55 protein-coding genes and 3 pseudogenes (2 of these 58 cut by a window edge) are annotated in these 56,202 nt (G+C 68.5%); 28 read left to right on the top strand and 30 right to left on the bottom strand.

The window, feature by feature from the left end; all coding sequences use genetic code 11:
• Positions 1 to 272, top strand: partial view of a PhzF family phenazine biosynthesis protein gene (locus AB0N02_RS29695; RefSeq protein ID WP_363953119.1) — the 3' portion only. Its footprint begins 262 nt before the window's first position; 272 of the gene's 534 nt are visible here — the last part of the coding sequence; its start codon lies off the left edge, out of view; its stop codon occupies positions 270 to 272.
• A 72-nt stretch (positions 273 to 344) separates the two neighbouring features.
• Here the strand turns inward: AB0N02_RS29695 and AB0N02_RS29700 are convergent, their stop codons facing one another.
• Entirely contained in the window at positions 345 to 782 is a 438-nt protein-coding gene (locus AB0N02_RS29700) for an Lrp/AsnC family transcriptional regulator (RefSeq protein ID WP_363953121.1), read from the bottom strand.
• Positions 783 to 938: 156 nt separating this feature from the next.
• Here AB0N02_RS29700 and AB0N02_RS29705 point away from each other — a divergent pair, with 156 nt between their 5' ends.
• The 3 genes from AB0N02_RS29705 to AB0N02_RS29715 all read left to right on the top strand — a co-directional run bounded on the left by AB0N02_RS29705 (position 939) and on the right by AB0N02_RS29715 (position 4,039).
• A complete protein-coding gene (locus tag AB0N02_RS29705) occupies positions 939 to 2,117 on the top strand; it encodes an aminotransferase class I/II-fold pyridoxal phosphate-dependent enzyme (RefSeq protein ID WP_363953123.1) in 1,179 nt (392 codons plus the stop codon).
• A 70-nt stretch (positions 2,118 to 2,187) separates the two neighbouring features.
• Positions 2,188 to 3,468: an amidohydrolase family protein gene (locus tag AB0N02_RS29710; RefSeq protein WP_363953125.1), complete on the top strand. Its 1,281-nt coding sequence runs from the start codon at positions 2,188 to 2,190 to the stop codon at positions 3,466 to 3,468.
• A 106-nt stretch (positions 3,469 to 3,574) separates the two neighbouring features.
• The gene (locus AB0N02_RS29715) at positions 3,575 to 4,039 is read left to right on the top strand and encodes a hypothetical protein (RefSeq protein WP_363953127.1); all 465 of its coding nucleotides are present in this window, start codon (positions 3,575 to 3,577) and stop codon (positions 4,037 to 4,039) included.
• Here AB0N02_RS29715 and AB0N02_RS29720 read toward each other — a convergent pair.
• Positions 4,036 to 4,329 (bottom strand): hypothetical protein, encoded by a 294-nt coding sequence (locus AB0N02_RS29720; protein ID WP_363953129.1) that lies wholly within the window; start codon positions 4,327 to 4,329, stop codon positions 4,036 to 4,038. The two genes, AB0N02_RS29715 and AB0N02_RS29720, sit on opposite strands and share 4 nt — an antisense overlap.
• Positions 4,330 to 4,861: 532 nt before the next feature.
• Between AB0N02_RS29720 and AB0N02_RS29725 the strand changes: the two genes are divergently transcribed.
• Both AB0N02_RS29725 and AB0N02_RS29730 read left to right on the top strand, forming a co-directional pair.
• On the top strand, positions 4,862 to 6,355 hold the full coding sequence (locus AB0N02_RS29725) for an amidase family protein (protein WP_363953131.1): 1,494 nt from the start codon (positions 4,862 to 4,864) through the stop codon (positions 6,353 to 6,355).
• A gap of 197 nt (positions 6,356 to 6,552) precedes the next feature.
• Positions 6,553 to 6,681, top strand: coding sequence for a hypothetical protein (locus AB0N02_RS29730; protein WP_363953133.1), 129 nt, complete (start codon positions 6,553 to 6,555; stop codon positions 6,679 to 6,681).
• 516 nt (positions 6,682 to 7,197) lie between these two features.
• Here AB0N02_RS29730 and AB0N02_RS29735 read toward each other — a convergent pair.
• Positions 7,198 to 7,566 carry a hypothetical protein gene (locus AB0N02_RS29735; RefSeq protein WP_363953135.1) on the bottom strand — a complete coding sequence of 123 codons (369 nt, stop codon included), beginning with the start codon at positions 7,564 to 7,566 and terminating at the stop codon, positions 7,198 to 7,200.
• Between the two features lie 966 nt (positions 7,567 to 8,532).
• Entirely contained in the window at positions 8,533 to 9,342 is an 810-nt protein-coding gene (locus AB0N02_RS29740; RefSeq protein WP_363953137.1) for a MerR family transcriptional regulator, read from the bottom strand.
• A gap of 394 nt (positions 9,343 to 9,736) precedes the next feature.
• Here AB0N02_RS29740 and AB0N02_RS29745 point away from each other — a divergent pair, with 394 nt between their 5' ends.
• Complete coding sequence (locus tag AB0N02_RS29745) at positions 9,737 to 10,318, top strand: hypothetical protein (protein WP_363953139.1); 582 nt, start codon at positions 9,737 to 9,739, stop codon at positions 10,316 to 10,318.
• Positions 10,319 to 10,632: 314 nt separating this feature from the next.
• Here the strand turns inward: AB0N02_RS29745 and AB0N02_RS29750 are convergent, their stop codons facing one another.
• The gene (locus tag AB0N02_RS29750) at positions 10,633 to 11,118 is read right to left on the bottom strand and encodes a hypothetical protein (protein ID WP_363953141.1); all 486 of its coding nucleotides are present in this window, start codon (positions 11,116 to 11,118) and stop codon (positions 10,633 to 10,635) included.
• A 67-nt stretch (positions 11,119 to 11,185) separates the two neighbouring features.
• Here AB0N02_RS29750 and AB0N02_RS29755 point away from each other — a divergent pair, with 67 nt between their 5' ends.
• On the top strand, positions 11,186 to 11,338 hold the full coding sequence (locus tag AB0N02_RS29755) for a hypothetical protein (RefSeq protein ID WP_363953143.1): 153 nt from the start codon (positions 11,186 to 11,188) through the stop codon (positions 11,336 to 11,338).
• Between the two features lie 267 nt (positions 11,339 to 11,605).
• Here the strand turns inward: AB0N02_RS29755 and AB0N02_RS29760 are convergent, their stop codons facing one another.
• The 3 genes from AB0N02_RS29760 to AB0N02_RS29770 form a co-directional block, all read right to left on the bottom strand.
• Positions 11,606 to 12,178, bottom strand: coding sequence for an RICIN domain-containing protein (locus AB0N02_RS29760; protein WP_363953145.1), 573 nt, complete (start codon positions 12,176 to 12,178; stop codon positions 11,606 to 11,608).
• A gap of 238 nt (positions 12,179 to 12,416) precedes the next feature.
• A complete protein-coding gene (locus tag AB0N02_RS29765; protein ID WP_363953147.1) occupies positions 12,417 to 12,728 on the bottom strand; it encodes a hypothetical protein in 312 nt (103 codons plus the stop codon).
• 347 nt (positions 12,729 to 13,075) lie between these two features.
• A complete protein-coding gene (locus tag AB0N02_RS29770; RefSeq protein ID WP_363953149.1) occupies positions 13,076 to 13,231 on the bottom strand; it encodes a hypothetical protein in 156 nt (51 codons plus the stop codon).
• A gap of 79 nt (positions 13,232 to 13,310) precedes the next feature.
• On the opposite strand from AB0N02_RS29770, the gene AB0N02_RS29775 reads away from it, so the two are divergent.
• A complete protein-coding gene (locus tag AB0N02_RS29775) occupies positions 13,311 to 13,646 on the top strand; it encodes a hypothetical protein (protein ID WP_363953151.1) in 336 nt (111 codons plus the stop codon).
• 317 nt (positions 13,647 to 13,963) lie between these two features.
• A complete protein-coding gene (locus AB0N02_RS29780) occupies positions 13,964 to 14,968 on the top strand; it encodes an RNA polymerase subunit sigma-70 (protein WP_363953153.1) in 1,005 nt (334 codons plus the stop codon).
• Positions 14,969 to 15,294: 326 nt separating this feature from the next.
• Here the strand turns inward: AB0N02_RS29780 and AB0N02_RS29785 are convergent, their stop codons facing one another.
• Both AB0N02_RS29785 and AB0N02_RS29790 read right to left on the bottom strand, forming a co-directional pair.
• On the bottom strand, positions 15,295 to 15,858 hold the full coding sequence (locus AB0N02_RS29785; protein ID WP_363953155.1) for a dihydrofolate reductase family protein: 564 nt from the start codon (positions 15,856 to 15,858) through the stop codon (positions 15,295 to 15,297).
• A 946-nt stretch (positions 15,859 to 16,804) separates the two neighbouring features.
• On the bottom strand, positions 16,805 to 17,830 hold the full coding sequence (locus AB0N02_RS29790) for a helix-turn-helix domain-containing protein (protein ID WP_363953157.1): 1,026 nt from the start codon (positions 17,828 to 17,830) through the stop codon (positions 16,805 to 16,807).
• 335 nt (positions 17,831 to 18,165) lie between these two features.
• Here AB0N02_RS29790 and AB0N02_RS29795 point away from each other — a divergent pair, with 335 nt between their 5' ends.
• Complete coding sequence (locus AB0N02_RS29795; RefSeq protein WP_363953159.1) at positions 18,166 to 21,840, top strand: hypothetical protein; 3,675 nt, start codon at positions 18,166 to 18,168, stop codon at positions 21,838 to 21,840.
• A 247-nt stretch (positions 21,841 to 22,087) separates the two neighbouring features.
• On the top strand, positions 22,088 to 22,342 hold the full coding sequence (locus AB0N02_RS29800) for a DUF1883 domain-containing protein (RefSeq protein WP_363953259.1): 255 nt from the start codon (positions 22,088 to 22,090) through the stop codon (positions 22,340 to 22,342).
• Between the two features lie 282 nt (positions 22,343 to 22,624).
• Here the strand turns inward: AB0N02_RS29800 and AB0N02_RS29805 are convergent, their stop codons facing one another.
• The 3 genes from AB0N02_RS29805 to AB0N02_RS29815 form a co-directional block, all read right to left on the bottom strand.
• Positions 22,625 to 23,608 carry a winged helix-turn-helix domain-containing protein gene (locus AB0N02_RS29805; RefSeq protein WP_363953161.1) on the bottom strand — a complete coding sequence of 328 codons (984 nt, stop codon included), beginning with the start codon at positions 23,606 to 23,608 and terminating at the stop codon, positions 22,625 to 22,627.
• Positions 23,609 to 24,137: 529 nt separating this feature from the next.
• Positions 24,138 to 24,983, bottom strand: a complete 846-nt coding sequence (locus AB0N02_RS29810) for a recombinase family protein (protein WP_363953163.1) — start codon at positions 24,981 to 24,983, stop codon at positions 24,138 to 24,140.
• A gap of 401 nt (positions 24,984 to 25,384) precedes the next feature.
• On the bottom strand, positions 25,385 to 26,308 hold the full coding sequence (locus AB0N02_RS29815) for an NmrA family NAD(P)-binding protein (protein ID WP_363953165.1): 924 nt from the start codon (positions 26,306 to 26,308) through the stop codon (positions 25,385 to 25,387).
• A 95-nt stretch (positions 26,309 to 26,403) separates the two neighbouring features.
• Between AB0N02_RS29815 and AB0N02_RS29820 the strand changes: the two genes are divergently transcribed.
• Positions 26,404 to 26,970 carry a TetR/AcrR family transcriptional regulator gene (locus AB0N02_RS29820; RefSeq protein ID WP_363953167.1) on the top strand — a complete coding sequence of 189 codons (567 nt, stop codon included), beginning with the start codon at positions 26,404 to 26,406 and terminating at the stop codon, positions 26,968 to 26,970.
• A 223-nt stretch (positions 26,971 to 27,193) separates the two neighbouring features.
• Positions 27,194 to 27,346 carry a hypothetical protein gene (locus AB0N02_RS29825; protein ID WP_363953169.1) on the top strand — a complete coding sequence of 51 codons (153 nt, stop codon included), beginning with the start codon at positions 27,194 to 27,196 and terminating at the stop codon, positions 27,344 to 27,346.
• A 22-nt stretch (positions 27,347 to 27,368) separates the two neighbouring features.
• Here the strand turns inward: AB0N02_RS29825 and AB0N02_RS29830 are convergent, their stop codons facing one another.
• On the bottom strand, positions 27,369 to 28,337 hold the full coding sequence (locus tag AB0N02_RS29830) for a helix-turn-helix domain-containing protein (RefSeq protein WP_363953171.1): 969 nt from the start codon (positions 28,335 to 28,337) through the stop codon (positions 27,369 to 27,371).
• A 71-nt stretch (positions 28,338 to 28,408) separates the two neighbouring features.
• On the opposite strand from AB0N02_RS29830, the gene AB0N02_RS29835 reads away from it, so the two are divergent.
• Complete coding sequence (locus AB0N02_RS29835; RefSeq protein ID WP_363953173.1) at positions 28,409 to 29,515, top strand: saccharopine dehydrogenase NADP-binding domain-containing protein; 1,107 nt, start codon at positions 28,409 to 28,411, stop codon at positions 29,513 to 29,515.
• 121 nt (positions 29,516 to 29,636) lie between these two features.
• Here AB0N02_RS29835 and AB0N02_RS29840 read toward each other — a convergent pair whose 3' ends face one another.
• The 8 genes and pseudogenes from AB0N02_RS29840 to AB0N02_RS29875 form a co-directional block, all read right to left on the bottom strand.
• Positions 29,637 to 29,783: a hypothetical protein gene (locus AB0N02_RS29840; RefSeq protein WP_363953175.1), complete on the bottom strand. Its 147-nt coding sequence runs from the start codon at positions 29,781 to 29,783 to the stop codon at positions 29,637 to 29,639.
• 1,083 nt (positions 29,784 to 30,866) lie between these two features.
• Positions 30,867 to 31,483, bottom strand: a pseudogene (locus AB0N02_RS29845) (AAA family ATPase).
• Between the two features lie 55 nt (positions 31,484 to 31,538).
• A pseudogene (locus tag AB0N02_RS29850) lies at positions 31,539 to 31,808 on the bottom strand (recombinase family protein); the annotation flags it as partial.
• Positions 31,809 to 32,263: 455 nt separating this feature from the next.
• Complete coding sequence (locus tag AB0N02_RS29855; protein ID WP_363953177.1) at positions 32,264 to 32,836, bottom strand: dihydrofolate reductase family protein; 573 nt, start codon at positions 32,834 to 32,836, stop codon at positions 32,264 to 32,266.
• 36 nt (positions 32,837 to 32,872) lie between these two features.
• The gene (locus AB0N02_RS29860) at positions 32,873 to 33,295 is read right to left on the bottom strand and encodes a DUF6069 family protein (protein ID WP_363953179.1); all 423 of its coding nucleotides are present in this window, start codon (positions 33,293 to 33,295) and stop codon (positions 32,873 to 32,875) included.
• A gap of 514 nt (positions 33,296 to 33,809) precedes the next feature.
• Positions 33,810 to 34,010 (bottom strand): hypothetical protein, encoded by a 201-nt coding sequence (locus AB0N02_RS29865; protein WP_363953181.1) that lies wholly within the window; start codon positions 34,008 to 34,010, stop codon positions 33,810 to 33,812.
• A gap of 9 nt (positions 34,011 to 34,019) precedes the next feature.
• Positions 34,020 to 35,408 (bottom strand): DUF4158 domain-containing protein, encoded by a 1,389-nt coding sequence (locus tag AB0N02_RS29870; protein ID WP_363953183.1) that lies wholly within the window; start codon positions 35,406 to 35,408, stop codon positions 34,020 to 34,022.
• A gap of 71 nt (positions 35,409 to 35,479) precedes the next feature.
• Entirely contained in the window at positions 35,480 to 35,812 is a 333-nt protein-coding gene (locus AB0N02_RS29875; RefSeq protein ID WP_363953185.1) for a thioredoxin family protein, read from the bottom strand.
• Positions 35,813 to 35,894: 82 nt separating this feature from the next.
• Here AB0N02_RS29875 and AB0N02_RS29880 point away from each other — a divergent pair, with 82 nt between their 5' ends.
• Positions 35,895 to 36,296 carry a heavy metal-responsive transcriptional regulator gene (locus AB0N02_RS29880; RefSeq protein ID WP_363953187.1) on the top strand — a complete coding sequence of 134 codons (402 nt, stop codon included), beginning with the start codon at positions 35,895 to 35,897 and terminating at the stop codon, positions 36,294 to 36,296.
• Positions 36,297 to 36,442: 146 nt separating this feature from the next.
• Here AB0N02_RS29880 and AB0N02_RS29885 read toward each other — a convergent pair whose 3' ends face one another.
• The 3 genes from AB0N02_RS29885 to AB0N02_RS29895 form a co-directional block, all read right to left on the bottom strand.
• Positions 36,443 to 36,544, bottom strand: coding sequence for an AAA family ATPase (locus AB0N02_RS29885; protein WP_363953189.1), 102 nt, complete (start codon positions 36,542 to 36,544; stop codon positions 36,443 to 36,445).
• Between the two features lie 66 nt (positions 36,545 to 36,610).
• Positions 36,611 to 37,795, bottom strand: a complete 1,185-nt coding sequence (locus AB0N02_RS29890; RefSeq protein WP_363953191.1) for a methyltransferase domain-containing protein — start codon at positions 37,793 to 37,795, stop codon at positions 36,611 to 36,613.
• Positions 37,792 to 37,914 carry a hypothetical protein gene (locus AB0N02_RS29895; RefSeq protein ID WP_363953193.1) on the bottom strand — a complete coding sequence of 41 codons (123 nt, stop codon included), beginning with the start codon at positions 37,912 to 37,914 and terminating at the stop codon, positions 37,792 to 37,794. The genes AB0N02_RS29890 and AB0N02_RS29895 overlap by 4 nt, the downstream gene beginning before the upstream one ends.
• 1,467 nt (positions 37,915 to 39,381) lie before the next feature.
• Between AB0N02_RS29895 and AB0N02_RS29900 the strand changes: the two genes are divergently transcribed.
• Positions 39,382 to 40,719 (top strand): ATP-binding protein, encoded by a 1,338-nt coding sequence (locus tag AB0N02_RS29900; RefSeq protein WP_363953195.1) that lies wholly within the window; start codon positions 39,382 to 39,384, stop codon positions 40,717 to 40,719.
• A 316-nt stretch (positions 40,720 to 41,035) separates the two neighbouring features.
• On the opposite strand, the gene AB0N02_RS29905 is transcribed toward AB0N02_RS29900, so the two are convergent.
• Positions 41,036 to 41,782 carry a VOC family protein gene (locus tag AB0N02_RS29905; protein ID WP_363953261.1) on the bottom strand — a complete coding sequence of 249 codons (747 nt, stop codon included), beginning with the start codon at positions 41,780 to 41,782 and terminating at the stop codon, positions 41,036 to 41,038.
• Between the two features lie 521 nt (positions 41,783 to 42,303).
• Positions 42,304 to 42,864: a hypothetical protein gene (locus AB0N02_RS29910; RefSeq protein WP_363953197.1), complete on the bottom strand. Its 561-nt coding sequence runs from the start codon at positions 42,862 to 42,864 to the stop codon at positions 42,304 to 42,306.
• Between the two features lie 333 nt (positions 42,865 to 43,197).
• Here AB0N02_RS29910 and AB0N02_RS29915 point away from each other — a divergent pair, with 333 nt between their 5' ends.
• The 5 genes from AB0N02_RS29915 (at position 43,198) to AB0N02_RS29935 (ending at position 47,171) form a co-directional block, all read left to right on the top strand.
• On the top strand, positions 43,198 to 43,524 hold the full coding sequence (locus AB0N02_RS29915) for a hypothetical protein (RefSeq protein ID WP_363953199.1): 327 nt from the start codon (positions 43,198 to 43,200) through the stop codon (positions 43,522 to 43,524).
• 251 nt (positions 43,525 to 43,775) lie between these two features.
• Complete coding sequence (locus AB0N02_RS29920) at positions 43,776 to 44,741, top strand: endonuclease/exonuclease/phosphatase family protein (RefSeq protein WP_363953201.1); 966 nt, start codon at positions 43,776 to 43,778, stop codon at positions 44,739 to 44,741.
• A 345-nt stretch (positions 44,742 to 45,086) separates the two neighbouring features.
• Positions 45,087 to 45,524, top strand: a complete 438-nt coding sequence (locus tag AB0N02_RS29925) for a hypothetical protein (RefSeq protein ID WP_363953203.1) — start codon at positions 45,087 to 45,089, stop codon at positions 45,522 to 45,524.
• 544 nt (positions 45,525 to 46,068) lie between these two features.
• Entirely contained in the window at positions 46,069 to 46,284 is a 216-nt protein-coding gene (locus AB0N02_RS29930) for a hypothetical protein (protein WP_363953205.1), read from the top strand.
• 44 nt (positions 46,285 to 46,328) lie between these two features.
• Positions 46,329 to 47,171 (top strand): helix-turn-helix transcriptional regulator, encoded by an 843-nt coding sequence (locus AB0N02_RS29935; RefSeq protein WP_363953207.1) that lies wholly within the window; start codon positions 46,329 to 46,331, stop codon positions 47,169 to 47,171.
• Positions 47,172 to 47,496: 325 nt separating this feature from the next.
• Here AB0N02_RS29935 and AB0N02_RS29940 read toward each other — a convergent pair.
• Positions 47,497 to 48,710 (bottom strand): annotated as a pseudogene (locus tag AB0N02_RS29940) (IS110 family transposase).
• Between the two features lie 363 nt (positions 48,711 to 49,073).
• Here AB0N02_RS29940 and AB0N02_RS29945 point away from each other — a divergent pair.
• Both AB0N02_RS29945 and AB0N02_RS29950 read left to right on the top strand, forming a co-directional pair.
• Positions 49,074 to 49,820, top strand: coding sequence for a class I SAM-dependent methyltransferase (locus tag AB0N02_RS29945; protein WP_363953209.1), 747 nt, complete (start codon positions 49,074 to 49,076; stop codon positions 49,818 to 49,820).
• Between the two features lie 555 nt (positions 49,821 to 50,375).
• The gene (locus AB0N02_RS29950; RefSeq protein ID WP_363953211.1) at positions 50,376 to 51,368 is read left to right on the top strand and encodes a hypothetical protein; all 993 of its coding nucleotides are present in this window, start codon (positions 50,376 to 50,378) and stop codon (positions 51,366 to 51,368) included.
• 174 nt (positions 51,369 to 51,542) lie between these two features.
• Here the strand turns inward: AB0N02_RS29950 and AB0N02_RS29955 are convergent, their stop codons facing one another.
• Positions 51,543 to 52,136, bottom strand: coding sequence for an HAD-IA family hydrolase (locus tag AB0N02_RS29955; protein WP_363953213.1), 594 nt, complete (start codon positions 52,134 to 52,136; stop codon positions 51,543 to 51,545).
• Here AB0N02_RS29955 and AB0N02_RS29960 point away from each other — a divergent pair.
• Positions 52,111 to 52,245 (top strand): hypothetical protein, encoded by a 135-nt coding sequence (locus AB0N02_RS29960; protein WP_363953265.1) that lies wholly within the window; start codon positions 52,111 to 52,113, stop codon positions 52,243 to 52,245. The genes AB0N02_RS29955 and AB0N02_RS29960 overlap by 26 nt on opposite strands.
• Before the next feature lie 42 nt (positions 52,246 to 52,287).
• On the opposite strand, the gene AB0N02_RS29965 is transcribed toward AB0N02_RS29960, so the two are convergent.
• On the bottom strand, positions 52,288 to 52,518 hold the full coding sequence (locus AB0N02_RS29965) for a hypothetical protein (RefSeq protein WP_363953215.1): 231 nt from the start codon (positions 52,516 to 52,518) through the stop codon (positions 52,288 to 52,290).
• Positions 52,519 to 52,863: 345 nt separating this feature from the next.
• On the opposite strand from AB0N02_RS29965, the gene AB0N02_RS29970 reads away from it, so the two are divergent.
• The 3 genes from AB0N02_RS29970 to AB0N02_RS29980 form a co-directional block, all read left to right on the top strand.
• Positions 52,864 to 55,344, top strand: coding sequence for a hypothetical protein (locus AB0N02_RS29970; RefSeq protein ID WP_363953217.1), 2,481 nt, complete (start codon positions 52,864 to 52,866; stop codon positions 55,342 to 55,344).
• A 302-nt stretch (positions 55,345 to 55,646) separates the two neighbouring features.
• The gene (locus AB0N02_RS29975) at positions 55,647 to 55,775 is read left to right on the top strand and encodes a hypothetical protein (RefSeq protein WP_363953219.1); all 129 of its coding nucleotides are present in this window, start codon (positions 55,647 to 55,649) and stop codon (positions 55,773 to 55,775) included.
• A gap of 107 nt (positions 55,776 to 55,882) precedes the next feature.
• A protein-coding gene (locus tag AB0N02_RS29980) for a tyrosine-type recombinase/integrase (protein WP_363953221.1) crosses the window boundary here: on the top strand, positions 55,883 to 56,202 show its beginning. It continues 556 nt past the right edge of the window; 320 of the gene's 876 nt are visible here — the first part of the coding sequence; it begins with the start codon at positions 55,883 to 55,885; its stop codon lies off the right edge, out of view.

Raw genomic sequence — 56,202 nt, forward strand, 5'->3', positions numbered from 1 at the left:
TCGGCGCCCACCCCGGCGGCAGCGAGTACCGCTACGAGATGCGGACCTTCGCCCCCGCTGTCGGCGTCCCCGAGGACCCTGCCTGCGGCAGCATGAACGCCGCCGTCGCCCAGTGGTTCACCGAAACCGGCGCGGCCCCGGCCGCCTACCGGGTCTCCCAGAGGACGCGTGTGGGTCGGGACGCCGGCATCGCCGTCACCGCGGAGGACGACGGCACCGTCTGGATCGGCGGGGACACCTCCGTCCTGATTCGCGGCACCGTCGCCCTGTGACACCCCGCCGGGCCGGCCGGACGTCTTCCGCCAGGGCGACGGTGCGACGCGGGCCGTCGGGAGACGGGGGGTTCAGGTGTTGTCGAGGGTCTTCATGATGACGAAGCTGTTGACCGTGGCGACCCCTGGCAGGGACGCGAGCCGGGTGGCGTGGAAGTCCTCGTAGGCGTCCAGGTCGGCGACCTCCACGTGCAGCAGGTAGTCGAAGCTGCCGGTGATGTGGTGGCAGGCCCGCACCTCGGCCAGCTGCGTCACCGCGGTCTCGAACGCGGTGATGTCCGCGCGCACGTGCCGGACCAGCCGCACCCCGGCGAACACGCGCAGGCCCCGTTCCACCGCCTTGGGGTCCACCACCGCCCGGTAGCCGCGGATCACCCGGCTCTCCTCCAGCTGCCGTACTCGGCGCAGGCACGGCGAGGGTGACAGGCCCACTCGCGCGGCGAGCTCGCTGTTGCTGATCCTCCCGTCGCTCTCCAGCACCGCCAGGATCGCCCGGTCCGTCTCATCCATGATGAGCAGAATATTGCTGAGAACACCCTTCCTGCGACACGTCCCGCCTATGAGGTGCGCAATTATGTGCCGAATGTGCTGGCAGGCGGGTCGCGGTAGCGTCACGGCCCCACATGCTGGCTGTGAACGAACCGTTGGATTACGGAAGGGCCAGCCATGCCGGGCCGCAGCACCGTCACCGTTCACGCCGACCGCCACGTCCACCCCGACCCCGCCGTGGCGCCCCCGATCTACCAGACCGCCGCGTTCTCCGCAGGAGACGGCGACACGTTCGCGCTGGGCGCGACCGAGGCGCGCGGCAAGAGCTTCTACACCCGGTTCGGCAACCCCAACCATGCCCAGGTCGCCGCGGTCCTGGCGGAGCTGGAGGGCACCGAGGCGGCGATGGTCACCGCCTCCGGCATGGCCGCGATCACCACCGCCGTCCTCGCCCTGGTCTCCGCCGGCGACCACGTCATCGGGCAGAAGTCGACCTACGGCGGCACCGCCTCCCTGCTGCTGAACCTCCTGCCGCGCCTGGGGGTCTCCACCACGGTCGTCGACCAGCGCGACACGGAGGCGTTCGAGCGGGCCGTCACCCCCAAGACCCGCCTGATCCTGCTGGAGACGCCCAGCAACCCGCTGCTGCACATCACCGACCTGCGCGCCGTCGCCGGTCTCGCGCGCGCCCACGGCATCACCACACTGGCCGACAACACCTTCGCCACCCCCCTCAACCAGCGGCCCGCCGAGTACGGCATCGACGTGGTATGGCACAGCGCCACCAAGTACCTCAACGGGCACACCGACGTCTGCGCCGGAGCCCTCGCCGGCCCTGCGAAGATCCTGGACCGCATCTGGGACACCAGCCTGCTCACCGGTGCCACCCTCGGCCCGATCGACGCCTGGCTGCTACTGCGCGGCATCCGCACCCTGCCGCTGCGCATGCCCCGCCACAACGACAACGGCCTGGCCCTCGCGCAGGCCCTGTCCGAGCACCCGGCCGTCGCCCGGGTCCACTACCCCGGCCTGGAGTCCCACCCGCAGCACAAGCTCGCCGTCGACCAGATGAGCGGCTTCGGCGGCGTCCTCAGCGTCGAGTTCACCGGCGGCTTCGAGGCGGCCGACGCCTTCCTCGGCCACCTGCGCTACTCCCAGCGCTCCGCCAGCCTGGGCGGCGTCGAGTCCCTGGCCGTCCACCCGGCGTCGATGTGGCGCGGCATGCTCAGCGACGAGCAGATCACCGAAGCCGTCCCGCCCGGCCTGGTCCGCCTGGCCGCCGGCACCGAGGACACCGCCGACCTCGTCACCGACGCCCTCGCCGCAGCCGACGCCGTCCTCGCCGCCCGGACCTGACCACCTCGACGCAAGCGGCCTGCCTGGCCGCGCACCACCCTTTGACCGTGCACGTACAAGGAGCGACACCATGAAGACCCTCATCACCGGCGGCACCGTCGTCACCATGGACCCGACACTCGGCGACCTGGCCCGCGGCGACGTCCTCATCGAGGACGGGCAGATCATCGAGGTCGCCCCGCACATCGACACGCCCGACGCCGAGGTCATCGACGCGAGCGAGCGGATCGTGATGCCCGGCTTCGTGGACAACCACCGCCACGCCTGGCAGACCGCCTTCCGCGGCGCCGGATCCGACTGGACCTTCCCCCAGTGGGCCCAGGCCATGCACCGCACCGTCAAGCCCCACTACACCCCCGAAGACGTCTACATCGCCACCCTCCTGGGCCGCCTGGAAGCCCTGCACTCCGGCGTCACCACCATGCTCGACTGGTACCACGTCGCCCAGACCCACCAGCACGAGGACGCCGCCGTCGCCGCCCTCACCGACGCCCCCGGCCGCTCTGTCTTCTGCCTCGGCGCCGGCTGGGGCAGCGACACCGCGATCGAGGACGACATCCGCCGCGTGCGCGCCACCCTGACCGGCGGCGGCCGCATCGACCTGGCTCTCGGCATGCGCGGACCCGGTACCACCGGCATCGACACCACCGCCCGCGAGGTCAAACTCGCCGACGAACTCGACCTGCGCATCAGCCTCCACCTCGAAGCCCCCGGCGTCATCACCGAGCTGCACGAACACGGCCTGCTCCGCGACACCCTCACTGGCGTTCACGCCAACGGCATCGGCGTGGACGAACTACGCCTGCTCGCCAACGCCGGCGGCTCCATCTCCATCAGTCCCGACGTCGAACTCAAAATGGGCTTCGGCGCCCCCATGACCGGCCTCGCCCTTGACGCGGGCCTGCGCCCCACCCTGTCCATCGACGACGTCCCCTCCGCCGGCGGCGACGTGTTCTCCACCCTGCGCACCGCCTTCGCCGTCCAGCGCAGCATCGACGGACGCCTGCGCTCCCGCGACCTGCTCGACTTCGCCACCATCGACGCCGCCGCCTCCATGGGCCTCGCGGCCCGCACCGGCAGCCTCACCCCCGGCAAGGACGCCGACATCATCCTGCTGCGCACCGACGACCTGACCATCTTCCCCGTCACCGACCCGGCCGGAAGCATCATCAGCCAGGGCCACCCCGGCCTGGTGGACACCGTCCTGACCGCCGGCCGCGTCGTCAAACGCCACGGTGTGCTCGTGGACGTGGACCTGCCCGCCCTGCGGGAGCGCCTGCTGGCCTCCCGCGACCGGATCGCCGCCGACGCCGGCGTCGTGCTCGACGGCACCTGGCAGCCCACCGTCTGAGCCGCCCCCTCGCACCTCGGATGCCGAGCTCAAGCGTCGTGACCAGCTCCTCGCTTATCTGGAGAAGGCGTCGGAAGATGAGCTGATCGAGGAGATCCTGCTCCCGTTGTTTCGGCAGATGGGCTTTCACCGGGTCACCGCCGCCGGCCACAAGGACAAGGCCTTGCAGTACGGCAAGGACGTCTGGATGAAATTCACACTTCCCACCCAGCACGTGCTCTACTGCGGCCTGCAGGCGAAGAAAGGCAAACTCGACGCTTCTGGGACCAGCCGTGCCGGCAACGCCAACGTCGCCGAGATCTACAACCAGGTGCTGATGATGCTCGGCCACGAGATCTTCGATCCCGAATTCGGCAAACGTGTCCTAGTCGATCACGCCTTCATCGTCGCAGGCGGGGAGATCACCAAGCAGGCCCGGAACTGGCTTGGCACCAACCTAGATGCCTCGCAGCGACGATCGATCATCTTCATGGACCGCACCGACATCTTGGACTTGTTCGTGGTGCACAACCTTCCCTTGCCCGCAACCGCGCTATCTCCGACCGCCTGGCCTGACGAGCCGCCGTTCTAAGCACAGCGGCACCACCCCGAGTGCCCGGCGGGCAGGGGCACACACCGCCAGGCCCTGGGAGAGGGGGCGGTCGCAGTCCGGCAGCGCGGCCAGCTCCCACACGCCACCGGGCGCCCAGCGCAGCCACCACATTCCGCCCAGTCGTCGGTGTGCTGGGCGAGGGCGAGGTGCGCGCCGTCGTGGCCGTCCTCCAGATCACAGCTGAGACGGTTGAGCACCTTCAGCACGGCGCCGGGCACCGCGTGCAGCGTTCGCCGTTCGGCGGCCGTCAGCAACTCCCCCTCCGGCACGTCTCATGCTCCGGCATGCCGGTGCCCTTCCCGCTCGTCGGCGTGCCGATGTCGGTCCTGGCCGGTCGGCGCCGGGGCGTACCGATTAGTGCCGGTCCGGGATTCTGGCTCCTGATAACCGACCTGGCCAAACCCGCGGAACCCCTGAAGCTCGCGGCCTTGCCTGCGAGCGCGTGCTCAAGAAGCCCGGGTGGGCCGAGAGTCAAACGACGCTGGCTTTCGTGCCTGATGCGCCCCCTCTGGCGGGTAGCCGCTACGGCCACCCCGAGCCATAATCTAGGCGGCACGGTCAGCGGCCACGGCCTGCAGGGCCGACCGCACATCTCCCGTGCTGTACGTCGAGGCGCCAATCGGTGACGAGGAGGCCGATGTGGCAAGACGAAGGCGGAACCGGCACACCCGAGTAGCGGCCTTGGCGGCCGGTATCGTCGTCCTGACGGCGCCTATGGTCACACTCGGTGCGGCAACGGGCAGCGGTGCCGCGCTTGGCGACGCAGGCAACCGGGCAACACCAGCCGACATCGCCGAGTGGGTGGTGGACCTGGACGCCACCAAGTTGCGCGAACTACTGGCGAGCGGCCAGGTCACCTCGGTCCAACTGGTCAAGGCATACCAGGCACGCATCGACGCTTACGAGCAGGCGTATGCCGACCAGCCCGGTGTCAATGCGGTCATCCGCACGGACCCGACGGCAATCGCCGATGCCGCCCGGCTCGACGCCGAACGCCGACAGGGGCGCGTCCGCGGCCCGCTGCACGGCATCCCGCTCCTGATCAAGGACAACTACGACACCGAAGACCTGCCCACGTCCAACGGCTCGCTGGCGCTGAAGCACTGGCGCCCTGCCGATGACGCCGAGCAGGTCGCGCGGCTGCGCGCGGCCGGCGCGATCATCATCGCCAAGACCAACCTGCACGAGTTCGCCTCCGGCGTCGAGACCATCAGCTCGCTTGGTGGGCAAACCCGCAACCCCTACGACCAGACCCGCAACCCGGGCGGCTCCAGCGGCGGTACGGGCGCCGGCGTCGCAGCCGGCTTCGGCGCGGCCGGCCTGGGCTCAGACACCTGCGGCTCCATCCGCAGCCCGGCGGCGCACAACAGCCTGGTCGGGTTGCGGCCGAGCCAGGGCCTGTCCAGCCGCGACGGGATCGCGCCTCTTTCCGACACCCAGGACGTCGGCGGCCCCATGGCCAAGTCAGTCAGTGACATCGCACTGATCCTGGACGCCACTGCCGGATACGACCCGGACGACCCGTCCACCAAGGCGTCCATCGGACGGATCCCCCACACCTACACCGCCGCACTGGACGACACCGCCCTGGTCAACGCCCGCATCGGCGTGTTCACCGACTATCTGAGCACGTCAGGGCCCGCCCAGGTGACGACGGCGCTGGTCCGGGCGGCCGCCGAGGACATGGCCTCGCAGGGCGCGACCATCGTCGACCTGCCGGCCCAACCCGCGCTGACGTCGGCGGTGGACGCCTCCATCGTGATCAACGACGAGATCGAACGCGACCTCAACCGCTACCTGGCGGCGCCAGGCTCACGATTCCCACGCTCGCTGGCCCGGCTGGAGCCACCGGCCGACATCGTGACCCTGGCCGACATCGTCACCTCCGGCCAGGTCACGCCCACGGTCCTGACGCGACTCAAGGCCCGGCTGGGCAGCTCGACCGGCCCGCAAGAGGCCTACCACCAACGGCTGGCCCGGCGCGCGCAGGCGCAACAGCTGCTCCACAAGCTGTTTGAGGACAACGACCTGGACGCACTGATCTACCCGGCGGTCTCACAGCAGGCCGCGCCGATCGGGCAGCCTCAGGAGGGGCTCAGGGTCTGCGCCCTCGCCGCCAACACCGGGTTTCCCGCCCTGACGATCCCAGCCGGCTTCACACCCGACGGCATGCCGGTGGGAGTCGAACTACTGGGACGGCCGTTCAGCGAACCGACACTGCTCGGGCTCGGGTTCGACTACGAGCGAGCCACGCATCACCGCCGACCACCGGCAAGCACCCCGCCCCTGAACTGACCCCGCCGCCGCAAACACCTCCTCGGGCACACAGTGGCACCGAGGCTTCGCGCCAGAGCGGGTACGGAGCGGGGCTCCCACCGGTTGTATCCCCCGGTGCCCGGCCGCCAGGACAACTTCCAGCGGTCGGCTCCAGGGCGTGCCAAGTGGGCGTTAGCGGGTGGGATCCGGGTGCGGCCCACCCGGACCGCGGGCCGGTGACGTGCCGCCGGTGCCTGAAGCTCACCGGGCACGAGCCGCTCGGCGAGCAGTTGGAACTGTTCCCCACAACGGAGCAGGACGCGGCCGCCGATGGCGAGGACGATCCGGCGGACGCCACAGCCTGACCCAGGGGAGAGTTTCGCGAGGCACTCGCGCGCAGGCGCGCGTGAGGAACACGGCGGCGGGTTTCGCCAGTTTCGCCAGGGTCTCTACGCGCGCGGGGCACGCGGGGGTGTCTGGTTAGGACGCTCTGAACTGGTCCCACCCGCCGGACGTGGTCAGTCGAAGAGCTCGGTGACTGCGGCCTTGATCCGGTGGCCGTTGCTGTCGACGACGAGCGTAGGGCAGGCACCTCCAGGACGACGGGGCTGACGTTGTAGAAGCCGCCGTAGTACTCGTACTCGCCGCCGTCGAGGTAGGCCTGGAGTCGTCGCTGTCCATGAGGCACACCCTGGCGGCTGAGCCGCGCAGTTCCACCTCTGGCTTCGTCGACGAGTTTGGGAGCCGCTTGTAGCTGGTTTCGGGAGCCGGATGCCGATCTTCAACGCCGCAGATGTCGGCGAAACCGAGAGCTACCAAGAGCCGCGTGCAATCCCGTTCGTACCGGCCGAGACCGTGCGGCTGCCGCGAAACGCTCAGTCTCAGCGACAGGCGTTGCAATCGTCGCACAGGGTTTTGATCCAGGGACGTTCCCTGGCCTGGCCGGGATTACCGCAGTACTCACAGATCCTGGCCGACTCCTGTTCAGCGGCGCGTACGAGGAGTGTCGCCGCGTCGTCCTCCTGCTTGTAGCGTTCCGCCTCGTGTGGTTCGGGCCACATGTCGCCCCCCTGGTGCAGGTGGCGCAACAGGCCGGTGAGGAGGTAGATGCGTAAGGTGCCGTACTTCTCCTTGACCTGCTGGACGCTGTAGCTGGGGCTTACGGCCAGCAGCTCCTCATGTAGGCGTTGCAGCAGCGGATGCCAGCCTGGGCCGATGCCGTCAAGGTGGGCGGGGATCTGTTCCGACATGGCTTCATGATCTGATGCAGCGGGGTCGGCTGTCGACAGCGTCAAGAGCATGGACGTCCCGGGGCGACCTGAGCCGCGCGGTTGGCCCCCGAACTCATCAACACCGCACATTCCGGCCGATGATCTCGAAAGCCACTGACCAACATCTGGCTCCGATTCTCACCAACAGAACCACACCTCGAAGCAGGCGCCGCCCGCGCGCGATCCGAGCTCCCAGTACAGATGCTCCACACGTCATTAGTAACGCCTCCCACGATGGAACGGCAGGCGAAACCGGGGCCGGCCGCCTGGAACGAGGCGAGACTTTCGCGACTTTCGCGACACCCTACGCGCACGCGCGAAGAAGACCACGGACGCCGAGGAGGCGGACCGGAGCCCTGCCCGCCAGGCCGGGCCGGGGAGCGTAGCCGTCGCTTGCCCGCCCGCAAGTCCCCCGCACCCGCCGATGCGGGCAAGCGCCGTAGGGGACTTGCCCGCGGGCGGCGCTGACGGCTCGATCCGGATCCCGGGCCGAGGCGAGCAAGGGAGAGGGCGCTGGAGGTTTTCGGAGTTTTTGGAGTGCCTTACGCGCACGCGCGAGGCCTTCGCCCTGCCCCGCACGGTGTCCTGTCGGCTGGAAAGCCGCACCTCTTCGCGGTGCTGACCTGCGAACTGCGATGTAGGTCCGAACAGGGGCGCCGCGGGTTGCCCGGAATCACTTTGCATTGTCGGGAACGACGGTTGTTGCGCGCGGACCTGACGTCAGCGGGTCCTGCGGACTCGTTGTCGGCGAGCTCGAATGACGCTGGCGGCCGATGGCCGGCTGCCGTACGGTGCAGCCGGTATCGGGCCTCGGCCCGGCAGCACACGGCGCAGCCCCTCACGGTGCCGGGGCGGTCTCGGCCCCGGCACCTGTCTCCTGCCCTGCTCAGCCGGGGCGATGAGTCCTTCCGGTGAGGCGGTCCGTTCGCATGATCGCTCCGTTGGTCATCGGATCGGCCAGGCAATTTGGGTGAGCAGGTCGGCCTCGGCGGTCATGGCTGGGTCGTTGAGGTAGGTCTCCCGGGGCGGGCCGGCGATCTCGTGGCCGTGCTCGGTAATCCAGGTGGTCAGAGCGTGGTAGGCGGGGGCGATCTCGTCGTGGCGGCCTTGGTGGGTGGTGACCGCGGCGGTGACCTCGGCCGTCTGGCCGACCTGCACGGGAGAGGCCTCGGCGACGGGTGCCCCGATCGGTATGCAGATCTCGATGTCGCCGTCGTTGTCGGCGTCGATGACATCGTGGAACACCAGGAAGGGGGCACCGGCCGGGGGCCGGCCGGCTTGCGTGAGGGCCCCGACGAGGACGCCGAAGCCCTCGGCGACCGTCGCACCGGTACCGGCCAGATCGGTGTGGCGGCGCACTGAGGCCACGATCTGCGCGGGCAGGGTTTCGACAGCGATCGTGTAGTTCATGAGGCGCTCCTCGTCGTTGATCAGCCGAGTGATGACGGCCAGCATGTGATCGTGGCGATCGCGCTCCGCCCGCAGGCGTCGCCGGTGCGCGGCCAGCAGGCGGGAGACGTCCGCCGGAGAGGCGGCCAGCACTCGCCTGATCTCCTCGATCGGCATGTCGAGTGCCCGCAGCCTGCGGATCGATTCCGCCTTGCCCGCCTGTCCGAGCGCGTAGTAGCGATAGCCGTTGGAGGCGTCGACCTTCGCCGGCCGCAGCAGATCCAGCTCGTCGTAGAGGCGCAACGCCTTGACCGACAGCCGGGTCATGGCCGAGAACGTGCCGATCAGCACCAGCTGAGCCATCATCAACCTCCATCACATCCTGGTCCGGCCACCGTCGTCCCTCCTCCCAGGGGAGAGTCAACCCGGCGCCTACGAGCACATCGCGCGGTAGAAGACGATCCCGCCACAGCGAGCAGGCCATCGGCACCGACGTCAAATTCGCGCGCAACAACGGTCCGGTGGCCCTCATTCTGCGGGGCGGTTCGCTGCTGGACGTCCGGCTCGTTGCAAGGTAAGTCCGAACGGTGCAGCGCTCACTGCCACCTAAGTCCAAACACTGCAAGGTCTCCTTGGACAGGACAACCGGCCTGCAGCTCCATCCGGGCCTTTCGGTGCGGTGTCCCGGAGCAAGTTAGTACATAAGTCGGACTTAACGCCCAAACACTCTTCCGGCAGGGCATGATCGACTTTGAACGGGGTGTCACAACGGAGCGGGGAGGGCGCGGTGGCCGGACAACGCAACAGGCGGCGGCCGCGCACCGGCCAGCCCATCCGGCCGCACCGGGTCGGCCCGCTGCGCCTGTCGGATCTGGAGCCGGCCGCGCTCACCCTGGCCGCCGAGCGCCGCACGCTGAGCGTCGGCGCCTACGTCAGCGACGTCGCCTTGAGCGTCGCCCACGAGACGTTGAACCCGTTGCCGGCCGACTGGCGCGCCCAGCTCAACGCCTTCGCCGACGCCCGCGCCGCGATAGCGAACGTTGCGGCGAGCCTGCGCCGGCTGCCGGCTGAAAGCGAGCCCGGCGACCGCGACGCCGTACGGCTGCAGCAGATGCTCACCGACGCCCAGCGCACGGTGATGCGCATGGAAGATGTGTGCGAGGTGATCCTGCGCGAGAACAAGGTACCCACCCTGGAAAGCCGCCGGCGCCGGCAGCGGCGGGCCGCGCAACGCGCCGCGGCCGCCGCCACGCACGGGTCTGGCGCGCCGGAGGCGGAGGAGTTCGAGACGGAGCTCGAAGACGAGCCCGAGGCCGAAGTCGAAGACCGGTACGAACCCTGACCACCTCGGCTGCCACCCGCCGGGCTGAAGGGGGTTGGAGCGGGTTTTGAGCGTTTCGGGGCCGCCTTACGTGCGCGTGCGCGCGAGGCCGGGAGTCGGAAACGCTCCTTGACCGCAGTCGTGCTGACACGGGGAACTTCTCAAGGATGCGGCGCTCCCTGGCCGGTGCACAAGCACCGAGCACGACAGTCTGCTCGACGTCGGGCCGCGCCGGTCGACGACGGCCAGGTGCACGTTCGTGGCGTGTGGCACAGCGGCGTTTTCGGGAGTTTCAGGAGGCATCTACGTGCGGGCGCGCCTCAGCTCGGCCAGGTTCATCCCGACGAATCGTCGGTGGGCTTCCCGCTTGGATTACCGGCCTCCTGCGCGTCCCGTTTTGCCTGCAGCCGTTTTCGGACCACGACGCCGGACCAGGTGCTGGTGGCGTGAGGTTCTCCTCCTTCGATGGCCAGGGCAAGCGCATACCCGAGACGCGTGCGGTCGCCGTGTGGAGGGACGGGGCTCCTGAGGTCGTATCCGGTGGCGGGAACATCCCACACCAGGACTCGCCACTCGGTGTCGTCCTGGTCCTCGAACAGGAAGTAGTCGACCGTCTCGGGGCAGGCAGCAACCAGGTAATCCAGGTAGGTGTCGAAGCGCGCCCGGCCGAACGCCCGGGGAGTTCCCGGGGCGTCGTCCTCCACTCCGCGGTCCACGTCCATGTCGCCCGCGTTCCCATACGTTGTGACCCATGACCAGGACCGGTCGCGGTTGTCACGGGTCTGGATCACGAAGGCGTACTGGCTGCCTGCGGAACTCATGTTCCCCAGTCTGATCTCCCGCGCTGAGCAACGCCATCGATGTGCGCACGGAGACAGGAGCGCGACAGTGCCCGCCGGCCAGTGCGTCACTCCGTTCGTCGCTGCGCTCGCCGAACCGGCCGAGTTCCAGGCCGCCCGGCAGGCCGTCGGCGGGGGCTTCGTGACGATGCCCAAGTGGGTCCGGGTCCTGGAGCGGCACTTCCCCGCGCAGGAGTCGTAGCCGTCTTTCCTGGACTTCCAGACACCCCTACGCACGCGCACAGGGACCTACGCGAACGGACTTTCCGCAGTTTCCGCAGGGCCCTACGCGCGTGTGCGCGAGGCCTGCTGACCAGAATTTTTTCAGTTTTTTCACCCCCTTACGCGCGTGCGCGCGAGGAGGTCACGGTCCGTCCGCCCAGTAGTTAGCCGCCGTGTGAGGGCCCGTCGCCGGTTCTATGCCGGGACGGCTGCGTCCACGTGTGGCGTCCGGTTGTGACAGGTGGGCTCAGATGAGCTTCCATTCCTGGTAGGGCAGGTCGTTGGAGCAATCCTGCTGGACCACGAGGACCCCGTCGGCGAGGCTCCCTTGCGGGACCGTCAAGCACTTGCCGCTGTGGCGGGCGATCAGGCTGAAGTAACCGTTGGGCCGCTGGACGAGCCGCCATTGCTGTTGGGTCGTGTGGTAACCGGCGTCGCAGGTCTGCTGGATGACCGACGCCTGGTCGGTAGTGGCCCCGCCCTGGACCTCCAGGCACTTGCCGCTGTGCTGGGCGCGGATGGTGTAGTAGTTGTCGGCGAGGAACCCGTTCGCGAGGTCGCTGTTGTATGCGGCGACGAAGTTCCACGTCTGGTTGTCGGGCGCGTCATAGCAATGCCACTGCTGGACGGGCTGTGCGGCAGCCTGGCTCGCGCCCGGGACGTCCAGGCACTTGCCGCTGTGGTTGACCATCAGCTTCGCCCTGAACAACGGGGCGTTGCCCGCGGCCGCCGCCGGCGTGGCGGGGCCGGCGGCCAGCATCGTCCCGCTGACCGCCAGGGCGCCCAGGCCGGCGGCGAGTACTCGTCGGGGTGTCTTCAAGGTGGTCTCCCTTGGTCGAGGTTGCCCGTCTGAACTGGGCGACGCACCTCAGGTGTATCTGAAAGGCACCGTCGAGGCGCTGAACGACACGGCGAAACAGCTAGACGGCCGACTCCAGCGCCTGGACCTCCCACTGCACCGGCCAGTGCCCCTTTCCGGCTTACTTGGTCTGCCCCCTGGGGAGTGTGTTCCGCGCGGGTGGGGCGGTGCGCCTGGCCCGCGCGGAACGGATGCCGTCTTACGGAATCCGCTGGCAGCCGAGCGCGACAACGCCGTCCGGTAGCTGCGCGCGGCCCCCGTCCCGGCACTGGAACTTCAACCGTGGCTCCTGGCGGGTGATCAGCAGGGACTCGCCCTGGAACTCGCCTTGGGCGACGGCGCCGTTGGAGGCGACGCAATTGCCGTGACCCAGCACGACGCGGCCGGGCACGGCCACGTCACAGGTGTAGGTGGGGGTGGCGTCGGCCTGGGCGGGGGCCGCGACGGCCAAGGCGCCGGCCGCCGAGACGGCGGCGAGGGTGATGGTGAAGAGGTGGCCGGAGAAACGCATGGGGGTGGTGTCCTTTCTGAGGTAGGAGGGTCACCACCCGGAACATTACCAACAGTAATCAGATGATTGCCTATCGTAATAGTTGGGGTGCTGTTACCTTCTGCCGGCCTGCGGCGCAGAGACTGTGCCGCTACCTCCGCGGCGCCCGGCAGGGCGCCGGCGGCCACCGGGCGGTAGCGGACCTGGCGCAGAGGCACGCCCCCGCCGTAGCCCTCGACGATCCGGCGGGCCTGGTTCACGATCGGCGGCCACTGGATGCGGCCCATACCGGGGTCCCCGTAGTACTCGCCGAAAATCGGGCGGATATGGCGCTGACCAGCGATGATCCGACCGGGCAGGCGGCACGATCACCGGGGGGTCATGCGGTCTGCGAGTTCGTCGGCGCCGGGTGTCCAGGTACCGCGCTGGGCCTCGATGCCGTCAAGTCGGCGCTGGGTGCCTTCTTTGCTGGGCTTGAGGTAGCGCTGCAGGGTGCGGCGGTCTTCGTGGCCGGAGAGGTTCATCAGGTCGGCTTCGGTGGCGCCGTCCTCGCCGGCGTGGGTGAGTCGGGAATGGCGCAGGTCGTGCAGATTCCAGCCGTCGGTGGCGGCCGCCGAGGTGGCGTTCGGCGGTGCGGTAGGTCATGCGTCGGCGGCGGCTGGCCGGGTCGACGTCACGTACGGGCGCGGTGCCGTCGTCAGGGGCGATGCGAGCGGACAAGAAGATCGGCCCGCAGGTGCGGCGGCCGAGGAGCTGGCCGAGCATCCGGGCGGTGCGGATGTCGTCGGCGTCAACGGACAGCTGTGGCTGGCAGCGCTCCTCACCGGCCCCAGCCTCATCGCGCTGGCGAAGATCTTTGTTCTCCGCCGGTCGGATGCCACCGACATGAAGCAACTTCAAGCTCAGCGCGACGCTGTGACCGCGCCACCGCCGGTCTGAACCGTCGGTCAGGCGTCCTGTCCGACCTCGGCGAGGCCGCGCGGGTGACTGACCTCGCCGAGGCGGCGTCTGGTTTGGCGTCGCGGTCGGAGGCGCGCCGATGCGGACCCTAAGTAGCAGGCGCCGAGAAACAACGCTTAGCCGTGCTGGCCCCACCTCGACATCGAGGGTGTGCCCGACCCGGAACACGTTCCCTGGATCGACGCCGACCCATCCGGCCTGGCGAACGGCCCGGTGTCAGCGGCTTCACCGATCAGAAATCCTCCGCCACGTCGTCAGTTCTGTTAGCCCTCGCACCGATGGAAGGATCGATGACCATGACCGTCACCAGACCGCTGGGCGCCGACGAGGCCACGTTCCTCGCGGCGGTCCGCTCAGGCGACACGGCGCGGTTCGCACTCATCACGGAGCGCCACCGGCGTGAGTTGCAGGTGCACTGCTACCGGATGCTCGCGAACTACGAGGATGCCCAGGACCTGACGCAGGAGACGTTCCTGCGAGCGTGGAACAAGCGGGAGTCATTCAAGGGCCACGCGGCCCTGCGGACCTGGCTGTACCGAATCGCGACGAACGCCTGCCTCGACTTCCTGGAGAAGCGCAACGACCGCACACCCGTACCGTCCGAGCTGCCGGACCACGGCTCCGAGGTGCTGTACCTGCAGCCCTACCCCGACCGGATGCTCCCCGAGGACCCGCAGGAATCGGTGGTGGCGCGGGAGACGATCGAGCTGGCGTTCATCGTCGCCGTCCAGCACCTGCCGCCGCGGCAGCGGGCGGTGTTCATCCTGCGCGACGTCCTCGGCTGGCCGGCGTCGAAGGCCGCCGACGCCCTCGAGCTGACCGTCGCATCGGTGACCAGCGCACTGCAGCGGGCCCGTGTGACGATGCGCGAGCAGCTGCCCGACCGCCGCCTCGACTGGCGGAGCCCCGCCACCCACGAGCTGTCGAATGACGAGCGCGGCGTGGTGAAGTCGTATATCGACGCCCATGAGCGCAACGACCTCGACGGGCTGATGTCCCTGCTGCGCGACGACCTGCGCTTCGCGATGCTGCCCGAGCCGGGCACCTCGGTCATCACGGCCAAGGACGCGGTGGACGGCTGGGTCTCCGGTGGGCTCTTCCAGCGCGGCCACGACGACTGGCGCTGCATCGCCACGACGGTCAACCGCATGCCTGCCGCCGTGCTGTACCTCCGCACCCCCGACGACCCGGAGTACCGGCTATTTACCATCGCGGTCCTGCACATCGTCGACGGGAAGATCGCCGAGCTCACCGGATTCGACGCCACCGATAAACCCTGGCTGGGCCTGCCCCCGATGTAATCAGACAAAGGCCCCATCGTCGACGAGTCCAGCGCACGGGCCGCCGTCACCGAAGTCATCGCGGAATGAGCACCCCGACCAGCTGAACACCAACGCGACAACACGAACACCACCGCCCCGCCGGCAACGCCGGCGGGGCATCTTCACACCCGAAGAACATCGTCACGATCAACGACGCCGTCGCCCTCATCTCCAGCAAGTCGGTCAACAGCTCACTCGGAACGCAAGGAAGGACCCGGGGAAGGTTCCCTCATAGCCGAGGGTCACGGTGAGCACGCCAGGAAGGATTTCGACCTGGCCTCACGAGCCGAGCATCTGGCCCGTGCTCATCGCCTCGTCTCGTATCGGGTCAGCACCACGCCGCCGGGAAACGTCCGCGTCTCCACCAGGTTCAGGTTCACCCAGTTGTCCAGGGCCGTAAAGAACGGCGTGCCGCCGCCCACCAGGACCGGGTGGGTGACCAGCACGTACTCGTCGATCAGCCCGGCCCGCATGGCCGCCCCGGCGAGCGTGGCGCCGCCGATGTCCATCGGGCCGCCGTCCTCGGCCTTGAGCCGGGTGATCTCGGTGACCGCGTCGCCGGTGACCAGGCGGGTGTTCCAGTCGACCGTGCTGGTCGTCGAGGAGAACACCACCTTCGGCATGTCCCGCCAGCGGCGGGCGTACTCGATCTCCGCCGGTGTGGCGCCGGGCCGCTGGTCGGCGGTCGGCCAGTGGGGGCTCATCGTCTCCCACAGTTTGCGCCCGTACAGCGCCAGGCCGGTCGCCCCCACCCGGTCGGACCACCACTGGAACAGCTCGTCGCTCGGTACGCTCCAGCCGAGGTCGTCGCCGGGCGCGGCGATGTAGCCGTCCAGGCTCAGGTTCATGCCGAAGATCAGTTTCCGCATCGTGCCAGCCTCTCGTGAGTCGATCTCACACGTACAGACGGGCACGGTGCGGAAACCTAATCGGTGCGCGATCTGCGTCCGCAGGTAGTCCTCGCGTTCCGGACTCGGCGCAGCGTACTCGGCTGGGCTCGAGCACTACCCACCGCCCTTGTAGGGTGCCGGTAAGAAACGCGTCACCAAGCCCAAACGAGCGTGTTATGCCTGGTCAGAGCTTCGTATCCGAATACGTAGACCCTGCTGAATGCACGTTCTGTTCCCTTTGGCTCAGGCTGGCCGAGCTGTGCGAATGCCTCATTTTGGGCCTGGTGACGCGTTTCTTACCGGCACCCCTAATTCCTGTACCGGTCCTCCTCGACCTCTAAGAGGTAGAAAAAGACGGCCAGGTCGCGGACGATGATGTTGGTCGAGGTGGCCGTTTAAATCGGTCGGCCCGCTTACCTGAGTGAGCCGACCGATGAACTAATTACACTTTATCGATGCGATGGTATCGCCGAGAAGTTATTCCTCAAGGAAAAGCCGCTGACCCCTGTAGACCGACTGGCATGGAGCGTCGTAGATGCGACTCCCTTGAGGGAAGAAAGTACTGGAATAGCCGTCTATCTCAGTGGCGTATGCGGCCACGCTCAGCAGTGGGTCACCCCAGAATCCCTGGTCCAGGCGGTAGCACTTTTTGGATCCGCAGTTGTTGTGAACCTTTACGTAACGCACCCCCGTGTCATTGTTGGTTGACCAGCCTAGAAACTGAACACATGATGCGACATTATTGAGACTTGCGCTGTCGCTTGGCTCGCTGTCTGCGGAGGCAGGGTTGCCTGCCACGCTTATGGCTGCTGTAGCTGTGACGGCCATAAGCGCGAGTCGAGAGCGAAGCCTTCCTCTTTGTGCTGTTCCCATCTGATTCCTTGCGAGCTGTCGGCCTTTTCGTTTCTGTTATGTGGTGGAGCTTCTAGGAAGTCGTTGACGGTTTCCGTACACTTGTTGATGATTCCTGCCGTGTCCCGGAACAGGCGTGATGGCGATAGTCGGCCGGGGAAGTGCCGTATGCGGAGCGGAAGAGGCGGCTGAAGTGGGCGGCGTTGATGAAGCCCCAGCGGATGGCGATGGCGTGGATCGGCCGGGAGGTCATGGTGGGGTCGGTCAGGTCGCGGCGGCAGCGTTCCAGCCGCCGGTGCCGGATCCAGGCGGCTATGCTCAACCCTTGGTCCTGGAAGAGCCGGTACAGGTAGCGGGTGGAGATCTGGTGGGCGGCTGCGACGGTCTCCGTGCACAGATCCGGGTCGCCCAGGTGCTGGTCGATGAAGGCGTGGATGCGCATCTGCAGTGCTTGGCGGTGAGTTTCCGGGGGCAGTGCGGTTTCGGCTTCAAGGTGGTGAGCGAAGGTCGCGGCGACCAGGTCCAGGGTGATGGCCGACAGGCGAGCGGCATCGGCTGGGGTGTAGGCGGCGGCGTGCCGGGCCAGGCCGGTCAGGTGCTCGGCCAGCAGCGCGCCGATTCCCTGGGTACCGGGCAGGTGGGTCGCGGTGAGCCGGGCGAGGTCGTGGGCGGGCAGCGGCAGCAGGTTCCTGGGGAACTGCAGGATCATGCATTCGACGTTGCCGACGCCGTCGCGGGTGGCGGTGTGGGCGTCAAAGGGGTGGGAGGAGTCATACAGCAGCAGGTCCTGGGGCGGGGCGACGGCCTGGCGGCCGTGATGCTCCAGCGCCATGGTGCCGCGTAAGGTCAGGCCCAGGGAGTAGACCTCGGGGTCGGAGCGGCGGATGAGAGGCGGGGTGCGCCGGGACTGCAGCGGCGGGTAGGACAGCCGCATCAGCCGGGCCGGGCCGAGCTCGAGCAGGCGCAGGCTGGCGGGAAACTCCGCCTCATGGTCGCTGCGCATCAGGGTCGGCACGAGCGACTGGGTGGTCATCTCGTGCCACCAGGCGAACCGGTCGAGTGCGGGCAGGTCCTGGCTACGGAGCACCGTCTCGATCACAGCCGGCTTCCTGCGGCGCATTCCTCATCCGCTGTGGGAACCGTTAACGGCCCACCATATTCATTGATACGCACGAAAGCCTCCGTTCGTGTTTCGAAAAGCGCGATTTCTCCGTTCTCGCTCAGAGGTAGCCGCCGCAGGGGTTGTTGGGCAGGCCGGGCGTCGGTACGCAACAAAAACAATCCGATTCGTGCAGGTCATAGCCCTGCGGTGGGTGCGTCCGAAACCGCCCGGCCCCCCGGCGGAAGCCGCGCCCCGGTTGCCGCCTTTTCCCGCTCTGAGTTAATTTGACGGCGCGGGTGGTCTTTCGGCGTCGAGCAATGAGGGGCACCTGGATGGGTCGCAGCGAAACCCCCCTGGACCCGAGCGCGGGAGCGGTGCAGCGTTTCGCCTTCGAGCTCCGCAAACTGCGCCAGGAGGCCGGTGGCCCCACCTACCGGGAGATGGCCGGCCCGGCGGGGTTTTCGGTCAGCGTGCTGTCACGGGCGGCCGCCGGGCAGCAGCTGCCGTCCTGGCCGGTTGTGGAGGCCTACGTACGCGTCTGCGGCGGAGACGTGGCCGACTGGCGGATGCGCTGGCAGCGGGTCACCGACGAACAGGACGTCCCCGCCACCGGGCGGCAGGAGCGACAGGCCGCGCCGTACCAGGGGCTGACGCACTACGACACCGGCGACCACGACCGGTTCTTCGGGCGACAACGGCTGTTGGAGCAGGTGACCGGGCTGCTGGGGCGGCGGCACTTCGCCGCGGTGTTCGGCCCCTCAGGCAGCGGCAAGTCCTCGCTGCTGCGCGCCGGCCTGATCCCCGCCGCCCGCCACGGGGCCCTGGGCGCGCCGATGCAGACCGTCATGGTGCTCACGCCCGGCGCACATCCGATGCGTGAGCACGCCGACACCCTTGCCGCCTTCACCGCCGATGCTGGGGGCGGGCTGATAGTGGTCGACCAGTTCGAGGAAGTGTTCACCTTGTGCTCGGACGCGGCCGAACGGGCCGCGTTCATCGACGCTCTACTACAGGCGGCCGAGCCCGGCGGCGGGCGGGTGGTTCTCGCGGTGCGGGCCGACTTCTTCGGCCGCTGCGCCGAACACCCCGCCTTGACCGAGGCCCTGCAGCAGGCGACCGTGCTGGTCGGGCAGATGAACCGGGACGAGCTGCGGGAGGCGATCGTCAAACCGGCCACCGCCGCCGGACTGATCGTGGAACGCACCCTGACCGCCAGGATCATCGACGACATCGCCGGGGAACCCGGGGGGCTGCCGCTGATGTCGCACGCCCTGCTGGAGACCTGGCGGCGCCGCCGCGGCACCCTGCTCACCCTGGAAGGCTACGAGCGGGCCGGCGGGGTGCACGGCGCGATCGCCGCCACCGCCGAACGCCTGTACGCCGGGCTGTCACCCGAGGAGGCCGACCAGACCAAACGAGTGCTGCTGCGACTGGTCAACCCAGGCGAGCAGGCGGCCGACACCCGCTGCCCGGCTCCCTATGACGGCTTCGATCACATCGCCTGCCCGCACAAGGCGCTGGAACAGCTCGCCGCCGCCCGCCTGGTGACCCTGCACGAACACCACGTCGAGCTGGCCCACGAGGCGCTGATCTCCGCCTGGCCGCGGCTGCGAACCTGGATCGACCAGGAACGCGAGCTGCTGCGCCTGCGGCGCCGGCTGGGAGAGGCCGCCGCCGTCTGGACTGAACACCACCGCGATTCCGGCGCCCTGTATCAGGGGGCGCGCCTGATCGCGGCCCGTCCGCTGCTGGCGCGGCCCGGCGACCTCACCGTCGCCGAACACGCCTTTCTGCAGGCCTCTGTGCAGGCGGCCGAGCACGCCGAACGCGTCGCCGCCCGCCGCAGGCGGCTGGCCCGGCTGGCGGTGGCCGCGCTGACCGTGCTGGCCATCGTGGCCTCGGGCGCCGCCGTGGCGGCCGTCACCGCGGCCCGCCAAGCCGACGCTCAAGCCAAACAGGCTCTGGCGCGCCTGGTGGCGCTTCACAGCGAGGGGCTGGCGACCACCGATCCCGTCCTGTCAGGCCTGTTGGCCGTCACCTCCTGGCGTCTGGCCCCCAGCGCAGGGGCCCGCTACAACGCGATCGCCACCTTGGCCACCTCGGTCCGGGGTGTCCTGACCGGCCATATCGGCCCGATCACTGCGGTGGCTTTCAGCCCGGACGGCCGCCTGCTGGCCACCGCCGGGCACGACACCACCGTCCGGCTGTGGGACGCTGCCACCCACCGGCCGATCGGCACCCCACTCGCCGGCCACACTGACTGGATCAATGCACTGGCCTTCAGCTCTGACGGCACCACCTTGGCCACCGCCGGAGGCGACGGCACCATTCGGCTGTGGGATGCCGCTGCCCGCCGTTCGATCGGCGCCCTGCGCACCAGCCGCCCGGACCCGTTCACCTCGGTGGCCTTCAGCCCCGACGGCGACACCCTGGCCACGGCCGCGCTCGACGGCACCATGCGGCTGTGGGACGTCGCCACCCGCCGCCTGATCGGCACCTGGCGCGTCGGCCCCGCCGGAAGTTTCGGGAGTGTGACGTTCAGCCCGGACGGCAAGACCTTGGCCACCGCCGGAGGCGACGGCACCGTACGGCTGTGGGATGCTGCTTCTCGTCGCGCGATCAATACCTGGCGCGTCGGCTCCTCCGGTTCCATCACCGCGGTGGTCTTCAGCCCAGACGGCGCAGCGCTGGCCACTACCGGAGACAACGGTGCCGCCCAGTTGTGGCGGATACATGCCCGCCGCTCCCCCGCCACCCCGCTTGCCATCCGTCTTGGTGCCGTCACCTCGGTGGCCTTCAATCCCGATGGCAGAGCACTTGCCACCGCCGCGCTCGACGGCACTATCCAATTATGGGACACCAGCACCGGTCAGCCTGTCGGTGCTCCTCTGGGCGGGCATACCTCTGCTGTCATTGCGGTGGCGTTCAGCCCGGACGGCACGACCCTGGCCGCCACGGGGGGCGACGGCAACGTCCGGCTGTGGGACACCACGCTCCACCGTCCCGCCGGCATCCGGCACGTCGGCCGTTCCGCCACCCTCACCACGGCAATTTTCAGCCCGGCCGACGCCACTTTGGCCACCATCGATCACGACAAGCGCATCCGACTGTGGGACACCACCACCCGCGATCCCGCCGACGTTCCGCTGGCCGGTCATATCGGTCCGGTCACCACGCTGGCCTTCAGCCCTGATGGCACCACCCTGGCCACCGCTGGACAGGACAAGACCGTCCGGCTGTGGAACACCACCACTCATCGTCCGCTCGAGACTCCCCTGGTCGAATCCGCCGATCCGGTCGACGTGATGGCCTTCAGCCCCGACGGCGCGATGCTGGCCACCGCGGGCGATGATGGCATCATCCGGCTGTGGGACGTCACCGCCCGTCACCTGATCGGTGCTCCGCTGACCGGCCATATCGGCCCGATCACCGCACTGGCCTTCAGCCCGGACGGCAGCATCCTGGCCATCGCTGGAGAGAACAAGAGCATCCGGCTATGGGACACCACCACCCAGCGGCCCACCGGCGCCCCGCTCACCGGCCATGTCGGTAGCGTCAGGAAGGTTGTTTTCAGTCCTGACGGTACGCTGCTGGCCTCTGGCGGAGATGAGGGAATCGCCCTGCTGTGGGACACCACCACCCACCATCCGATCGACGCTCCACTCGTCGGTCATACGGACTCGGTGAAGACGGTGGCCTTCAGCCCCGACGGCAGAACTTTGGCCACTGCCGGAGAGGACAAGACCGTCCGGCTGTGGGACACCACCACCCGCCGCCCGATCGGCACCCCGCTGACCGGCCACACCGATCCCGTCATTGCGCTGGCCTTCAGTCCCGACGGCACCACCCTGGCTACTGCTGGGCAGAGCGGAAGCGTCCTGACGTGGAAGATAGGCATGCCCTCTGATCCGTTCTCAGCGGTCTGCGCCATCGCGGGACGCTCCCTCACCCCGCAGGAATGGCAGCAGTACGTCCCCGGCCAGCCCTATCGGCAAATCTGTCCCTGAGCGAGGCGACCGCGCTTGCCCCGCGAATCGAGAGAGAAGGTGTGCAGGGCCCGCGCAACTGTGCGCTGGCCAGTGCTTAGTCAGTGGATAACTGACGTTATCCACTGAGATTGCCGTGGTTCTCAGCGGATAACGTCGTCGTCGGCGGGCGGGAAGCCGAGGCGGGCTCAGCGGAAAGGATGGCGGGGCGGCCATCGGCTGGAAGGCCTCGTCCCTCGCCTCACGAACCTCACACAATGCGGAGTATCTGTACTGGGAGCTCGGATCTCGCGCGGGCGGCGCCTGCTTCGAGGTGGAACTGCGCGGCTCGGCCGCCCGGGTGTGTCTCATGGACAGCGACGACTACCAGGCTTACCTCGACGGCGGCGAGTACGAGTACTACGGCGGCTTCTACAACGTCAGCCCCGTCGTGTTGCAGGTGCCCTACGACGACTATTGGTATCTCGTCGTCGACAGCAACGGCCATCGGGTCAGGGGCGGGGTCACCGAGGTCTTCGACTGACCGCGTCCGGCGAGTGGCCCAGTTCTTACCGATACCCCCCGCGTAGAGACCCTGGCGAAATTGGCGAAACCCGCCGCCGTGTTCCTCACGCGCGCCTGCGCGCGAGTGCCTCGCGAAACTCCCCCAGGGGCGCGGGGTCATGGGGTCCCGGTAGTAATCGCGGAAAATCCAACGAAGCTGCTCTGACCTGGGGCTTCTCCACAGCCAGCCGGGCTGTACAGGCTTGAATCATCTTCCTGTATGCGCAGGTCAGACCCAACTGCGTTGGATTTACGGCCGACACTACGAGGACCTCAGGAGGGCCAGACCGGTCTGGGTGGGGTGGTGCAGGACGCTGCTGTGGTGCCTGCGGGTGGTGATCAGGCCCGCCTCGCGCAGAACCCCGGTGTGCTGGCTGACCGCCGCCGATGAGATGCCCAGCCGGTGGGCCAGGGAGCCGGTGGTGGCCACGCCGTCGGCGATGGCGGTCAGGATCGCCGCGCGAGTCCGGCCGAGGAGGTTGGCCAGCGCGCTCGTCGACGTGCCGGTCGTCCAGACGTCCGCGGCCTGGTCGGCGCCGAGCGTGGCCGGGTAGAACAGGCGGCCGCTGGTAAGGCTCCTCGGGTCGAACATCACGGTGGGACTTCGCAGGAAGAACGACGACACCAGCAGCAGCCCCCGCCCGTCGAGGGTCAACTCGGCGGGGGTCTCATCGCCGTTGCGGATGTAGAGGGTCGGCGGCGCCCACCGGATGTCCGGATGCAGGGTGGACAGCAGGCCGTCGACACCCTGGTCGAGCAGAATCGTGCCGCGCTGGGCGCGCTCGGCGGCGAGGTGCGCGTGGATGCGTTTCCAGTGCGGTGCGACAGCGGCCTGATGGTAGGCCTCCACTCGCGACAGCGCCTCCCGCCGCGCGTCGAGACTGTCCACGAGCCCGGCCAGCACCGCCGGCGCCCGGCCGTGATGGTCGGCGTAGTAGTCGAGCTCCGCTCGGACCGCGGACCGGCTCCTGACCAGGAAGTTCTCCGCGCTTTCGGCGAAGTCGCGTCCAGGGCCGGCGAGGTTGACCAGGTCGAAGCTGGGTCCTCGCCCAGGCAGGAGGGCACTCAGGAGCGCGTACCTGGAATCAAGCCCGGCCCGCGCGCGACGCCGCCACGCGCCGAACGTCGCCTCCTCCGGCCGCCCACGCAGCACGGTCAGGCTGAACAGGGTCTCGGCCATGGGGCCCAACGTCGGCGCCACCCGTACCCGCGCCAGGTCGGCGGTGGTGAAGTGAATCCTGTGCATGCGCTCCCTCGATATGCGTCGGCATCCCTGTCAGAACCTGCCGCCGAGCGGTCACACAAAGCGCTGAGCCGCACGGTTGAGCCAGGACTTACAAGCCTCGCGGTGCATGGTTTCTTCCTGCGACAGTGAGCGGGCCGACTTTCCACAGAAGGGACGGCTCGACTTCATAAAGGCAGAAAGACAATCGGCAACGGGGGCTCCATGTCTAGGGCGGGTCCGGCATCCCTAACCGTGCGCATTCTCTTGTGGGGACTGGCAGGTGTGCTTGTGGTCGCCTGCTCAAACCCGGGGCAGGGGGCTCAAACTTCGCCCGTACCCCTCGAGACGCCATGGCTGACATGAGTGCCGAGGAGGAACGGGCACTGGGGGATGCAGAAGCGCGAGACAACGAACAGAGCCGCGTGACAGCCAGGAGCATGACAGGGGCCATCACCGTGACCGCCGCGCGTCATGTGGCCCTCCACTCGGGTCCGTGTTACCAGCCGCAAAGTAGCTGTGAGTGATCGCAGTTACGGTCGGTACAGACTTGTCAGCCCTTAACCGGTGCCGCGGCGTCGTCGTGCTCGCGGAGCATGCGCAAGACGGTCGCCGCCGACGGGTGTCGGCCTTTCTTCTTGCCGGTGGTGATGACGAGGTGGGCGGCGATGTCGCGCAGGCTCATCGCCTGGCCGCGCAGGTGCAGCGCCATCGACAGCATGGCGGGGTCGGTGACGGCCGCGCCGCCGATGCTCTTGCCGCGGGCGCGCGCCGACTCCTGGCCCTCCAAAGTCCGGTCGCGGATGTACTCGCGCTCCATTCCCGACAGCGCCGCCAGCACTGTGAACACGATTCCGGAGGGGGTGTGGGAGCCTTGCAGCTCGCCGGTGAGGAACTCCAGGCCGATCCCGGATGCTTTCAGCTGCTCGGCCGGCGCGGCCAGCTCGATGCCGCGGCCCAGCCGTTTATGCTCGTGCACCACCAGGGTCACCGCCACCCCGGAGGCTCGCATCTCCCGCGCCAGGGCGACGGCGCCCTCGAGTTCGGGGCGCACCGCGGCGCGAGTGGAGACCTTCTCAGCGAACACGCGAGTGACACCGGCGGCCTTCAGCGAGTCGGTCTGGGCGTGCAGTGACTGGCGGACGGTGGAGGCGCGGGCGTAGCCGATCCGCACATGCCCGGCGGGCTCGGCGTGCGCGGCCGCGGGGCGCGGCAGCTCGACCCAGGCGGTTCCAGGCCTGCGCACCCCCGGGACGGGCACGCCCAGCGCCTTGGTCAGGTGGGGTACCAGCCGGAAGCGGGCGGTGTGGTACTGGACGGCGACCTTGCCCTTGGCGGTCCGGCACGGTGAGCCGGCGGGGGCGGCGCAGGAGGACATGGGGCAGTCGGAGGCTTCCACGAGCTAGAAGTCGTCGTCGTTCACCCCGGAAGTGTTTCATGGGTACGTTTCAACCGTCCCGTCGTTTGCACCGACCTATGAAACAGGAAACGCCCTGGACACGGCCTCTCGCGGGCGGTGTTTCATAGGCAGTCGTCTATGAAACACTGAGACAACCACCCACCGTGATCGTTCTCAGCGATAACCGCTGTCCGCCGGTTCAGTGGTTATCTTGGGTTGTCAAGCGAAATAGCTGGTCAGCTGCTTAAAGGCGTGTCAGGCACGTAAGGCTGGTAGGTGCGCAGCAGTCAGGCGTAGCGGGCCATCTTGACACAGAGGAGGCTGAGATCAGCAAGACGATGGCCCGGGCAGAGATGAGGACCAGGTCTGGGATGACCATCGCAGCCGGCCGCCCCTCTGTATCAAGCCGCGGGCCGCAGGTGCTGCCGAGCCCATTCCTCGAAGCTGGTGAGCGAAAGGCCGAGGTCCCTGGCGTACTGCGGGCGGGCCGGCTGGCCGGCTATGTTCATCCACTCGTGTGAGGCGCCCATCGCCGGCATTCCGGCGGCGAGTGCCTGCTGCTCGGTCATGTCCGGCGCGGACAGGTGCGTGCCCAGCGCGCGGGAGAGAACCCCGGCGATCTCCGTCATTGACAGGTAGTCACTCGCCAGCTCCAGCTCGACCCCGTGGAACCGCTCCGGCTCGGCGACGGCTGCGGCGGCTGCCCTACCGATGTCGTCCACCGCGGCGAGGGACAGCCGGGTGTCCGGCTTCACGACGCTCACCAGACCGCCTTCAACGCCCCGCGGGAACAGGAAAGCCATGGACGGCAGGAAGTTCTCCATGAAGAAGCCCGGCTTGAGGATCGTCCAGTGGGAGAAGCCAGCCGCGCGAACCCGGTCCTGGATCGTGCTCTTGGCTCCCAGGCTGGCGTCCAAGGAGCCCCAGCGGCCTGTGATCCAGCCAGGAGCCTCGGTGTGCTGACCGGCGCCACTGGTGGACGTGTGTACGAACTGCGGCACTCCCGCAGCCTGCGCGCCCTCGATGAGGTTGACGGCCTGGGCTACCTCTCCGTCGAAATCGAAACCTTCGGCGGCCAGGGCGGGCATCTGAACAGAGAAGACGGCGCGGACACCCTTGGCGGCCCGCACCACCGAATCGCGATCGTGGAGATCACCGGTGACCAGATCGGCGCCTAGTGCCTCGACGGCCTTGGCTCGCTCGGTGTCGGGGTAACGCACCAGAGCGCGTACGGGAACGCCTGCAGCGAGCAGGGCTCGGGCGGTGGCGCCGCCCTGCCTGCCGGTGGCGCCGGTGACCAGGACGGGTGCGGAATCTGCAGGCATGGTGCTCCTCAGGGCTATAAACGGCGGGGGCCGCCGTTTTCTGTGCGATACGATATGGCGGGTCCCGCCATTTAGCAACCCTGGAGATGACGCCCATGCCCGACCGCCAGCGCGCGGACGCCCGGCGCAACTACGCGCGCATCCTCGCCGTGGCCGAGGAGGAGGTCGCCGCGTACGGGGCCGGCGCCTCCCTGGAACAGATCGCGCGCATCGCGGGGGTCGGCTCGGCCACCGTGCGCCGCCACTTCCCGACCCGCCGGGCGCTGCTGGAGGCGGTCTCCCATCAACGCATCGAGGCCCTGGCCACCCGCGCCCGCGAGCTAACAGGCAAGGGCGACAGCCGTGACGCGCTCCTGGAATGGCTCAGTGACGTCGTCGCCTACTGCGTCGCGGCCCGGGGGCTGGCGGCGGCACTGGCCTACGACGGGGCCGAGCCCGACCCCGTACACGAGAACACCTGCTCGGCGATGATGACAGAGGCGGGGAACCCCCTGCTGCAGCGCGCCATGCAGGACGGGGCGGTGGCGGAAGGCGTCACCGTCGCCGACCTGATCGCGCTGATCGTCGGCGTCGTCCTCGCGACGGAGCACCACCCTGACCCGGCGGCCCGCGCGGACCGGCTGTTCCGGCTGGCCGTGGCGGGCCTGAGCCCGCAGGGCTGAGAAGCCTGCTCGAAAGACCGTCCCTCGTCCTGCCTGCTTGATACGAGCCGTCAGGCGGCGAAGCGGCGGCGGGCGAACTCGAGTTGCCGATGGCCTCCTACGCTGACCCACGGCATGGAACCCGATGACTGCCGGAGGCCAACGTGACTGCGGCGACGCTGACGAACGACGCGTACGACCGGACCCTGAGGGAGATCGTTGTCAAGAGAAGGGGGTTCCACAAGTGACCAACGTGCCTGACAACCCCAGACAACCTGTCCGGCATCTGGCGGCGCGGGGCAGGCAGACCATCGCCTGCATGGCCCGCACGCCGTCGGGGCTCACGCCCGCCGCGATCCCCGACGACCTGCTGCTGGCGCTGCGCCCCTACGCCTGAGCCGGTCGCAGGCCACGCGTGGTCAGGCCACCGGGGACGTCCGGCCGGCGCGGAAGGTGCGGCGGTAGGCGTCCGGCGGGACGCCGACCGTCCGGTTGAAGTGCCGCCGGAGCGTCGCGGCGGTGCCCATGCCGGTCGCCGCCGCGATGGCGTCCACACCGTCGTCGGTCGTCTCCAGAAGCTCCTGCGCGCGGCGGATGCGCTGGGTCAGCAGCCACTGCAGCGGCGTCGTGCCCGTCATCGCCCTGAAGCGCCGGCCCAGGTGGCGGGAGCTCATGTTGGTGCGCCGCGCCAGGTCCTCGACCGTCAGCGGCTCGCCGAGCCGCTCGGTGACCCAGCCGAGCAGGTCGCTCAGCGGGTGGTCGCCGTGTTCGGGCACCGGGGCCGCGACGAACTGGGCCTGCCCGCCCGGCCGGTGCGGCGCCACGACGAGCCTGCGCGCCGCCGCGTTCGCGACGGCCGAGCCGTGGTCGCGACGGACCAGGTGCAGGCACAGGTCGAGGGCGGCGGCCTTGCCCGCCGAGGTGAGGACGCTGCCGTTGTCGACGTACAGGACGTCCGGATCGACCTCGACGTCCGGATAGCGGGCGGCCAGCGCCTCGGTGTGCGCCCAGTGCGTCGTCGCACGCAGGCCGTCCAGCAGGCCCGCCGCGGCGAGCACGAACGCGCCCGTGCACAGCGACGCCACGCGCGCCCCGGCCTCGTGGGCCGCGCGGACGGCGGCGACGAGGTCGGCCGGGGGATCGGCGTCCACCTCGGCCCATCCCGGCACGATGACGGTGTCGGCGAGCGGCAGCCGGTCGAGGCCGTCGTCGGGGTCGAGCAGGAAGCGCCCGTCGGCCCGCACCGGCCCCGCGCCGCAGATCACCGGCTCGTACCAGGGGCCGTCGGTGAGCGGCGGGGAGCTGAACAGCTCGTACGCCAACGACAGTTCGAAGTGCAGAATTCCGTTCGCGACGGCCACTGCGACCGTGTGCGTGCCAGAGGTCATGTCCGGAAGTGTACGCATCTTGTCGTTTCGGACACTCGCGCGGGGACCGCGCTGATCGCGACCATGAAGGCGTGAACGAAACTCTGGGAAACAGCCGGACGGTCGCGGTCTACGGGGCGTACGGGCACACGGGCCGCTTCGTGGTGGCGGAGCTGCTGGAGCGCGGGTTCGTCCCCGTCCTGGCCGGCCGCGACGCCGCCAAGCTGGACGACCTCGCGGCGCGGTTCCCCGGGCCGGACGCCCGGCCCGCTCCGGCCGACGATCCGGCGGCGCTCGACCGGGCGCTGGCCAGCGCGGACGCCGTGATCAACACCGCCGGGCCGTTCGCCGCCACGGCCGCGCCCCTGATCGAGGCCGCCCTGCGCGCCGGGATCCCCTACGTGGACGTCGCGGCCGAGATCGAGGCCAACCGCGACACCTTCGACCACTTCGCCGCCCGCGCCCGCGCCGCCGGAACCGTGGTCGTCCCCGCCATGGCCTTCTACGGCGGCCTCGGCGACCTGCTGGCCACCGCCGCCATGGGCGACTGGACCGAGGCGGACGAGATCCACGTCGCCTACGGCCTCGACGGCTGGCACCCGACGGCCGGGACCCGCGCGGCGGGCGCGGTCTCCCACAGCCGCCGGAACGGACGGCGCGTCCGCTTCGCTGCGGGCGCCCTGCGCTACCACGACGACGAGCTGCCGACCCGGACGTGGAACTTCCCCGAGCCGACCGGCGCCCGCGACGTCCTCGCCGAGTTCACGATGGCCGACGTCGTGACCATCCCGAGCCACCTGCGCGTGCCCGAGGTGCGCACCTACATGACCGTCCAGGCGGCGAGGGACCTGGCGTCCCCCGACACGCCCGCGCCCGTCGCCGCCGACGAGGACGGACGGTCCGAGCAGTCGTTCGTCGTCGACGTCGTCGTTGTCTCGGGCGCCGAGCAGCGCCGCGCCACGGCGTCCGGGCGCGACATCTACGCCGTCAGCGCGCCGCTGGCCGTCGAGGCCGTCCACCGGATCCTCACCGGCCGCACCCGGGCGACCGGCGTCGCCTCGGCGGGCGAGCTCTTCGACGCACGCGACTTCCTGGCGGCACTGTCACCCCACATCACCGTCCGGCATCACGCGGCGTCCGCGAGCACGGTCTCCGACGTCCTGCGGAAGCGGCCCGCGCGGTCGGCGTCGAAGGGGTAGCGGCCGCCCGTCACCACCGGACGGGGAGCACCGCCGGGCCGCCCACGATGCCGCCGGTGCGCCACGGGATCTCGTCCGCCGGGACGGCCGGCTCGGCCTTCGAGGAGTCTCAGTGCAGGAATTAGCGGTAGATAGTTGATCTTGACACCAGTTCGATGACGCCGTAGGCGCGGGCGGTGCCGGCGTTGGCGACCTGGGCGAGGAACGCGCCCGCCGCACCCGGCCCTGGAGCGGCCGACGGCGGCTGCAGACGGTGGAGTGACCTCACGGCGTCCTCCCATGCCCTGCCACAGATAAGCAGCGGGAGTCGCCCCCCGCCACAGCGAGGTGTTCTCCCAGGACGACATCGACGTTATCGCAGATGATCGGTCACTATCTGCGATAAGTGTTCGCGATCATCTCTACCGCTGATTTCTGCACTCAGACTCCTCGAAGGCCAGTTTGGACCAGGGCGGGCGTCAAGCCGTCCGCGGCCGCGCCGGTCAGTCCTCGCCGAACACGGCCGACAGCCCGTCCAGCAAGATGTCGACGTTGCCGATCGCGGCAACCAGGCACTCGCGGGCCGCCCGTATCGGCCTGTCGGTAAGAGTGCTGCAATGAAGTACATTCCGGAGCCGTCGTCCCAGGTCACGCAGGGTTTGTGTGTCGAGCGGTCAGAGCTCGGTTTCGTCCGGGGGCAGCAAGGCAGGGTCCGTGGCCGCATTGGCGTACACGCTGTCATCAGGACTTTGACCTGCGACGATCACGGCGGGAAACCGGACAGAGTTAACGTTCTGTCCGGTCAGACCTCACGCTGAGCTACTTTGCCCTTGGTGACACCGACCCGAGCACCGGACCCTATCGGACGCCCCACCCGGATCGGAACGGCGAGTGGCGGTAAGCCACGCCCCGGCGCCTCGCTAACGCCACTGACCGTTCCATTGCTGCTCGACTCCCGATCACCTCGCAGACGGCCCAGAAGGCCGGGACGAAAAGGCCATTGTGCGCCGACCGATCGGCTACCGCCAGCTCTCGTCCTCTCGCGCGCCCGCGCGTAGATGCCTCCCGAAACTCCCGAAAACACCGCCGTGCCGCGCACTGCGGCATGTGTCTGGCCGTCGTCGACCGGCGCGGCACGGCGTCAAGCAGACTGTCACGCTCGGCGCTTGTGCAGCGGCCGGGGAGCGCCGCATCCTTGAGGAGTTCCCCGCGTCAGCAGGACCGCGGCCAAGGACCGTTGCCTGTGACGAGCAACGCTCTTTGGCCGGGGATCAGCACCTTTATTTGGCCTCCTCGTTACGGACAGTGACGCGGAAGTCTTCCCCCAAAGATGCCCTGCGCCGCCAAGCAGCTTTGCGGATGTCCGGGGTGATCAGTGTGGTTGCCGCAGCGTTCGCCTGAGCGTCTCAAAAGCAGTGGGGCGCGGCAGGTCTGACAGCGCGTCGCGGATCTGAAAGGCACATTCCTGCAGGCTGTGGACGCTCGTGTCGACGTCGACGTCATGCAGTTCGTGGGAGTGCACTTGGTGATACTGCAGGGCCGCCAGCCCAGGTTGCCGGTTGCCGCGCTCGATCTCGCGGCGCTCTAGCTCAGGCAGCGGGCAGCGCACCGCCACCAGCACCGTGCTTTCGGGCACGAGCACATCGAGAAGGTCTAGCAGCCGCCAGCGTCGACTGAGCGGGTAGTCGACGACAAGGTTGTCCCCGCCGCGGCCATGCCGGCGACGGCGCGGTGGAAGCCCTTCACGGTGCGGTCGATCTCGGCCTGCAGGTCCTCGTCGGCTATCTCGCGCTTGCACCGCATCGCGTGGAACGCATCCACCGGCATGTGGAACCACGTCCCGTCCAGGACATCGAGCAGTTCCCTGGCGATACTGGTCTTGCCGGAGCTGGACGTGCCGTTGAGCAAAACGACCGTGCCGACACCTGCGGTCTCAGGAATGAAGGTATGACCTGGGTCTTGCACGCTGGCCGTCACCTCGATCGCCATGACGTCCTTTCACTCAGCAGCTGCGCGATCCGTGATCAAAAGACTGAATATGCCGTCAATCTCGATCATCGTAGACGGAGCAAGAGCCATTGGGGCGGCCTCGGAGCACTGCGGCGATGCCACGACCGCGTGCCTCCCTGGCCTCCTGGGCGCTGGCGACCCGCTCCAGCATGAAGATCCGCTCCATTTGCGCGAACATCGCCAGCAACGCGATGGCCATCTCCGCGGCCGGACCCGGGACGCTGGTGTCCACCGGGATCAGGTCGCTGAGGGTGCGCAGGCCGATGCCCCGCTGGGGGAGCCGCCGGAATACGGCAGAAAGACACCGCGCCGGGCGGCTGACCGGACAGAAACCTGAACTCTGTCCGGTTTCCCACCGTGATCGTCACAGGTCAAAGTCCTGATGACAGCGTGTACGCCAATGCGGCCACGGCCCCTGCCTCGCTGCCCCCAGCCGAAACCGAGCTCTGACCGCCCGACGCACAAACCCTGCGTGACCTGGGACGACGGCCCCGGAATGTACTTCATTGCAGCACTCTTACCGACAGGCCGACATGGACGAGTAGCCAGCGAAGGCTGCTCTACCGCACGTGGCGGCCCGGGACGTCGGTAATGGTCTCCAACGCGGTCCGGGGCCGGCCTCGGGGACCAATAACCATGGTCGGCGCTCGGATTGATCACGGGCGGCTGGCATACCGGAGTGCGGTTGCCGCCGGGGTTCGACATGAAGGCGAGCGGGGCCGGACGAGGTCTGTGCCCGTTGCGATCTTCCAGGCGCCGTCAGCGGACGACGTCGAAAACCTGCTTCTGCAGGCCGTTGCTGTAGACCTCGTGCTCGATGAGCTTCAGCTTCTGGGTGTCCTTGTCGGTGGTGCTGAACAGCCTCTTGCCGGCGCCGAGCAGCAGCGGGAAGACGAGCAGGTGGTAGCGGTCGATGAGACCCGCGTCAGAGAGGCTGTGGTTCAGGGTGGCGCTGCCGTGGACGATGATCGGGCCGCCGTCGGTGTCCTTGAGGGCGGCGACCTCGTCCAGGGAGCGCAGGATGATGGTCTCGCCCCAGTTGGAGACGAGCTTGTCGTCGGTGAGGGTGGTCGAGACGACGTACTTCGGCATCGTCTTGTAGTGCGCGAACTCCGCCATGTCCGGCCAGACCGGGCTGAACGCCTTGTAGCTGACGCGGCCCATCAGGATCGCGGTGGACTCCTGCTGCTCCCGTTCCTTGATCTCGAATGCCTCGGGGACGAACTCGACGTCCTTGAAGGTCCAGCCGGAGTTGCGGTAGCCGGGTTCGCCGCCCGGGCCCTCCACGACGCCGTCGAGCGAGATGAAGGCCGTGCTGATCAGGGTGCGCATGGTGGTGCTCCTCAGTGTTCGGGATGTGCTCGGCAGTCACTGCAGGCGGGAGCGGAGCCCCGGAATGACGAGGGCGGCGACCGCGATGTGGGTGGCGATCAGCGTCACCCGCGTGGCCGCATCGGCCTCGGGAATCAGGAGGTCGGGCAGGAGCGACACCGCCAAGAGCGCGACGGCGGTCCGGGTGAACACCAGGGCGGGGTGGGCCGACCACCGCCGGAAAGCAGCCGCCAGCGCGACGCCCACGACCGAGAACACGAACGCTAGCTGCGTGAAGCCCAGCAGGGGAATCGGCTCGCTGGCGATCTTGAGCGACGCGCCGGCTGTGTGCGCCGCAGCGGCGACCACCGTCGCGGCGACAGCACCGCCCGCGGCGAATGCGAGGCCTGGCAGCCACAACGCGCGACGGCTGGTCATGGTCGGCGCGGCGTCCCGAGCGATCGAAGTGGATCCGGACACGTCAGTCTCCTTGTCGAGAGGCGGCTGCTTGCGCCCGGCCGCCCGGATTCGTCGTCCACGGCGGTGCCGGGACCATTCCAGCGTCGTACCGAAAGGAAAATTTGTCAAGACAAGGAAACTTGTCGGTATCCATCAGTCGCCCGCGCGGCCGCCTCCGCGTGATCTCTCACGGGGTCCCCGTAGCAAACGGCGGAAATCCAACGGATTTAGGTCTGGCCTGCGGTTTCTCACGTTCCGCGGTTCTTGCTGATGGGTGAGCTGGGGGCAGCCGAGCCGCAGTCGGGGTGTTGGTAAGAACCGTGACACCGGCCGCCAAATAGTTGATCTTGAGCGGTGATGACGCGACGGTGATCAGGCGTTTGCACTGGTGTCCCGTTAGGGGATCGCTCACCGGGCACCTTCGCCGGTGGCTGCAGACAGTGTTGCGCCCAAGGTCGGCCTGTCCCGTAAGACCCGCCCGATGAAGTGCCCGATGAACGGGGGCCAAACGCTACAGTGGCGCCCATGACCAGCCTCATGTCTGCAGCCATTCCAGCGGCATCGCCTCGTTGAGCGCGCAGAGCTCGGCGCGCATCTCCTGCTGCAGGTCCTCGATGAAGGCGCGCGGGTCCAGCGGCTTGCGCAACGCCTGGTAGTGCTCGGTGCGCCGGGCATCGAAGTCGACCGGCAGGTCCTCATCAGGGTTGCGGAACTCCATCGCCCCGACCACCCACACGCCCTTGCATTAGAGCTGGTCGCACAACGCCTCGAAGGTGCGGATCTCATACACCGTGCGCACCACCCGGCGGCGGCCGCGCCCGTCGACGCGGTAGGCCAGCTCCGTCCAGTCCCCCGACAGGCCCGAATGCGCCGGAACCGTCTCCCCTGCCGGGTAGTAGGTCAGGTCGGTGGCGGCGCGGTAGCGGTGCACCAGGGCCAAAGCCTCCAGCACCGGCCGGTGGGAGTTGTCGCAGCGAAACTCCAGCACCTCCAGCAGCCGAATCAGCCCCTTGCGGTAGTGGTTGGAGTAGGAGGCCCGGTAGGTGTGCTGCACCGTGCGCCGGTACGTCGACCCCGACGACTTGTACTCGGCCACCAGGTTGCGCAGGTTGTCCTCGCCGATGACCGGGAACACCACCTGGCGCACCGTGTCATCCGGCCGGGCGGAGGCGGCCTCGGCGACCCGGAACAGCATCCCCTCCTTGCCGTGCACCCGCTTGAACTCGGCCACCAGCTGCTTGGTCACCCGCCGATCCGCGCGGGCCTGAATCGCGTGCACCGTGCGCAGCAGCAGCGTGACCAGCGCGTCGGTGATCTCCCAGGTGCGGCAGGCCACCAGCGCCGCCAGCAGCGTCACGGTCAGCTCGTTGCTGTGATCACGCAGGTGCGAGGGCGACTCCACCGCGGCCCAGGCCCGCCAGGCGGCCAGTACCTTCGGCGCCACATCGGCGAACAGGCCCGTCGGCAGCCCTATCGCGCGCACCGCCTCCAGTCGGGAGATCTCGGTCAGCATCGACGACAGGCTCACATTCCCCGCCGAAGCCTTGATCAGCGCCAGCGCGCTCGGGTCGGCCTCCTCATCGTCTCCCTCGGCCAGCTGCACCAGTGCCAGCAGCCGCGCCCGCACCTCGGCCGGCAGCCTTCCCGCGATCTTCTCGGCGAGGATCTTCTCGGCCCGCTGCAGCCCCGAGCGCACGATCCGCTCCAGGCGGTCCGGGGTCGGCGGCTCGATCGACCGGACCCGCAGCTCGGCCAGTAGTTCGTCCCTGACCAGCTCGTAGCGGCGTTCCTTTTGCGCATACCCATCGGCCAGCCAGTCGATCAGCTTGTCCGCGTCGGTGACCGTGCACTGGCGAAACCCGTGGTGGGCGCGGATCTCTGCCCGGTGCCGCTCGATGGTGCGGCCGCTCCACTCGTAAAAGCCCAGCGAAGCGGCGTCGACCTTGAGCTGGCGGGCGACGAACTCCACCGCGTCGTCGTGCAGCTCGGCCCGGCCCCGGGGAAAGCGCCCGAACCGGCCGTAGAACTTCAGCAGCAGCGCGAACCCGAGCTGCGTGTCGCGGTGCTTGACCGCGACCAGGTCCTGCTCGGCACCGACCAGCGTCCAGTGCTCAACCAGGTCCCCAAGACTCAACGAGGAACGATTCACAGCCGCAGATCATTACGGCGGTCACAACCCCGGCGACACCCAAAAACCATGATCAACTATTTGGCGGCTGGTGTCACGGTTCTTACCAACACCCCTATTCCAAGCGCATGGCGCAGCGCCGTGACACTGGGCGCCCCTTCGACCCGGCCGTCCTCGTCCCGGTAGAGGCGGCAGGACACGCTCGTCACCGCGCCCGCGGCCGCAAACGGGTCGACGCCGTCGAGCAGGATGGTCGGCGAACCGGTCATCCCCCAGCGCGCCGCCTCGGCGTCCTCGGTGACCTCGACCGTCTCCACCCGCGCCGCACGCCCGTCGAGCGCCGTGGCGATCCGATCCTGCATGACCGGCAGATTCGGGCAGTCCGGTACCGACAGCACCGTGATCCGCATCCCGCTCTCCTCCCAGTCTGATGTCCTCACACCGACCGTAGACCTTCCAGTGCACTGGAAGGTCTAGGCGTAGCGTGGAGGTATGCGCATCGGAGAGCTGGCCACCTCGAGTGGGGTCACGGCCAAGACCATCCGCTTCTACGAGCAGGCCGGGCTGCTGCCGGAGCCGCCGCGCACCGCGGGCGGCTACCGCGACTACACGCCCGAGGCGATCCAGCGCCTCAGCTTCATCAGTGACGCCCAGGGCGCCGGGCTCAGCCTCGCCGAGATCCGCTCCATCCTGAAGCTCCGCGATGGCGGACAGGCTCCCTGCGGGCACGTCACCAAGCTGATCAGCGAACACCTCGCCGAGATCGACCGCCGCATGGCCGAGCTCGTCGCGACCCGCACGGCGCTGAGCGCACTGGCCCGGCGCGCGGCCGAAACGGACCCGGACACCTGCACCACGGACGACATCTGCCGCATCCTCACCCGCCGAACCTGACAGCGCAGGCCTCGACCGTCGCGTCTCACAAACGGCCGTTTACGAGAGCAGATACCCGGTCTCCTCTTCTCAGCAGGGGCATGAGTTGGGCCGATCGGCTCAACTGTCAACGGATGTGACAGTAAGCCCGGCTCACCGTTCCGCTCCTACTGGCAGGCCAACAAGGGAAGCCCCAGTTCGACGGCCAAGGCCCGTGCGAGCGTTGTCTTACCCGACCCGGGCAGCCCGTTGACCAGTACGGCGACCACGACCTGACCCTACTCTCGCCCTTGCTGAGCACCGAGCGTGGAAGCCCCGGCGATCAGTGCGGCGCTTCAGCGCACGGCCATGACCTGCGGAACGAGTGTCGACGGCTCCCCCAGCCATACCTGCTGATGGCCGTCGGCGGTGACGGTCAGCCCGAACTCCTCGTGCCCCGGCCGTCCCTGCTCGCTCCACCAACGGTGGGCGGCCTCGACCTCGTCCCACAGGCTGCGCGGCCCGCCCTGGTAGACCTGCGAGTGCGCGGGGTCGTCCTCGTCGAAGTACACCGCCGCCCAGGACCGGTCGCCCAGGCCGAACAGCCACATGGTCTGCACCCCTTGGGGGCTGCGCATGAAGGTGCGGGTGCAATCGGGCACCAGCAGGCTGATCGCGAAGTCGGAGGCGGCGTAGTCGGATTCGTCCACGATCTGCGCGGCAGGCAGGGCGGTGGTCGAGTGGCGGGTATCGGCGGGCCAGCCCTCGCCGGGGAGGTAGTCGTCGTACTCGGGCCACTGCAGGCGCTGGGAGCGCACATGCATGAACCGGGTGGCGCCGGTGAAGTGCCCGCTCGCGGTGCCGCCGTCGGCCACGACCAGGCGCACGATGGCGTTTTGCCCGCTGTAGCGGGTCCCCCACGGCATCACGAGCACCCCGCCGGGCCGGGTCTGCTCGATCCAGGCCCGGGGGACCTCGTGGACGCCTACCGTCACGAGGATCCGGTCGTAGGGCGCCCGCTGCGGCCAGCCGAGCAGACCGTCGCCAGTAACGACCTCGGGATGCCACCCGGCGGCGGCCAGGGCCTTGCGGGCGGTCTCGGCCACCGTCTCATCAACCTCGACGGAGACGACGTTGCGCTCGCCGAGCCGGGCCGACAGCAGCGCCGCGCACCACCCCGTTCCCGTGCCGATCTCCAGCACCCGCGCCCCGTTGACCACCGACAGATCGGCGAACATGGAGAACACCGCGCTGGGCATCGAGCTGGAGCTGGTGGCCAGCTCACCGGGAGCGGTGCCGGTGTGGCGGCCGTCGTCCCACTGCGTGACGATCGCCACGTCGGAGCTGGCCCAACGCTGCCATTCGGCAAAATCACCAGCCCGGGAGACGGTGATGTGCCCCTGATCGGTGGAGGGCCACATCACGTCAGGCAGGAACAGCTCGCGGGGGACCACCTCGAAAGCAGACACCCAGTCGGAGGTCAGCGCTCCGGACTCCAGCAACAGGCCGCGCAGCCCACGCAGCCCCGGCTCCATGCTCATTTCTTCGGGTTCGGCTTCTCGTGCTTCCCACCCGGCGCGGCGCCGTCCGACTGTGCCGGTGTCGGCTTGCCAGGACGGAGCTTTTCGTGCTCGGCCGGCTTGCCTTCGTGCTCTCCCATACGCGCCTTCCTTCCCTGCCGGGCCCCGGGACGCGGGGCAATCGCCGGTAAGCGTAACGTCGCGGCCGGTGACCGCGGGGAGACACTTCAGGTGCTCGTCCGGCGATGGGCCGGTGCCGGACGGCGGTTCGGGAAGGGCTGGATTGTTGCTCTGGTCGTAACTCGCGTTTCACGGGCCGTGAGGACATGTTGCTCTTCCACGGTGGCCTTGGCGGGGCATCGGTGCAGCTCAGGAGCTGTATCGGCGGAGTGAAGAGAGGGGATCGCCGAACCTCTCATTATGTAACTCTTTAACCACAAAGGGTGACCTGTCGCGGAGTGTGCGGAATCGGTTACGCGCTATGACCGGCCGATGTTGAGTGTGATCGAACAACACCGGACCCCTCCACCGGGTGCACTTCACGCTGCCCCGAGACAGGGCCGGGACCGTTCACCCCGGCTCGCCGCGGCCCCTCCACGCTGACCCCACCGTCAGCAACGATGCCGCGCGGGCCTTTCGCCTTATTTAGGGCGAAATGTTCATATTCAACGAAAGGAGATCGATGACCGACGACCCTCCGGATGGCGTCGAGCCCGCTGCGCCGCAGCCCGCACCGCCCCCGCCCGCCCCGTCCTCATGGATCGGGGAGATCGTGCACACGATCGCCCAGACGGTCGGAGGGTGCCTCGACAGCACCCCCCCGCACCGTCCGCCTGTGCGCCGTGATCGCGGTTGCCGCCGCGTCCCTGTCACTCCTGGCCTACTTCCGATGATCACTGTGGACAGTTCAGGCGTGATGCACAGATAACACCGAGGCCCCAGGCTAGGCCGCTTCCCGGCACCGGATGCCCGCTTTATCAAGATCGCGGGCACCCTGACACCAAAGGAGGAGGTTTGGCCTGGGGCCTTCGCGCGCCGACCACCCTTCCCCACCGGGCTCTCGCTCAACCCTCCTGAGACGGACGGGCCTGCGCATGAGCGCACAGCCTAAAACCCGCCCCGCCCGCCCCCGGTGCGGGCCACGCGCTCGGTCACCCGCTACGACGGGTTCGCCGCCGTGGACTCGAGCGACAATTCCCCCGTACGACCAGCGCGGACCAGATGTCAGGCGAGCCGGTCCATGCCGCGGCCGATATCCGGATCCTGCTCGTGGCGCGCCGCGAACGCCCACAGCTTCGCGTACTGGTCATCGGGTGCCATCACGAGAAACTTGCACAGGCCACAGGCGGCCATCCACTCGCCGTCGACGTCCGGATCGCAATCCGGGTCCTCACTAGGCCCGCCTCTCCGTCCGCGCAGCTGGGCTCCCACATGAGCGTGACCGTGTGCTCTTCCTCGTAGGTCACGACGGGATGAGGGTCTGAAGGAGTTCGTGGCATGGCAGCACCCTACGAAGCGACGCTCCCGCGCGCCCACCGACTGTCCTGACTCGGTAGAGCGAAGCGGGGATACGACGTTGTCGCCCATGGCGCGTACTGTGCCCGCCCATGAGAACGTTCCGATCCCAGCGGCTGGAGAAGCTGCTGGGCACGCAGATCACCGCCGAGTCCCTGACCTGGGAGCACCTCGTCAGGCTCAAGGACGCCAAGGTCCGGGAAGCGGCTGACCTGGACTACAAGCTCCTGTACGGGACCCAGACGGGCGACCGGCACAAGCCCGGCGGCGACGTCGCGGCGATGGCCAACACCCAGGGCGGGCTCATCATCATCGGCGCGAAGGAGGACAAGGACGCACAACTCACCGACCTGCCCGGCGTCCCCTTATCCGAAAAGGAGCACACCCGGCTGCTCAGCCTCATCGGCGACCACGTCCACCCCTACGCCGAGTTCGAGGTCATCCCCGTCCCCGACCCCGGCCGCGACGGCATCGGCTGCTACGTCATCGCCGTCCACCGCAGCCCCCGCTCCCCGCACGGCGTCCTGATCAACGAGGGCTACCGGTGGCCACGCCGGATCGGTCACACGACCACCAACATGTCCGAGTCGGAGATCGCCACCAGGTACCGGGCACGCTTCGCCCTTGCCCGCGATCAGCTCGGCCGCATCGACGAGATCGAGAAGGCCACGCGCAACCGGTACACCACCGGTCCGGGATCGTGGGTGGTGGTCTCCCTCGTGCCGGACCTGCCCGGCGACATGGTCGTCAACTGGGACACCTTCACCGACTTCAAGAACGGGTTCGGCGGCAAGGATCCGGTGCTGCTGTCGGACGACTGGAACTCCTGGGAGCGGATCGCCCCCGGCCCCCGCTGCCTGATCCTGGACACCGGCCTCCGCCCCGGGCTCAGCGAGCAGGCGGAGACACGCACTGCCCAGCTGCACACCGACGGCGCCGGCGGGATCGCCATGCACCAGGCCGACGCTTATGAACGGGCTCGCCTCGACGGGCGAGGAGACCGCCTGTCCTGCTGTCTCAGCGAGCGCTCCCTCATCATCGCCGTGCTGTCCGGCGTCCGCTTCCTCGCCCGCTACGCGCGTGACTACGCCTACGCCGGAGGGGACGCGCTGATCCGCGTGAGGGTCGGCGACGCCGAACCGGTGAACATGGAACTCGGCACGCTGGCGATCGGGACGATGACGCGGCTGGGGCAGTTCGCCCGGTCCGGGGCGACGGCGGAACGAGCCGCCCCGCTGGACGACCTCGCCGACGACACCCGCCACCTGGTGGCCACCGCCGCCTACCTCGTCGGAGACATCATGCGCTCCTTCGGCCACCCCGACGTCCTGCACATCACCACCGACGGCCAAGTCGCTCCGGAGCGGTGGGGCGAGTACGCGGGCCCGATCCGGTCCTGGGCCGAGACCGCGGGTATCGAGACGGTCTAACCCTTGACTACTGAGGTTGAACTCGTGACGTCGTCTCGCTGCTCGGACTGCTCTATGGTTGGCCGATCCCGGGCCGCCGCCCACCGCCGCAGCTCGGTGGCTTTGTGGACGTTGAGGATGCCCTAGGCAAGCACGATCGGGGTGCCGAGCTACTGGCGGGCTGCGGCTGGCAGGTCCCGGTGGTCGCGCCAGGAGAAGCTCCTGCACTCGTCGCGCTGACCGTCCCGAATCGACCGGGAGGCCGCAGCCCCCTACCCGGGGTCACGGCACGCGAGCGCACAAGGCTCACGTGCCGGGGTGTCGTCAAGGCTCCGCGTCAGGACGTGGAGAGGACGCAGAACTCGTGGCTCTCCGGGTCGGTCAGGCACGTCCACGGGACGTCGCCCTGGTCGAGGTCGAGGTCGGTGGCGCCGAGGGCCCGCAGCCGGGCCACCTCCGCCGCTCTGTCGTCACCGGGGTACGGCAGCAGGTCAAGATGGACGCGGTCTGGCACGGTCTTCACGCCGGGCGTGCGGAGGAACTCGAGATACGGGCCGACACCCTTGGCGGAGCGCAACACCGCATGATCGTCAGTTACCTCGTGCAGGCTCCAGTCCATTGCCTGGTCCCAGAACCGGGCCATGGCCCGCGGATCCGCACAGTCGACCACCACCCGGGCGATTGGCCCGGTGTCCTGGTAGATCTCCCGGGGCTCCAGCACGCAGAACTCGTTGCCCTCCGGGTCGGCGAGGATCGTCCACGGCACTTCGTCTTGGCCCACGTCGGCGGGCGTCGCACCGAGAGCCTTCAGGCGCGTGACCAGCTCCGCCTGATGGGTCGCAGAGGTGGTGGCGAGATCGAGGTGCACCCGGTTCTTCGTTGTCGTCTTGGGTTCCGGGACGGTGACAACGTCGACGCAGATGGAGACCGGGTCCGGCCAGACGAAGCCGCCGACGGGTCCAACATAGGTGGTCACGCCGGGTGTCCCGCCGGAAACACTCCAGCCGAGCGCCTCCGCCCAGAACCGGCCGACCGCCGAGGCGTCAAGAGCCTTTATGTTCACCTGAACAGGTCGCAGTGCCATGCCGGCGATCCTATGCACCTGCTCTGCAACGACATCCGCAGGTGCCGTCGCCGAACAGAGATCAACTCGCTCGCCGGCCGCAATGCTCATCTCGCCGGTTGAAGCGCTGAGCCCCCGCCAGGTGAAATGCCAAGTCACAGTCGGCCCCTGCGACGCCACGAGTTCAACCTCAGTAACCGCCGTCGAAGAAACGAGACGATCCGGAGCACCTCAGTGCCCAGCGGCGGCCAAGACGAAGATGACGGTGGCAGGTGATCGCGCGGCGTCGTAGCGTCCAGAACCGGTGTACGGCGTCAGCTATCGAGCGGGGAACCAGCGGTCCCTGACAGATGGTGCCGCTGGTTCCCCGCCGAATGGCTTCGTGTGTCACACCCGGCCGCCGGTGTCTCCCCGCGTGTGCGCGTAAGGGTGTCGCGAAGGTCGCGAAAGTCCGCGCTGTTCAAGCGGAGCCGTTCTTACGCCGGGCCTGCTCCGGCGGGGCCACCATCTTCCGGTCGCCAGGGCGGGAAGGCGCACACGTCTCAATCGTTTACGGGCTCGAGCCTCCAGCGCTGGGTGTCGGATCCATTCGCGCCGCGCAGCTTCACCTCACCTCGCGGGACCACCGGGGGCTCGGCGTTCCACAGCAGGTCCTCATTTGGCGCCTTGATGACGTAGAGGTCGTCGCCGGCCGTCTCGATGGACCAGGGAGTCGGCCGGTGGCCGGTGACCACCGGCTCCCCCTCCTCGGTGCGCCGTGCCACGGTGTAGGCGGACCCGCCGGTGTAGCTGAGGCCGACGTTCTCGATCGTGAAACCGTCCCCGCTTTGGGCGATCTTCCACAGCTCGAACGGGCCCGGGTTCTCCCGGGTGCTGGAGACGAAGACTGGCCTGCCTGGGTGGTAGGCCCGCAGCGAGCTGTGGGAGGCCACGTTGACGATCCGGTAGATGCCCGGCCTGGGAGCCGGGGCCTGGGCCTGGGTGCTGCTGGCGGTGGCCGAGGCGGCCAGGCCGCTGATCGCCCAGGAGCTGAGCAGCAGGACCGTGGCCACGGCCACTCTCGCGAGGCCGCGCATGCTGCGGCCTCGGTGTGTCTTCCCCACGTCACTCTCCTTTGTAATTGCTTGACTTCAAGGAGTGACATCGTTTCAGGGGGGAGAGTGGCCGCAACGGGCCTTTCGGGGCAGGTGGCCGATCGCCCACGGGGAGGCGCGTCTTGCTCCGAGGGGGGCACGGGCTCCGACCTTCGTTCCTGCGGCGTCGCGGAGTCGGCGGCGACAACAACCTATCGTTACAAACAGTAGTCAAATAATTACTATACGGAAAGGGTGGGGGCGGGCGCGCTCCCTCCCCTCGGGAGCCACTTCCCGGACCCGCGCCTCCGGAAGCCCTCCGCCTCGGGCGCATCCAGCCCCAAACCCCTCAAGGAAGTGATCATGTCCCGACCCATCACCAGGCTCCTGGCCGCGAGTGCCGTCGGCGCGCTGCTCGCCCTCGGCGCTCTGGCCCTGCCCGCCGCGGCCACCGCCGACCCGCCGGACGACCTGTTCGACCGCGGACCCAGCTCCGCCCAGATCGAGGCCGACGCCCGCACCCAGGGCATCGGCTGCCGCAGCGCCGACGGAGGCACCCAGGCCATCGGCACCACACGGGAGACCACCACCGCCAGCGGGATGCGCGTGCGCCAGCGCTGCGGCGCCGGCCTGTCCGGTGGCATCGACTGGATCGACGTCCAGGTCCTGGACTACGGCCGCCAGCGCTGACCGGCACAAGGCCAAGACCAGGCAGCCCCCACGGGGAGGCATCACGGTCCCAGCTCTGAACGCCCAGGGGAACATCCAGACAGGCAGGGCCTCGGCGGCGGCCTCCGATCGCGTACCGAGCACGCCGCAGCCGACGGCTGCGGCGTGCTCCACGTTTCGATACGTCATCGTCCCCAATGCGATTCTGATTCAGGGACTTCTGCTCACGTTCACCTTTACATGCGAAAACACATCAAACGGGAGAATCAGCGATGACGGTTATCGGAACGTGGAATGTGGAAAATCTATTCAAACCGGGAAACGGGTTCGGCCCGACCAGCCAAGCCGCCTACGACGCCAAGCTCAAGGGGCTCGTCGCGACGATCACCGCCGCGGGCGCCGACGTCCTGGCCCTGGAGGAGATCGGCGATCCCGACGCACTCGCCGAACTGGCCCATCACCTGGGAAACGGCTGGCAGCACGTCACCTCCGGCATCTTCGATGCCAGGCATCCCATCCGGGTGGGCTTCCTGCCCCGGCTCCCATTCGAAGTCCTCGCTGACCGCGCCACCTTCCCCGCGCAGCTGAGCCCGATCCAGGCCGGTGATGACGGCACAACCGCCCACCAGATGGGCCGCGGCGCCCTGGCCGTGCGTGTCACCGAACCCGACGGCCGCACCATCGACCTGATCGCCGCACACCTGAAGAGCAAGCTGCTGTCCTTCCCGCCTGAGCCGAACGGGCGGTCCCGGTTCCAGCCCCACGATGAGGGGGAGCGGGCTCGCGTGGCCGCCTACGCCCTCTACCGGCGGGCCGCCGAGGCCGTCACCGTGCGCGCCCTGGCCGACGAACTGCTCGACGGCCAGGGACCGGCACGCCAGATCGTGGTACTGGGCGACTTCAACGACGAGCCGGAGGCCGCCACCACCCAGATCCTGCTCGGCACCCCCGGCGCTGAGCAGCCCGACCAGGGCGACAAGGCCCGGTTGTGGAACCTGGCCCCTCGCATCCCGGACGGTGAGCGCTTCTCCCGGGTGTTCCAGCGCCGCCGCGAACTCATCGACCACCTGCTGGTCTCCCACGCCCTCCTCACGCGCGCCCAGGACGTCCACACGCTGCGCCCGCTCAACGGCGCCGGCCCGGACGACGAGTTGCCCTCGGTGACCGAGGTTCCCACCGCCCGCCGCGATGACCCGGCCTCCGACCACGCCATGGTCTTCACCCGGCTCAGCAGCTGACATCGTGAGCTCTGCGGGGTTGGTTTACGCGGAGCGGGACTCCTGCGTGATCGCTTGCTGGAAATGCCGTGGATGTGTTCTTTCGGCGGTGGGAGGTGGGGATCTGTTCCAGCGAGTGGTCCCGCCGGCCCCTGCTTGGCCGCAAAAGGCGAGCGATCGGCAGGGGAACACGGCCGGGTTGGCGCCGTACGGCACGGCGATCTCGAGGTTTGCAAAACACGGATCCGTCAGTTCTCGCCGGTCTAGGCCCATCGCTGGCGAGCGTTGCACGCCTGGGAAACGATGATCGGTATGACGGTCGATGACGCATCTGCGGCGCGGCGCCTGGCCGGGCAGGCACACCAGGTGGGGCGCGCGTCGGGGCGGCAACCCTGGCGCGAGGTACTGCAATGGATCACCGGAGGGCGGCTCGGCCGGCGCCGGGGCTGGCCGGTCGTGCCGGTGCTGGGCACGCCGTGGCAGGACACCGTCTCGCCCGAGCGGACCGGCTGGCGCTGCCGAGCCGCCTACCTCGAGGGCGAGTCGGTGTTCGCCGTCGACTATCGGATTTGCCGTCGCTGCCGTCTGGCCTGGGTCGAGCACCCGTACACGCCGCCGCCTTACCAGCGGTGCGGTCTGGCCCGTGCCGGACTGGCCGCGCTGCGCACCGAGAACCCGGGCTTGTCCTGGCACACCCTTGGCGGTCACTTCCGCGACTCTCGCCCGTTCTGGGCCGCCGTCGGCGCTGACGTGCCAGGCGGTTACCAGCAGCGTCGCCTGTGCGCCCACGTCGACGCAGGGTGAATGACCCGGTAGCGCCCGCGGTGTGTCCCTGTCGGTCGGCGTCGGGGCGTGCCGGTTGTCGTCGGCCTGCGTTTCTGGCTCCTGATAACCGTGAAACACGAAGCGGGGGTTCACCGCTGCAACGGCGAACCCCCGGGAGACCTTTGACACCCTGCCTGGTCAGGACAAGAGCGACATCAAAGGGTCCTGCCGAGGCAGGACAAGGCGGACAACACCGAACCGCATACGCGGTGTTCCCGCCATGACGTCATTGTGCTGGCCTGCACCAGGCGCTTCTGAAGAGCCCGAACACCTTCGAACGGGCCTGAACACCACCGGACACCTTTGAAGGCTGACGGACAGCCCAGGACAGATCCGAAAAGACAAAAGACGGCTTTATTGAAGGAAGGGATTTTTATTCATTTTGTCTGATTTTCTGGAAAGGCGGATTCGGCTCAAGCTGTGCGGCATCATGACTTACACGCGAGGCCAGACGAGGGCTGCAACCCCGGGCCGCGCTGTCTTTTCCCCCTGCCTGGTCAGGCATACGAGCCCATGAAAGGTGGTGCTGCGCGTGTACGCGCCGCCCTGCATCCGCATCCCCTGCGCCGAAGACTCCCCCGAGTGGCGGCTGATCCTCATCATCGTCCTGCTGTTCTTCGTGGTCACCGCCCACCTGCTCGGCATGGCCGTCGAGGTGATTGTGCTCATGGTCACCACCATGACCGGCACGGTGCTCCAGCTCACCAAGCCCGCAGCGCCCCTCCCAAAGGCCCTCTGATGGGGGCGGACTCCCCCACTGGCCCGCCCACGCCGCAGGTCACCATGGAAGATAGCTTCGCCATGGAACGGGCTGTGCTGAGCGACCTCCTGCGGCGGATGGTCAGTGCCAGCGGTCTGCAGATGAGCCAGATAGCCAACCAGGCGCGGATACCGGCAACCCGCCTGTCGGCCATGATGAGCGGACACCTGATCCCGCGCCAGGAGGTACTCGAAAGCCTCCTGGAGGCATGCGACGCCGTTCCTACCCTGCGGTTCGACATCCGCTACTCCTGGGAACGGCTGAGAGACCTTCAGCTGCGATCGGGACAGCATCTCGGGCCCGAGGATCCCGAGACCAGAAAATCAGGCTCTCCCACTCCGCAGGCGGGTGCCGCCCCCACAGAGGCTGCTTTCCAAGCGAAGGGCACCTTGCCCCCTCTGCGTGAGGACGCGCTCGGTTATGAACTGAAGCCCGATCCGCTGATAGCCACCACCAAGGAAGAACTCCTCGAATTGATGAGGGACTTCCACATCTGGGCTGGTGAGCCGTCCTATCGGGAAATCGCCATCAACGCCGGCCGGAGCGTGGGGGCCAGCACTTTGTGCGAGGCGCTCAACGTCAACAAACCCATCCGCCTGCCCTCGCTCAAAGTCGTCACGGCCTTCATCCACGGATGCGGAGGCAATGAAGCGGAACTGGTCCGCTGGACAACGGCCTGGCGCCGGATCCGCATGGCCAGAGGCCACGGCAACGCCCCCCCGTCTGCACACCGCCAGCCAGTTGCGCGCGGTCTGAAGACCCAGGAGCACAACCCACGGCGGGCAGACCACACCATGATCCGCCCGCCGCCCGATGATCCGGCCAAGGTGTGCGATCCAGGAACCATAGGCCGGTCCGAGGCATAGCCGGGCAAGCTATGCCTGGTGGCGGCCCGCCTGAGGCGACACCCTGCAGCACAAGAGCACTTTTCTGCAAACCCAAAAACGGCTCCTGACGGTTCGTGTCGGCAGGTGTCGTCCCGGGCTGGCTGGATCTCACAGAATGCGGATCGTGTGAAGTTTTGCTGACTTGCGCCCGATGCTGGCGGGCGTCGCCTGCTCGGGAAACGATGATCGGTATGACGGTCGATGACACCTCTGCGGCGCGGAGCCTTGCCGGGCAGGCACACCAGGTGGGCCCTCCGCTCCCGAAGGTGTCCCCAGCCGCAAAGACATCCCAGGGCTTTGGGTGTCAAGCGGCGGCTTCGTTGCGATGTGGCCAGGCGGTGGTCTCGTCGTAGAGGGTGCCGGTTTTGAGGCACCCGTGCAGGATGCCAACGAGCCGGTTGGCGACCTGGCGCAGTGCTGCTCGGTGCCCCACCTCGCGGGCGCGGAGCCGGTCGTAGCAGGCGCGCGCACCGGGTGAGACGGTCAAGGCGGTGAAGGCTTGGGAATCGAGGGCGTCGATGAGCCGGTCATTGTGCACATAGCGGGCGAGCACCACCTTCTTCTTACCGGATGCCCGGGTGATCGGGCTGGTGCCGGCGTAGTTCTTGCGTGCTTTGGCGCTGACGTAGCGGCCTTCGGCGTCGCCGAACTCTGCGAGCACCCGAGCGCCGAGAACCAGTCCCAGCCCCGGTTGTGACAGGAGGACCTCAGCGTCCGGGTGCTGACCAAAATGCTCCTCCACCTGCCCTTGCAAGGCCTTGATCTGCTGGTTCAGCACGGTCAGGACCGCCACCGCCGAACCCACGACAACGGCGTAGGCAGTGGTCACGGACACGGGCTGCCCCAGGTGCTCGGTGCGCAGTGCGGCCTGAATCGCGGCGGCCTTGTCGGCAACGCTCCGGCGGCGAGCTCGTTTGAGCACGGCGCTGATCTGGCCGATGGTCAGCTTGGCCGCCGACGCGGGATCCGGGGCCTTGGCCAGCAACTCCAACGTGTCGGCCGCGTCCAGATCCTCGAACGTCTCCAGGGCGGCGGGGAAATAGTCGCGCAAAGCGTGCCGTAGCCGTTGAACGTGGCGGGTCCGTTCCCAGATCAATGTTTTATGCGCCCGTGTCACCACCTTGATCGCCTCGGCTTCGGCGCTGTCGCCGGCGACCGGGCGCAGCTGGTGGGAGTCGGTGCGGACCATGTCGGCCAGCATGTGCGCATCGGCCGCGTCGCTCTTGGCGCCCGACACGCCAGCCGTTCCCGATAGCGGGCGGCCTGCAGCGGGTTGACCGCCAGCACCGTGTATCCAGCGGCCAGCAGCGCCTGCACCCACGGGCCGCGGTCGGTCTCGATCCCCACCACCACTTCGACATCGGTGGCGTCCGCCTCCTGACCAACCTGGGAAGCGATCATCGCGTGCAGCTTGGTCATCCCCGCCACTCCCTCGGGCAGACGGGCCTTGGCCAACCTGCGCCCCAAGGCGTCCATCAACTCGACGTCGTGATGCTGCTCGGCCCAGTCATCTCCCATGAACAGGCGCAACGCTTCCTCCCGTTTTCGATACCGCTCGATGCTCAGCAGCCTGCGGGAGAACCGTCAGCGAACTAATCAAGCAGTGCTCACACCCCCACGGGTGGGCACGACATCCCAGCGGCGATCAACTCTCCCGGCCGACCAGCGGGGGCACGATCTTTGGGCGGGACTCAAGGTCCGGTAGCTAGGAGTGCTCACCCGCTGGCGGCTGTCAGGCCCGAGTCTGCCGCGGTGGCGGACTCGTTAAGAGTGATTAGTAGACCGTGTCCACCAACCTCGCCCGCAACGGACCAAACCAAGGTCTTCAGCGATCTTCTAGGGCCTGCCCGGCGGGTCATGGCTACTCGCTAGGGTGTGCCGATGGAACGTGCAGCTGAGGTCTCCGAGAGCTTCGCCCAGTCCGCAGATCGGGACCAGGTGAATGACTACGACAGCTTCGCCGAGGCGTACTCGGTGGAGAACGAGGACAGCCTCGTGAACGCTTATTACGCGCGGCCCGCGATGTTGGCCCTCGCCGGAGACGTGGCCGGCCGTCGGATCCTGGACGCCGGTTGCGGCTCGGGCCCCCTGTCCGCTGCACTACGCGACCGCGGTGCCGTCGTCACCGGCGTCGACGCCAGCGCCGGGATGCTGGCGCTGGCCAGGCGGCGGCTCGGTGACGACGCGGACCTGCACGCGGTCGACTTGAGCGACCGTCTGCCGTTCAACGACGGTGCGTTCGACGACGTGGTCGCCTCGCTGGTGCTGCACTACCTGGAGGACTGGGGGCCGACGCTGGCCGAGTTGCGGCGCGTGCTCAGGCCCGGCGGCAGGCTGATCGCGTCAGTAGAACACCCTTTCTCGGCCTTCACGATCCAAGAGTCTCGGCCCGACTACTTTGCGACCACCAGCTATATCGTCGACTGGACGTTCAACGGGCAGTCCTTCCCAATGAAGTTCTGGCGCAGGCCGTTGCACGCGATGACCGATGCCTTCACCACCGCCGGCTTCCGTCTTTCCATCATCGGCGAGCCACAGCCCGATCCGGCCGCCCGTGAGCTGTTCCCCGACGACTTCCATGACTTTTCGACCAACACCTGCTTCCTGTTCTTCGTCGTCGAGGCGTAGTACTCGGGAAAAATCGGGCGGATAAGACGGAACCGCTGAGGCCCTGCTGGGGATCTCGTCTCGGACGGCGGCTGTTCGAGAAACGATCGATTCTCAGACAAGATCACCAATCCTGCTCCAGAGGATCCGAACCCGCCCGGGGAGTGTCGGAAAAACGTGTTGAAAAGTCAGAATGTTCAACAACGAGACGACGCTCCTTTTCCGTTGGCGCGATCGGACTGCTAAATCAGATCATCGGCGCTACGCCTGACGACAAGAGTGACTAGGTTCCGCAGGTGCCAGATAGATCGGAGAGCCAACGGCAAGCAATAGGCGAGGAAAATCGACCTCGGCCCCTGTTGAGTTGCACATGCGGTGTGCCTGGACCTGCCAGGATCGGCTCCGGATCACTCCGGGCGACGTGGGCGCCTTGTCCGGTGGTCAACCCGGTCGATGAGACCGCCGAAGGACACAAGGGCCTCGCCACCCCACACCAGGGATCTCGCCGATCACACCGTTGCTGTAGTTGTCGACCAACCTGCGCTGACCGGGCAGCGTATTGGGAGGAAGACGGCTATGTCGCATTCACGCCGCCAGAGTCTGGCCCGCCAGCGTGTCTCCTACACCGGCGAAACTCACAACCAGGCCCGCCATGCGCTGGGCCGCCTCCATCCGGCCGGCCCGCCTATCCCACACGCCTCGCTGGATCAGGCGGCGCTGGAAGCGGCTCTTTTTCTGCAGCTCGGTCGGATCGATCACTCGCCGTGGCCGACCGGGGCTCCCGCGTTCGGAGTCACCTCGCTCACCCCATACCGCGATGAGCTCGTGATACGCATCGCCAAGCCGTTTCTGCCCGACGTGATCGCGCACATCATGCCCACTTGCGCTGGAGACGACAGCGGGGAGATCTACGGAGTTGTCGGGTTGCGCGCCCATCCGGGCAACGACCACGTCATCTTGTACAGGCCCGGCGTCGACGGCCGTATCCGGATTCCGGTGCGCCCTGCTGACTGGGACAAGGCTGCTCTTGTTGGTCTGGGGTACTGGTGGGAGGACGTTCAGACGCCGTGGCTAACTCATCCGGTTGAGTGGCATCCGGCCGAGCGGGCATTCATCGACGCCTGGCCGCGACGGCTGGCCATCGGCGGTGACTTCTACCGCGATAGCGCGTTCATCTCCGCATTGTTGCGCCGTGTGCATCTCCTGCATGGAACCGACGTCGATTACTGGCAGATGTGGATCAACTCCCACCCGGGCGAGGGCTATGACGTGCACCTGTTGTGGGCCAACGGAGGCGAGCACACCGTCGTCGTCGACCGATTGCGCGATCCGCTGTTCGGATTGGACTTTGAGGACACGGCGCTGCACGATCAGCTGTGCGAGTGTGGTCCTGACGTACAGTGCTACATCAAGCTGATTCACCACGACGCAGAACGACGACACCGGCTGTTTCTGCGGCGAAGCACCGAGGCACGTCGCGGCATCGATGACTGCCATCCCAGTCTGCGCTCTTGGGAGGAACGCCAACGACAGCGCCGGGAACAGTTGTGCGCCACCTACGGATACTGATCATGCCTGCTTCAATCAGCCTGATCGGGAGCTCTACGCCAGGCACCCCCGTGCCGCATCACGGGGGTGCCGAGGCGGCCATAACGTCGCTCGATCTCCAACTGGATGGTCGTCTCGTAGGCCGTCAGAGCAGCGTTCACGGCCGAGTGACCTGACCGGTTCTGGGATCGGCGGCTACGGCCAGGGCGTAGATACCGCAGGCGGCAGGTCCAGGAGGGCGGCCACGCGCTGCGCGGTGTCGGGTCCGTCGGCCAGGACGGTGTCGATGCCCAGCATCCGGGCCGGGAGGAGGTTGGCCGCGGTGTCGTCCACGAACAGGCACTGGCCGGCCGCCAGGCCCATTCGCTCCAGCGTCGCCTCGTAGATCCTCGGGTCCGGTTTCGCGATGCCTTCGGCCTCGCTGATCACGTGGTGGTCGAACAGGTCCCACACGCCGGTCGCGGTGTAGGGATCGTAGGGATCGCGGCCGTAGGAGTTGGACAGCAACGCCACTATGAGACCGGCCTGGCGCGCCCGGCGGGCGAGCGCGACCATCGACGGCTCGGCGCACACTTGAGCGTGGGCGCGGCCCATGAGGTTGTCCGGGTCCACTCCCAGCAGCATGGCGGTGGCCGTGTTCCACTGTGCCTGGGTCATGCGGCCCAGTTCCAGCTCCGCGTACAGGGACCGGCCGACGGGATGGCCGTCCAGCGCGTTCGCCCAGGCGTCGACGGCCAAGCCCTGGCCAGCACACCAGGCATGGATGGATGCCCTCAAGGGGACTGTCATTACTCCGGCGAAGTCCAAGATCAGGCCCTGGTACGGCAACGCGCCTCCCCGCACGGTCCGGCTGCAGGTCTCCGAGGTGACCGTACCTGGCAGCTGGTGCCCGTTCTAGCGGCTGAGCGTTCTGGCTCCTGATAACCAACCCTCTTCTGTTTCAGGGGCGGCGCTGTCCACTCCGCAGCCCGTACAGCGCCAACGACAATCCCATCACCGCCACGGCGGCATCGACCGGTGGCCACACGGCCGGGGCCAGCCACACCAGCACCCCGGCCGCGACGCCCACGGCCAGGCAGGCCAGGGTGACGATCACATGCTGCGGCACGAAGACGCCGGGGCCGCGCTCGTGAGGCCGGCGGGGGCGGGGCGTGCGGGGTATGCGGTTCACCAGGGGTGTCCTTCCTGCGTGGGGGCTGGTGACAGCACACTCGCGCCGGGCGGTGCTCGGCTTCGAGACGATTCGGCGATAACGGATCAATCTATTCAGAGGGCCAGGCCACGGTTGCCGGTGTAGAGGTGAGTTCCGAACGATTCCGAATACTCCCGAGGGAGCCGATGGCCGCGATCGAACCGGACCGGATCCGCACCAGCCAGCAACTGGCGTTGCTGTTCGACCGCTATCCACGCGGGGTGCATGGGTTGGCCGCCGATGCCGGGCTGGCCTCGGCGACAGTCCAGGCGTTGATCACCGGCCGTACGGCGATCCCCCGGGTGAAAAACCCTGGAAAGGGTCGTGCAGGTGCTCGGCCAGCAGCCTGGGCCCTGGCGGGCGGCCAGGGCACGGCTGGTCACCGCCGCTCGCGCCGCCCGAGCCGACAAGGCGCCCGACCCCGCCTGGCCCGCTGCGGCGCCAGAGCCGCTGGGGCGGGCGATCGGCGAGCTGGATGAACGCGACGCGCTGGTCTTGGAGGTGCACCAGGCCTTCGCCGCGGCGGGCGGTGCGGCGGAACCTGTAGCGGTGCTGCCGCCGTACCTGCTGCGGGAGGGGTTCGATGACCGGCTGCGGGCGGCGGTGGCCGATGCGGCTGGCGGTAGCCGACTGGTGATGGTGATTGGGGGCTCCTCCACAGGCAAGACGCGGGCCTGCTGGGAGGCCATCCGCGCAGTCATGCCCGGCTGGCGTATCTGGCACCCGTTGACGCCGGAGCGGCCGATGGCCGTCGTGGAGGCCCTGCGCGGCACCGCTCTGGCCCCGCGGACGGTGATCTGGCTGAATGAGGCCCAGTTCTACCTGCAGGCGCCTCAGGCCGGCGGAAGCGTCGCCACCGAACTGCAAGCCCTGCTGTCCAATGCCTCCCGGGGCTCGGTCCTGGTGCTGGGATCGATGTGGCCGGACTACTGGCGCCTGCTGACCGCAACCTCCGCCGACCCCGCCAGCCGCGATCCGCACCGAGCGGCCCGGGCACTGCTCGGCCGCGCCGAGGAGATCACCTGCCCACACCGCTTCACCGACCGACATCTGGCGGACCTGACCGGGATGGTCGACGCCGATTCCCGGTTGCGGGTCGCCGTCCGGCGGGCGCTGGGCGGGCAGATCACTCAGGAACTGGCCGGGGCGCCGGAACTGCTACGCCGCTACCGGCACGCCGATCCGGCCGAGCAGGCGGTGCTGTGGGCCGCGATCGATGCCCGCCGGCTGGGGCACAGCCTCTATCTGAGCGAACCGTTCCTGCAGCACGCAGCCCCCGGATACTTGGATGATCACACCTGGGACCAGATCGGCGGGCAGGAGGACTGGTTCACCACCGCGCTGGACCGGCTGACGGCCAGGCATCGGCGCCTGCCCGGCCCGCTGATCGAACACCGGGTCCGCCCGGGCGAGCCGCCTTCTGCACAGCTGTTGTACCGGCTGGCCGACTACCTCGAGCAACACGGCCGCGACGAACGCGGTCTGCTGTGCCCGCCGACAACCTTCTGGGAGGCGGCCGCCCGCCACGCCCATACGTCGACAGACCTGACCGTCCTGGCCGATGAGGCATACGTGCGAGGCCGCTACCGGCATGCCCACCACCTCGCCCAACGCGCCGCCGACGCCGGTGACCCCCACGCGCTGAGGGTGCTGGCCAACATGCGGGAGCAGATGGAGGATCAAGACGGTGCCGAGCGCATGTATCGGCAGGCCGCTGACGCCGGTGATCGCGGCGCGATGGAGTGGCTGGCCAAGATGCTGGAGGAGGCCGGGGATCGAGACGGCGCTGAGCGCTTCGCCCAACGTGCCGCCGACGCCGGTAACACCAACGCGCTGTGGTGGCTGGCCGACATGCGGGAGCAGATGGAGGAGCGAGATGGTGCCGAGCGCATGTATCGGCAGGCCGCTAACGCCGGTGACTGCGGCGCGATGAGATGGCTGGCCAAGATGCTGGAGGAGGCCGGGGATCGAGACGGCGCTGAGCGCTTCGCCCAACGTGCCGCCGACGCCGGTGACACCAACGTGCTGTGTGAGCTGGCCGAGATGCGGAAGGGGACGGTGGCCTGGAGGAGCGCCGAACGTCTGTATCGGCAGGCCGCCGACGCCGATGACTTCGACGCGCTGTGGGAGCCGGCCGAGATGCGGGAGGAGGCGGAGGATTGGGAAAGGACCGAGCGCCTCATCCAACGGGCCGCCGACGCCGGTAACCCCGGCGTGATGAGGAAGCTGGTCGAGCTGCGGGAGGCGGTCGGGGATCGGGAGGGCGCTGAGCGCTTCGCCCAACGGGCCGCCGACGCCGGTGACCCCTACGTGATGGGGAAGCTGGCCATGATGAGGGAGAAGGCCGGGGATCGGGAGAGCGCCGAGCGCCTCGCCCAACGGGCCGCCGACGCCGGTGACACTAACGTGCTGTGGGAGCTGACCGATACGCGGGAGCGGGCGGGGGATCAGGAGGGTGCCGAGCGTCTGTATCGGCTGGCCGCCGACACCGGTCACGTCTACGCACTGTGGATACTGGCCCAGGCGCGGGAGGGGGATCGGGAGGATGCCGAGCGTCTGTATCGGCTGGCCGCCGACACCGGCTACCCCTTCGTGCTAAGGGGGCTGGCCGAGATGAGGGAGCGGGCGGGAGATCGAGAGGAAGCTGAGCGCCTCGCGCAACGGGCCGTCGATGCCGGTGACCCCGATGCGCTGCGGACACTGGCCTGGCTACGGAAGAAGGCGGGAGATCAGGACGGCGCCAAGCGGCTTGTCCGTTTCGGCTTGACTGCCGAAGGAGAGATCGAGGCACCCTGGAGCCAGTAACCCAGGACGGTCGCGCGGAAACGTCTGCCTTGGCGGACACTTTCGCGACCCTCGCCTGTTCTGGGTCGCCGTTGGCGCCGAGGTGGTCGGCGGTTACCAGCAGCGCTCCCTGTGCGTTCACGTCGACGCCGGGTGAGTGCTCCGGCGGTGCCCGCAGGTGCGGTCTCCGTCGGTCGGCGCCGGGGCGTGCCGGTTGTCGTCGGTCCGGGGTTCTGGCTCCTGATAATGAACCTTCTCAGGAGTCAGACCGGGCTAGAATCGATCTTGCGTTTCCCCGTTCCGTCCCGCCCGGAAGGACCCCGGTGACTGTCCTCGACCCTTCACCCGGCACCCTCGCCCCGAGCTCGGTTCTCCTGCCCGCCGTGGCGGGCGATGTCGCCGAGGCGGCGGCCGCGGTGGTCATGGTGCACACCGCCGTCGACCCACCCTGAGCCCGCAAGCGCGTGCCGCCGTCGAGGCTGGCGTCCCCACATCCACCCGCCGCGCCTACGCCACTGACTGGGCGGCGTTCACCGTCTGGTGCGCGAGCGTGGGCCGGGTGGCGCTGCCGGCGACCGCGCAGACCGTCACCGAGTACGCCAGCCACCTGACCATCACCTCGTCGGCCAAGACCGGCCGCCCGCTGGCGCCCTCCAGCATCGAGCGGGCCCTGACCGCGATCCGCTCGATGCACAAGGCCGCCGACCTCACCGCGCCGGAGACCTCCGGAGCCCGCAAGGTGCTGGCCGGTCGCCGCGAGGAGCTCGCCCTGGCCCACGATCCGGCCGCGAAGGTGCGCAAGGCCACCCCGGCGCTCCCGGCCGAGATCCGCCGAATGCTCGCTCCGCTGGATCGGGCGAGTCTGGCCGGGATGCGCGA

The organism is Streptosporangium sp. NPDC051022, from assembly GCF_040683035.1.
Taxonomy (GTDB): Bacteria; Actinomycetota; Actinomycetes; order Streptosporangiales; family Streptosporangiaceae; genus Streptosporangium.

Bases quoted from the DNA above. Each gene is read 5' to 3' on its own strand.
- AB0N02_RS29700 (WP_363953121.1), bottom strand. From the start codon at position 782: ATGGATGAGACGGACCGGGCGATCCTGGCGGTGCTGGAGAGCGACGGG.
- AB0N02_RS29705 (WP_363953123.1), top strand. From the start codon at position 939: ATGCCGGGCCGCAGCACCGTCACCGTTCACGCCGACCGCCACGTCCAC.
- AB0N02_RS29710 (WP_363953125.1), top strand. From the start codon at position 2,188: ATGAAGACCCTCATCACCGGCGGCACCGTCGTCACCATGGACCCGACA.
- AB0N02_RS29735 (WP_363953135.1), bottom strand. From the start codon at position 7,566: ATGTCGGAACAGATCCCCGCCCACCTTGACGGCATCGGCCCAGGCTGG.
- AB0N02_RS29740 (WP_363953137.1), bottom strand. From the start codon at position 9,342: ATGATGGCTCAGCTGGTGCTGATCGGCACGTTCTCGGCCATGACCCGG.
- AB0N02_RS29750 (WP_363953141.1), bottom strand. From the start codon at position 11,118: ATGAGTTCCGCAGGCAGCCAGTACGCCTTCGTGATCCAGACCCGTGAC.
- AB0N02_RS29765 (WP_363953147.1), bottom strand. From the start codon at position 12,728: ATGCGTTTCTCCGGCCACCTCTTCACCATCACCCTCGCCGCCGTCTCG.
- AB0N02_RS29770 (WP_363953149.1), bottom strand. From the start codon at position 13,231: ATGAACCTCTCCGGCCACGAAGACCGCCGCACCCTGCAGCGCTACCTC.
- AB0N02_RS29780 (WP_363953153.1), top strand. From the start codon at position 13,964: ATGACCGTCACCAGACCGCTGGGCGCCGACGAGGCCACGTTCCTCGCG.
- AB0N02_RS29785 (WP_363953155.1), bottom strand. From the start codon at position 15,858: ATGCGGAAACTGATCTTCGGCATGAACCTGAGCCTGGACGGCTACATC.
- AB0N02_RS29795 (WP_363953159.1), top strand. From the start codon at position 18,166: ATGGGTCGCAGCGAAACCCCCCTGGACCCGAGCGCGGGAGCGGTGCAG.
- AB0N02_RS29805 (WP_363953161.1), bottom strand. From the start codon at position 23,608: ATGCACAGGATTCACTTCACCACCGCCGACCTGGCGCGGGTACGGGTG.
- AB0N02_RS29815 (WP_363953165.1), bottom strand. From the start codon at position 26,308: ATGCCTGCAGATTCCGCACCCGTCCTGGTCACCGGCGCCACCGGCAGG.
- AB0N02_RS29820 (WP_363953167.1), top strand. From the start codon at position 26,404: ATGCCCGACCGCCAGCGCGCGGACGCCCGGCGCAACTACGCGCGCATC.
- AB0N02_RS29830 (WP_363953171.1), bottom strand. From the start codon at position 28,337: ATGACCTCTGGCACGCACACGGTCGCAGTGGCCGTCGCGAACGGAATT.
- AB0N02_RS29855 (WP_363953177.1), bottom strand. From the start codon at position 32,836: ATGCGCACCCTGATCAGCACGGCCTTCATCTCGCTCGACGGCGTCGTG.
- AB0N02_RS29875 (WP_363953185.1), bottom strand. From the start codon at position 35,812: ATGCGGATCACGGTGCTGTCGGTACCGGACTGCCCGAATCTGCCGGTC.
- AB0N02_RS29880 (WP_363953187.1), top strand. From the start codon at position 35,895: ATGCGCATCGGAGAGCTGGCCACCTCGAGTGGGGTCACGGCCAAGACC.
- AB0N02_RS29890 (WP_363953191.1), bottom strand. From the start codon at position 37,795: ATGAGCATGGAGCCGGGGCTGCGTGGGCTGCGCGGCCTGTTGCTGGAG.
- AB0N02_RS29895 (WP_363953193.1), bottom strand. From the start codon at position 37,914: ATGGGAGAGCACGAAGGCAAGCCGGCCGAGCACGAAAAGCTCCGTCCT.
- AB0N02_RS29900 (WP_363953195.1), top strand. From the start codon at position 39,382: ATGAGAACGTTCCGATCCCAGCGGCTGGAGAAGCTGCTGGGCACGCAG.
- AB0N02_RS29905 (WP_363953261.1), bottom strand. From the start codon at position 41,782: ATGGCACTGCGACCTGTTCAGGTGAACATAAAGGCTCTTGACGCCTCG.
- AB0N02_RS29915 (WP_363953199.1), top strand. From the start codon at position 43,198: ATGTCCCGACCCATCACCAGGCTCCTGGCCGCGAGTGCCGTCGGCGCG.
- AB0N02_RS29920 (WP_363953201.1), top strand. From the start codon at position 43,776: ATGACGGTTATCGGAACGTGGAATGTGGAAAATCTATTCAAACCGGGA.
- AB0N02_RS29935 (WP_363953207.1), top strand. From the start codon at position 46,329: ATGGAAGATAGCTTCGCCATGGAACGGGCTGTGCTGAGCGACCTCCTG.
- AB0N02_RS29945 (WP_363953209.1), top strand. From the start codon at position 49,074: ATGGAACGTGCAGCTGAGGTCTCCGAGAGCTTCGCCCAGTCCGCAGAT.
- AB0N02_RS29950 (WP_363953211.1), top strand. From the start codon at position 50,376: ATGTCGCATTCACGCCGCCAGAGTCTGGCCCGCCAGCGTGTCTCCTAC.
- AB0N02_RS29960 (WP_363953265.1), top strand. From the start codon at position 52,111: ATGGATGCCCTCAAGGGGACTGTCATTACTCCGGCGAAGTCCAAGATC.
- AB0N02_RS29955 (WP_363953213.1), bottom strand. From the start codon at position 52,136: ATGACAGTCCCCTTGAGGGCATCCATCCATGCCTGGTGTGCTGGCCAG.